This is a genomic window from Apibacter sp. ESL0432 (genome assembly GCF_019469225.1).
In the GTDB taxonomy this organism is placed as follows: Bacteria; Bacteroidota; Bacteroidia; order Flavobacteriales; family Weeksellaceae; genus Apibacter.
In genome coordinates this window covers 288,358-346,028 of record NZ_CP048266.1, presented here as the reverse complement: position 1 = coordinate 346,028, position 57,671 = coordinate 288,358, and the positions used below count along the sequence as shown (strand labels likewise).

Here is a 57,671-nt window from a genome sequence, read left to right as displayed (position 1 = left end):
GTTTATTATTTTTATCATTTACTAATGTTACTTGTTTTAATAAACTTCCATCCTTTGAAATATCTTTATCTAAAGATACAATAAAGTGTTGTAACAAAATTTTCATTGTTTGATTATCTGTCAATGGAGGTTTATTATTTAACCCCTCAACAGCAAAATCCTTGAATGTTTTTATTTCTTCATCTTTATGATTTAATTTAAATCTAAAAAACTCTAATTTAGGGTTGATTGCCATAATAGTATATATATAATTCTGTGGTTATCAATTACAAATTTAATGATTATACTAAAAAAGAATAAATATAATTTCACGAAAGTTTATACTAATTACTTTAAAATATATATCATCAACTTGCCCCTAAAAACTGTAAAGAAGAAGTTACCATATATCCTATTATTTTATCTCCCTGTTTTTTTAAATGGATTACTTTTACCATATCTTTTGGAAACTCATTCCAATCGATAATAACATCAATACTTACTTCTTTATATAAGTTTATAAATTCGGCATTGATTAGATTACTTATTAATTATAAAAGATAATAATTAATCAATAAAAATTTGGGAAGAATAAGTATAAGATAAGAAACAATCAGAAAGAAAAATATTTCCGTAACCCGTATTTAGAAAAGGATTTATTTTATGATTGTTTCTCTTGGATTTTTTGATGCCCCAGCCTATTTACCGATACAAAATTTACCAAAAATATTTCCGAGCAGTTCATCATTAGAAACTTGTCCCACGATTTCCCCGAGGGCCTCCAGGGCACGTCGTAAATCAATGGCAATCAATTCGCTGCTTAATCCGTTTTGTAAACCTTCTTTACATAAAAGTAAAGATTCTCGCGCACGAATCAAAGCATTCACATGACGTACATTAGTTACAATTGTTTGAGAAGTTGACTTTTGAGATTCTATATACGAATACATGTTTTCTTTAAGTTCTAAAAGATCCGGATTTTGCTTAACAGAAACCATCAGTACTGTATATCTCTGTAAAATATCATCGGGAATTTCAGAAACAGTAAATTTGCTATTCTTATCCAGCTTAGTTAAACATACAATGATAGATACGTCTTCTCTCTGAAATTTAATAAGATCAGATTTTATCTCTTCCCAATTTAATTCTGTTACATCTGCCAAATATAAAATAATTGAGGCTTCTTTGGCCTTTTCCAAAGCCTTGGCTACTCCTATAGCTTCTATTTGATCTTCCGTTTCCCGTAATCCCGCCGTATCTATAAATCGAAATTGAATACCATTAATAACTAACGATTCTTCAATGGTATCTCGAGTAGTTCCCGCAATATCGCTGACGATGGCCCTTTCCTCCTGTAATAAAGCATTTAACAAGGTTGATTTTCCTGCATTTGGCTTTCCTAGAATAGTAACCGGAACACCGTTTTTAAGAGCATTTCCGTAAGAAAATGATTCGATTAAAGGATTAATAACCCCTAAAATCTTATCCATCAATTGTACTAATTGAGAACGATCGGCAAATTCAACATCTTCCTCAGAAAAATCCAATTCCAGCTCTAGAAGTGAGGCTAAATCCAATAATTCAACTCGTAATTCCTTGAGAAGAGAGGAAAATCCTCCCCTCATTTGAGATAGGGCCATATCATGACTGGCTTTATTTTCGGCAGAAATTAAATCGGCAATTGCCTCTGCCTGACTTAAATCTATACGTCCATTAAGAAAAGCACGTTGTGTAAATTCACCTGCCAGAGCCAATCGACACCCTTTTTTAAGTAATAAGGACAGGATTTGCTGTTCAATATATTGGGAACCGTGACATGAGATTTCCACCAAATTTTCTGCCGTAAAAGTTTTAGGAGCTAAAAAAACGGAAACCATCACTTCATCAATCGTTTCATTTTCATCTTTAATAAAACCATAATGAACCGTATGAGAAGGTACCTCATTTAGATTTTTACCCTTAAAAACAGAATTAACTAAAGAAATTGAATTTTTACCGGAAACCCTGATAATTCCTAATGCCCCTGTTCCCGGTGGAGTAGCTAATGCACAAATAGTATCTTCAAACAACATTAATATAGATAATAAAAAAACTAGTTAGGTTTACAAAGTTTATCAATATAAAGCTTTCCTTGCAGGTGATCGAACTCATGTTGGAAAATAGTACCGGTATAATCTTCGGCACGACTTCCACCTAAAAATTTATGAGTAACCTTTTTCTCATTTTGGTCCGTATATTCCACCTCAATCCAGGCATAACGTTGCGAAGCTCCATATCGGTTAGGAACGGATAAACACCCGTCATTTTGAAAACATAGTAATTCGGTAGAATGAGAAATAATTCGGGGATTAATAGCAACTTCTACCGTTTTTTCTTCCTTATCCAATCGATAAAATAAAAAAACATTTCGATTTACTCCAATTTGAGGTGCTGCAATTCCTACTCCGTTTTCTTCCAACATAGTTAAGTACAGCTTCTTTATCAGCTGCCCCAAATCTTTATTCTTGTGTATTTTTTTTATTCGTTTAGAAGGTTTTCTAACAATCAGTGAATCCTCTTTGTGATTTATCTTTAAAACTCTTGCCGGAGAATCGGGTGACTGATAAATAATTGCTTTCTCTGAAGAGGTAAAACAACTTCCACATGATGTTAGTATGACAAACAATGTCAGATATGCTATTTTATACATTTTTTTAAGGTTTAAGTTTTTTTGGGTTGTTGATTTTTATCAGTATTTTATTTTTACTATCCAGAAGTGTAGAAAAAAACTCGCTCATCTTTTGGTACTCTTCCGAATCCTGAGGATTTACAAATGAATATTCCTTACCGGAACATAAGACTATCTTGTATTTAGTATCTTTTCCATCATACAAACGTTTACTCTCACCGCTTTTAATTTTTTCAAGTAAATGAATATCTAAAGTAGATTCTAATTTTTCCCAAACGTCTTCAGGCGTTTTTTCCAGCTCTTTTGCGCTTGTGTTCGTTCTTCTAATAATTGAATGATACGAACTATTCTCTTGAGTAATCATAAAAGATTCTTCCCAACCATTCATCCCTCCGTAATTAGAATACTCAACTTTGCAAAGCTTATCCTTGCTAACCGTTTTAGGTTGCTGAGATTTACAAGCAAAGCAAGTAACCAGCATGATAACTAAATAGATAATTCTTTTCACTTTAGAATGAAATGCTTAAACTTTTAATTTTTTTTGAAAAAGCTGTCTACAAACTCATATTTATTAAAGGGTTGGAGATCTTCCATTTTTTCGCCCACTCCAATATATTTTACCGGAATTTTAAACTGGTCGGATATACCGATCACTACTCCTCCTTTGGCTGTACCGTCTAATTTGGTAACCGCTAAAGCACTAACTTCAGTAGCTGCCGTGAATTGTTTGGCCTGTTCAAATGCATTTTGTCCGGTGGAACCGTCTAATACCAATAATATTTCATGAGGAGCATCGGGAATTACTTTTTGCATAACCCTTTTTATTTTACTAAGCTCATTCATTAAATTAACCTTATTATGCAAACGACCCGCAGTATCAATTAATACCACATCGGCACCTTGCGCTTTGGCAGATTGAACGGTATCAAAAGCCACAGAAGCTGGATCTGATCCCATGCTTTGTTTAATTATTGGAACCCCTACCCTTTCAGACCATATGACTAATTGATCTACGGCTGCCGCTCGGAACGTATCCGCCGCTCCTAATATAACTTTCTTTCCTTGTTGTTTAAACTGATAAGCAAGTTTTCCTATAGTCGTTGTTTTTCCAACTCCATTAACTCCCACTACCATGATAACGTACGGTTTTTTATCCTCAGGAATTTCAAATTCAGAATCAGAACTTTTATTTTCTGCCAACAAATTCATAATTTCTTCTTTTAGAATTTGATCTAATTCTGAAGTATTCATAAATTTATCTCTAGCAACCCGTTCTTCTATTTTTTTTATTATTTTAAGTGTGGTTTCAATCCCTACATCGGAAGAAATCAGCACTTCTTCCAATTCATCAAGAACCTCATCATCGACTTTACTTTTTCCTGCAATAGCTCTCCCAATTTTATCAAAAAAAGATCGGCTAGATTTTTCCAATCCCTTGTCTAATGTTTCTTTTTTCTCTTTTCCGAAAATTTTCTTAAACCAACTCATATAGGATATATAATATAACAAAAATAAAAAAAAAATCATTCACAATGAAGTGAATGATTTTTTTAAAACCTTAAAAACCTATGTTATGAAAACTATTTCTGTTTTAAAAATGTGTCTACGTTATCCGCATTCACAACTTTTTCTTCAAAAACGTAAGCTCCGGATTTAGGAGACTTAACCATTTTGATCACTTTGGTCATTTTTTTAGATTCTGTACGTAATGTTGCTACAACCTTCTTTGCCATGACTAAAATTTATTATTTAATTTCTTTGTGTATAGTATATTTTTTTAACACCGGATTGAATTTTTTCAATTCAATTCGTTCCGGAGTATTCTTTTTGTTCTTAGTTGTTATATAACGAGACACTCCCGGCATTCCACTCTCTTTATGCTCAGTACATTCTAAAATTACTTGTACTCTATTACCTTTCTTTGCCATTTTAATTTTAATTTTTAGTAATTGATAAGACCTTGTTTACGAGCTCTTGCTACAGCTTCTTCAATTCCTATTTTATCTATAATTCTTAAACCATGTGCAGATACTTTTAAAAATACCCAAGCATCTTCTGATGGTAAATAGAATTTTTTCTCCATCAAATTTATTTCAAAACGTCTTTTTGTTTTGTTATTGGCGTGCGACACATTATTTCCTACCATTGCACGCTTTCCTGTTATTTGACAAATTCTAGCCATTATCTTAAATCTAAATAATATTCTTTTTCCTTGAATCGGGTTGCAAATTAACAAATTATTTTTGACTCTACCAACTTTTTTACTTTTTATTTTTTGATATTGTGTTTCCTTTTTAGGGCATTCTTATTTATTTTATTTAAAAAAGTTTTGGATATCGCATAAGCCAATAATATTCCCGCCAGCAGCAATGCCAATCTGGCGATTACATCGCCGTATTTCACATAAGTTGTAAGTGAAGTATTTAAATTAATATCCCCCTTTAGAGCCCCCCGTTTTCCATAGTCTAATTTTTCTACGATATCTCCCCGTTGGTTTATAAATGCTGAAATTCCACTATTGGCTGAGCGCCCTATATCTCTTCTGGTTTCAATGGCTCGTAATCGCGCATAAGCCAATAACTGCTTATGTCCTTGCGAATCGCTCCACCAAGAGTCATTGGTCATTATAAATAATGCATTAGCTCCTTTTTTCACGAATTCTCCGACGTATTCTCCATATATGCTTTCATAACATATTATGGGAGCGGCTTTTAATCGATTATTCGAATTTGTGAATATAGTCGGATGGTCCTGTACTCCTAAACTTTCCATAGATCCGCCAAAATTCATCATATACTCTCCCAGTATAGGCTTTAATACAGCTGCATAAGGGAAATGCTCTACTCCCACCACTAATTTTGACTTATTATAATATTGAACCGGATCATTCAAATTTACTTGTACGGCAGAATTATATAGATCAATCCATTGGTTATACTGTTCGAGATAACGGGCTGTAGGAGTTTGTTGTTGGGTAAAATATTCAGCTAACGATCCCCCCGACACCAAACTTAATTGAGGGTAATTTTTCAGCCATTGCTTTATTTGAGTTATGTAGATATCGTTTTCAAGATTGTTTACCATTACAAATCCATTTCCCGGAAAAGCAGTTTCAGGGGCAACTACAAATTGTGTAGCAGGGGTTATTACTCTATCTACTGTTTGTAATAATTCTTGAAGAATTACAGTTCCGTCCAAACGATACTTATCGGCATATGGGTCAAGTGCCGGTTGAGCTAAAACCACTTCTATTTCTTCAGAAGCTTTTTCATGATACGATTGATATCTAAGGAGGGAAATAGCCAGGGGAATTCCTATAATGGCCAGGTTATAGCATAGAGATTTCCATATATAGGTTTTATTATGCGTAACTTGATAAGCTCGTATGTAATAAAAGAATATCAGGTTTGCTGTTAATACCCATAAAGTTCCGCCCAAAGTGCCGGTTACTTCATACCACTGAATGGTTTCAGGATAATTGGCAAAGGCATTTCCTAAATTCAGCCAGGGCCAGGACATTTCCCAAGTTAGATGAAATTTTTCAAAACAGATCCAAAGGGTTGGAAAGAAAATAATCCCGAAGCGAGTACCTGTTTTTCTTTTTACAAAATGAAAAAAAGTAAAAACGAAAGACATTAACAAGCTGTTTACGAAAAGAGGAAACAAAAATGCCATCCAAGAATGAGACCCGTCCGGATTTTGGGCGAAATGCAGCCATTGGGTTGCTCCCCAGTTCCAAAGGAAAAAGGCCAAATAGGACCATCCAAAAACCTTCCAATCGGAGAATTTTTCTTTTTTTACAGTAATATCATGCTCAACCAATAAAAGGGGAACAAAAGCAATAAACAGCAAAAAGGGAAAGCCATATGCAGGCCAAGACAGAGCAAGAAGCAATCCACTGACTATTGCCGGAATAAATCTTTTCATATACTTGTAAAAATAGTTATTTTTGAGTTTTTAAACGCTTCAAATCTATGAATAAATTATTTTTTATAGTTCTGCTCTCTTTGATTTTACTTTCGTGTAAAACTCATCACAGGGAATCAGTAAATACCTATACTACCCCACCCGAAGTAGGAATTCTTACTTCCGATTTACCCAGATACAGCAAACCTCCGGCATCCGTAAATTCTGTTAAATTAGATGAGTCTCTTCCTTCTTCAAAAAAAGACAGCATAGTTACTTCTAAGGATACCGTTTCTTCTCCTTCCCACACAATTAATAGAGAAAATCCTTTAATTCAAACAGTTCCGGTATCCACCTTTTCATGGGAAATAGGAATACGCCAAACGCAGATTGTTGATGTACGAACACTGGTTGAATACAAAAGTGGCCATATATATGACGCTGTTAATATGAGTGTAGACGATCCCAGCTTTGAAAACCAAATTCAAGAATTAGATAAAAACAGTCCGGTAGCCGTTTATTGTAAATCCGGAATACGAAGTTTTTATGCGGCTAATGTTTTAAAAGATCATGGGTTTCAAATCATTTATAATTTAGACGGCGGGCTTAACAGCTGGTTGAAAAATGGAAAGGAACTTGTAAAGTAAAAAATAATTATAATCATTATATATATGAAGTCTATCTCAAAAATCTTAATTCTATGTTATTCTATTGTTTTACTTGTAAGTTGTTCCATACGCGAGGAAATTACGTTCAATCCTGAAGGCAATCTTACGTATTCTTATATGATTGATGCCGGTGAATTTATGAAAATTATGCCTGATAGTCTAAATAAAGGTATTTATAAAGACACTCTAATTTCATTCAACAACTTACTTACTCAAAAAAAGGATAGCATATCAAAATTATCTCTCGAGAATCAAAAAAAGTTAGAAGCACTTAAGCCTCTATTTATCAAAGTGCACCAAGATGAAAAGAAAGGGGAATTTTATGTATTGATTTACGGAGATTTCACCAATAGTGCGTCTTTAAATTCTGCTCTCGCCGCTTTAAATTCTATTGATAATTCAAAAAACAACCCTTCCAAAAACATGGAATTTCTCACCAACTCAACTTTTCATTGGAAGGGCAACGTATTTAGTAAAAAATCCGTGAAATCCGAAAGTTTAAAAAATGATTCTGTGGCTCAAAGCATTCTCCCCTTATTTACCGGTGGTACTTTTAAAACCATTTATACGTTTCCCAAAGAAATAAAGAAAGTAAACAATTCTTCGGCCGTAATTTCTCAAGACAAAAAAAGTCTTTCTATGGTATTTGATGCTACCGAGTATTTGGCTGCTCCTCAAAAAACGGATTTAAAAGTGGAGCTGGTAAAATAATTACATAAAATTAGTACTTTGTACAATTTTTATTTTATACTTCTTGCAATGAAGTAACATGAAGCCGGTTTCAGTTGTAAAATCTAAGACAGCCTCCTAATAACTCATTTACATTTATTTACATATTTTGTACCTTTGCGTGGTTAAATAGTAAATGTGTACTATGAATTCTCAAACTCAGATAAAATGCCCGAATTGTGGAAATGTAATTGATGTAAATGATATTCTTAAACATCAATTAGAGGAATCCATAAAGAAAGAATACCAAGAAAAATTTCTTTCTTCTCAGAAAGAACTTCAAGAAAAAAACAATTTATTGGAGCGGCAAAAAGAAGAATTTGAGGCCAAGAAGAAGAAAGAGAATGAAATTTTTCAGGAAAGACTCTCGAAAATAACCAAAGAAAAGACTCTTGAAATTGAAAGTTATCTGAAAAAGAAAATTGAAGAAGAGAATCAAGAACGCATTTTTCTTTATGAAAAAGAATTAGCCGAAAAATCTGAAAAGCTTCAAGAGTTAAATAAGATGCAAGCGGAGATTTTCAAATTAAGTAGAGAAAAAGAAGAGTTGAAAGCCGTTTTTGAAGCAGAAGCTCAAAAAAAATTAAATGATGAACTTCTACGAGAAAGAGAAAAAATTCGCAAACAAGAAAATGAAAAAAATGAGTTAAAGTTTAAGGAGTTACTTAAACAACTGGAAGATCAGAAAAGGCTCACCGAAGAAATGAAGCGAAAACAAGAACAAGGATCTATGCAATTGCAGGGAGAAGTTCAGGAATTAGCTATTGAAGAATGGTTAGCTCAAAATTTTCCTTTAGATACTATTAACGAAATAAAAAAAGGAGTCCGTGGTGCCGACTGCCTTCAAATTGTAAATACCCGTGAAATCCAAAATTGCGGTTCAATTTATTATGAAAGTAAAAGAACAAAAGATTTTCAAAACTCATGGATTGAAAAATTTAAAAATGATATCCGTGAGAAAAAAGCAAATACCGGGGTTCTTATTACTGAAGTAATGCCTTCAGACATGGATCGAATGGGAATGAAAGAGGGCATTTGGATTTGTACCTATAATGAATTTAAGGGGTTGAGTGCCGTTTTAAGACATTCCATCATTCAATTCAGCACCATTATTAAATCCCAAGAAAATAAAGGCGATAAGATGGAAATGCTCTATGATTTTCTTACCGGAAATGAATTCCGTTTACGAATAGAGGGTATTGTTGAAGGATTTACTCAAATGCAAGATGAGCTTAGTAAAGAAAAAAGGGCTATGATGAATATATGGTCCAAACGAGAAAAGCAAATCGAAAAGGTAATTGAAAATACTATTTCCATGTACGGCTCCATTAAAGGAATAGCAGGAAATGCCATTCAAAATATACAAGCTTTAGAATTAAATACTGACGAAACCTTAGGCTTTGATGAATAAATAAAATACACAATACTAAAAAATATGCTTCTTTATATATAATTTAGAATTATATTTGCAGTACTCTTCAATAACATAACCTAAAAAAAAAGTCTATGGAAAAAAATATCTTTGAAGGCACTCCTATTGAAGATCTTCACCCAAATGACATCGCAGAACAACTTGAAGAGCTTTCCGAAAAAGATCGGATTTTAAACTTTTTTCTGCTTCCTCGTAATCAAAAAACGGATGTTTTTACGTATTTAGATCCTAAAATCCAACAAGAATTGTTGCATGGTTTAGGTAAAAAAGACATTGCCGACTTGTTAAACGAAATGGCTCCGGATGACCGTACAGAATTTTTTGTGGATCTGCCGGACGATCTCATTAAAAACACCATAAACTTATTAGACGAAAACGAGAGAAAAATTGCTTTACAGCTATTAGGATATCCAGAAGACAGCGTAGGTCGTTTGATGACGCCCAATTATATACAAGCTAAAAAATATTGGACGGTAAAACATACCTTACAACATATTAAAAAATATGGAAGGAAAGCAGAAACTCTAAATTTCATTTACATTGTCGATGAGAATGATAAGTTACTGGATGACATCAAAATAGGAAAGTTATTACTTGCTGATGATGACAGTAAATTGGAAGAATTGGGAGATGACAATTTCATTGCTTTAAAAAGCATGATGAACCAGGAGGATGCCATTCGCGTTTTTGAAGATTATGACCGAAGCACCCTTCCCGTTATTTCCGAAACCGGGGTATTGGTTGGTATAGTTACCGTGGATGATATCTTGGATATTGTTAAGGAACGAGATACGGAAGATATACAAAAATTTGGTGGTGTGGAAGCTTTGGATATTCCTTATCGTGATACTCCACTCTTAACTTTATTTAGAAAACGGGCCGGATGGTTAATCATACTTTTTCTTGGAGAAATGCTTACCGCCAGTGCCATGGTCCATTTTGAAGAGGAAATTGAAAAAGCCGTGGTTTTAGCCCTTTTTGTGCCTCTAATTATCTCCAGTGGGGGGAATTCCGGATCTCAAGCGGCTACCCTGATTATACGGGCTATGGCTTTGCATGAAATCAAATTGAAAGACTGGTGGTACGTTATGAAAAAAGAAATTTTTTCGGGGCTGTTATTAGGGATCACTTTAGGAGTAATTGGTTTCATCAGAATACTTATATGGCAAAATCTTAATTTTTACGATTATGGGCCTCATTGGCTGCTCATCGGAATTACGGTTGCCACTTCACTTATCGGAATTGTATTATGGGGAACTCTTTCCGGTTCTATGATTCCTTTTATTTTACGTTTATTTAAATTGGACCCTGCTACCTCCTCCGCTCCTTTTGTGGCAACGATGGTAGACGTAACCGGATTAATTATTTATTTTACTATTGCTTCTCTTATTTTAAGCGGTGTGTTACTTTAAGTTTATTCTAATTTCCGTAAATACGTCAATTGGTATTCAGGAACTAGTTCGGGATGTATGATTTTAATGAGATCCGATAATACTTTATCCGCATAAATGCTTCCGTACTCGTAATAGTCATTAGCGAGTAATTGGTTTTCTTTGTTATTTAATGCATATACGTTTCCTGATTGATACGCTTTAAACCATTCATAGTTTGTATTGGAATTTAACAAATCTCTTTTAGACTTAAAATTACTGGTTCCTATCCATAAATCGGCATTTTTAGCTTTACTTAGTACTTCTTCAAAAGTCATGGGAACCGATCCTGAATTTTTATTATCCTGCCATAAATAATGAGCTCCCGCATCTCTGAAAAGAGTAGCAAGAAAGCTTTTTCCTCCTGCCATATACCAGGAATCTCCATACATAATTCCGGTAAAAACGGTGGGGTTCGTATTTGTATGAGCCGATTTGTCTTTTAATTTTAAATAGTCTTCTTTTACTATAGAAAAGATGCTGTCGGCCTTTGGGAGCTTTTTAAAAACTGTTCCGAATAGTTTTAAATATTCTGTTTTTCCTAATGGATGTAATTCCATAAATTCTTCTACATAAAGAATTTTAATACCCTGCTTAGACAGTTGATTCAAAATTTTTTCATAATTGGGGTTATGTCCGGATATAATTAAATCCGGTTTTAAAGCTAAGATTTTTTCAAAATTCAACGTTCCGTCATTTCCTATATCTTCGATGGTTTTGTTTTTAATTTTCTCTTTGATTTTTGGATTATAGAAATAATGGGGTGAACAAACACCTACAATGGAGTTAATCTCTCCCAATGCATCAATATAGGCCGAGGCAGAAGTAGTAGTAATTATACATCGTTTACTTTTATAATGCTGGGGGAAAACTAAACGACTGCCCGCAGATGTTATAATTAGTTGATTATTTTCGTTTTGAATTGAAAAATTAGTGGCGTATTCGTTTTTAGAAGCAACGGATTTTTCTAAAGATTTTCTGCAAGAAAATAAGACAATTGCAAATACACAAAAAATGAATATTTTCCTCATAAACTATTCATGATTTTCGTTACAAAACTACTTAAAGTAAACATTTTTTTAATTTATTATTACACATATTTTTATTTTATCAGTATATCGATTCAAACCTTATATATTATCCCAAAATTAAAACTTCCTATTTTAAACTTTCTATTATAATCGTTTTTTCATTCATTACTATTTTAAAATTTAAAATCTTTAGTTATATATAATAACATAGAATTTAAATTTAATTGTTTAAACAAAGATTTAATACACTTATAAACATTTTATTTATTATTAAATATTATTATTTTTTTATTCCTTATTCATTATTTTTTAACATAAATTTTATGATATCAATCATTTTCAATCATATTATACATTATTTTTTAAATATATTTGTCTTTATAACTATACTGTTTTTAATTTATTAATGAACGGTTTAACATTTATTTTTTATGAAGAATTTTTTACTTTTTTTATTTTATTTTTTATCCATATTTTTTTTACAGGGCCATGTAAAGGTCATTGATATGGTAGACCCCGGCGGCTTATCTAAGCTATTAGATAATGAGGTTAATTCGATTACTAATTTAACGATTAATGGAAGTATAAATCCTGATGATATAAAAACGTTAAATAATATGAAAAAATTAACGGTTTTAGATCTTTCCAATTCTTCGGTTACGGACGGAATACTTCCTACGGGTGCATTCAAAAGTAATTCCGTTCTAAAAGATATAATTCTTCCCTCCAATTTAACAATTATTTCTAAAGAAGCTTTTGAATATGCGTATAACATCAGCGTGGATGCTTCTAAATGCTCCCATCTTAAAAATATAGGCGAACATGCTTTTAATGGTGTTAAGGGTAAGGTAGTACTTCCCGATCATCTAGAATCATTACCTTTTAAATCTTTTAGATTTTTCAATGGTATAGTCGTTTTACCCAGAAATTTAAAAATTATCGGGCAAGAGGCTTTCTCGTTTTCTAACGTTAAAAATCTAGACCTAAGTCAAGCTCCAAATTTACATACTTTGGGGGTTGATGCTTTCTACTATTCTAAAATTGACCAGATAGATCTGAGTAAAGCTCCCAATTTACACACTTTAGATAATGGTGTTTTTGAAAGCTGTCAGAATTTAAAACTTATTGATCTATCTAAAAATAATATGATTAAAAAAATTGGTCAAAATGCTTTTAATGGAGTTAACGGTAAGGTAATTCTCCCTGATTATCTCGAATCTTTACCTTTTAAATCTTTTAGATTTTTCAATGGTACAGTCGTTTTACCCAGGAATTTAAAAATTATCGGGCAAGAGGCTTTCTCGTTTTCTAACGTTAAAAATCTAGACCTAAGTCAAGCTCCAAATTTACATACTTTGGGGGTTGATGCTTTCTACTATTCTAAAATTGACCAGATAGATCTGAGTAAAGCTCCCAATTTACACACTTTAGATAATGGTGTTTTTGAAAGCTGTCAGAATTTGAAACTTATTGATCTATCTAAAAATAATATGATTAAAAAAATTGGTCAAAATGCTTTTAATGGAGTTAACGGTAAGGTAATTCTCCCTGATTATCTCGAATCTTTACCTTTTAAATCTTTTAGATTTTTCAATGGTACAGTCGTTTTACCCAGAAATTTAAAAATTATCGGGCAAGAGGCTTTCTCGTTTTCTAACGTTAAAAATCTAGACCTAAGTCAAGCTCCAAATTTACATACTTTGGGGGTTGATGCTTTCTACTATTCTAAAATTGACCAGATAGATCTGAGTAAAGCTCCCAATTTACACACTTTAGATAATGGTGTTTTTGAAAGCTGTCAGAATTTAAAACTTATTGATCTATCTAAAAATAATATGATTAAAAAAATTGGTCAAAATGCTTTTAATGGAGTTAACGGTAAGGTAATTCTCCCTGATTATCTCGAATCTTTACCTTTTAAATCTTTTAGATTTTTCAATGGTACAGTCGTTTTACCCAGAAATTTAAAAATTATCGGGCAAGAGGCTTTCTCGTTTTCTAACGTTAAAAATCTAGACCTAAGTCAAGCTCCAAATTTACATACTTTGGGGGTTGATGCTTTCTACTATTCTAAAATTGACCAGATAGATCTGAGTAAAGCTCCCAATTTACACACTTTAGATAATGGTGTTTTTGAAAGCTGTCAGAATTTAAAACTTATTGATCTATCTAAAAATAATATGATTAAAAAAATTGGTCAAAATGCTTTTAATGGAGTTAACGGTAAGGTAATTCTCCCTGATTATCTCGAATCTTTACCTTTTAAATCTTTTAGATTTTTCAATGGTACAGTCGTTTTACCCAGGAATTTAAAAATTATCGGGCAAGAGGCTTTCTCGTTTTCTAACGTTAAAAATCTAGACCTAAGTCAAGCTCCAAATTTACATACTTTGGGGGTTGATGCTTTCTACTATTCTAAAATTGACCAGATAGATCTGAGTAAAGCTCCCAATTTACACACTTTAGATAATGGTGTTTTTGAAAGCTGTCAGAATTTGAAACTTATTGATCTATCTAAAAATAATATGATTAAAAAAATTGGTCAAAATGCTTTTAATGGAGTTAACGGTAAGGTAATTCTCCCTGATTATCTCGAATCTTTACCTTTTAAATCTTTTAGATTTTTCAATGGTACAGTCGTTTTACCCAGGAATTTAAAAATTATCGGGCAAGAGGCTTTCTCGTTTTCTAACGTTAAAAATCTAGACCTAAGTCAAGCTCCAAATTTACATACTTTGGGGGTTGATGCTTTCTACTATTCTAAAATTGACCAGATAGATCTGAGTAAAGCTCCCAATTTACACACTTTAGATAATGGTGTTTTTGAAAGCTGTCAGAATTTGAAACTTATTGATCTATCTAAAAATAATATGATTAAAAAAATTGGTCAAAATGCTTTTAATGGAGTTAACGGTAAGGTAATTCTCCCTGATTATCTCGAATCTTTACCTTTTAAATCTTTTAGATTTTTCAATGGTACAGTCGTTTTACCCAGAAATTTAAAAATTATCGGGCAAGAGGCTTTCTCGTTTTCTAACGTTAAAAATCTAGACCTAAGTCAAGCTCCAAATTTACATACTTTGGGGGTTGATGCTTTCTACTATTCTAAAATTGACCAGATAGATCTGAGTAAAGCTCCCAATTTACACACTTTAGATAATGGTGTTTTTGAAAGCTGTCAGAATTTAAAACTTATTGATCTATCTAAAAATAATATGATTAAAAAAATTGGTCAAAATGCTTTTAATGGAGTTAACGGTAAGGTAATTCTCCCTGATTATCTCGAATCTTTACCTTTTAAATCTTTTAGATTTTTCAATGGTACAGTCGTTTTACCCAGGAATTTAAAAATTATCGGGCAAGAGGCTTTCTCGTTTTCTAACGTTAAAAATCTAGACCTAAGTCAAGCTCCAAATTTACATACTTTGGGGGTTGATGCTTTCTACTATTCTAAAATTGACCAGATAGATCTGAGTAAAGCTCCCAATTTACACACTTTAGATAATGGTGTTTTTGAAAGCTGTCAGAATTTGAAACTTATTGATCTATCTAAAAATAATATGATTAAAAAAATTGGTCAAAATGCTTTTAATGGAGTTAACGGTAAGGTAATTCTCCCTGATTATCTCGAATCTTTACCTTTTAAATCTTTTAGATTTTTCAATGGTACAGTCGTTTTACCCAGAAATTTAAAAATTATCGGGCAAGAGGCTTTCTCGTTTTCTAACGTTAAAAATCTAGACCTAAGTCAAGCTCCAAATTTGCATACTTTGGGGGTTGATGCTTTCTACTATTCTAAAATTGACCAGATAGATCTGAGTAAAGCTCCCAATTTACATACTTTAGGTAAGGGGGTTTTTGAAGGCTCTGAGCATATAAAACTTATTGATTTATCTAAAAATGCCCTGATTAAAATTATCGGTGAAGATGCTTTTTATAAGGTAGCCGGTAAAGTTATTCTTCCTGATTATCTTGAATCATTACCTTATAGATCTTTTAGATATTTCAACGGTTTCATTGTTTTACCCAAAAATTTAAAAACTATCGGACAAGAGGCTTTTTATAATTCTTTAATAAAAGAAATAACTTTACCTGCCTCGCTTAAAAAAATTGATACAGAGGCTTTTAATGGTGCTAAACAATTAGTTTCTATTACCAGTAACAATACAATTCCGCCTTCTTTGGGTAAAAATGTATTTAATGGGGTTGATAAAAATAACTGTTTGTTACAAGTTCCTAATTCTTCTCGTCAACTATACGCAAAAGCCGATCAATGGAAAGATTTTCAATTTAAAGAGGCCAATTTATTTATTTCTTTAAATTTACCCGATTCAGATTTCTCGGTTAATACCCCTTTTTTAGTTTCCACTACTCTTGAAAATAAGGGTAAATCCGAAGCTAATAATAATGGTGAAGTAGCTTATATTTTATCTGAGGATGATCGTTGGGATGATAACGATTATTTACTAGCTAAACATCCTATCTCTGAAACTATACCTGCTAAGGATAAAATTTCTTTTACTACCTCAATATCTTTCCCTGATAAATTAGGTGATTTTTTCTTACTTGCTGTGATCATTCCTAAGGATTCAGCAGATATCCCATTGGAAGATTACTTAAGCTTTGCAGGAAAAATACATTTATCACCTGAATATAAAGTGAGCATAAACCCCTTAGATAAATCCATTTATTCCAGAGGGGAAAAAATAATTTTTAATGGTAAAGCCCGGTTGGTTAATAAAAGCCCTGCCATTGATAAAAATATTAAAATTAATTTAGTTACTGCAGGTACGAAAAGGGAGTTTTTTTCTAAAACTAATTCCAATGGAGAGTTTACCTACACCTTCACCCCTTTTGATGAAGAATTCGGTTTTTATCAAGTGGGAGCTTCTCATCCTGATATCTCTAATTCTGCAGCGCAGACTGATTTTACTATTCTTGGTATAGACATTATCGACAGCGATATTATATTTAAAGGTATAGTAAACAATACTGTAGAAGGATCTATTGAAGTTAAAAATAAAACCCATCTTACTTTACATACTGTTACTGTCCATCCTAAAGTCAATTCCGATAGTTATTCTATTTCTTTTGAACCATTGAACGTTTTAGAACCGGGTAAATCAGCTTTTTTAAAATACAAGCTTAACGCTAAAAAGGTTACCTTGACTGATAATTACGAGTCTCCGACCTTTGATATTAATGCAGAGGAGGGTAATTTGGCTGAATTCTCCGCTAAATTTACCGCTACTACAGGTAAAGCTTATTTGGAGGTGAAAAAGTTTCCTAAAGATATTACTGTAACTAAAGGTAAAAAGCGTTTGGTTGAATATACTCTTTTTAATTCCGGAAAAGAAAATACGGGCAAAATCTCTCTTTCTTTACCTTCTGAAGATTGGTTCAGAATTTTAAGTCCGGCCACTGCTTCTATAGATAATTTACCGCCGGGACAAACTGCTACCTTTAGTATTGAGCTCACTGGTAGGCCGGACCTTCCTTTGAATTCACCATTCAAAGGCTCCATAGCCGTAAATACCGAAAAAGCCAATTCAATATTAATTCCTTTTGACATTGAGTTTGTTTCTGAAAATGTTGGATCTTTATGGGTGGATGTGGTTGACGAATATTCTTATAATACCCCAAGTAAACCTCACGTTAAAAATGCTAAGGTGGTTATTTCACATCCATTTTCCGGTAAGGTGTTGAGCGAAGGATTAACCGACCAAAATGGATTGTATAAATTGGATAGTATTCCGGAAGGGTATTATACCGTTTCCGTTTCTGCTGATAAGCATGAAAGTTATAAAAATAATATTTTAATAAACGCCGGTAAACTCAATAATCAACGGGTGTTTATTTCTTACATGGGGGTTTCATATACCTGGGAGGTAACTCCAACAGAAATTGAAGATGAATATGATATTGATTTAAAGGTTGATTATGAAACCAATGTTCCACAACCGGTGGTTATTATGGAATTCCCTAAACCCTTACCGGATATTAAACCGGGTAATACGTTCAGTTTTATGGTTACTTTAACCAATAAAGGACTTATCGCGGCTGAAAATGCTAAAATTCAATTTGATTCATATAATAATTATGTATTTACCCCTTTAGTTAATAAAGTAAATATTCCTGCTTTAACGGCTATACAAATACCGGTAGTAATGAGTATGAATGATTCAATTAATGATAATTCCAATGGAAATAGTGAAAACAATAATAACAACAATGGTTCCAATGGAAATGGTGAAGACAACAATAACAACAATAGTTCCAATGGAAATAGTGAAAACAATAATAACAACAATGGCTCCAATGGAAATAGTGAAGACAACAATAACAACAATGGTTCCAATGGAAATAGTGAAGACAACAATAACAACAATGGTTCCAATGATAATAACAATAATTCAGATAATACTACTACTAATGATAGTAACAAGGATAAAAGCGATGATAAGGTTAACGAAAATAAAGGCTGCATAAGTTATGTTAAAGTTTTTTATGAATACAAGTGCGGTAACACAACAGTTAAAAAATCTTCTTACATGATAACCCATATTAACCCAGGTTGCAATAACAATAATTCTTCGGGGCATTTATCCAATGGAAGCGTGAGTACTGGAAGTGGTGGGTTTATTCCTATTGTTATATCGGGTGGCTGTACCCCTTTACCTCCATGCCTCATTGAAGCTGGTGGAGCAATTATAAGTTGTAACCCACTTCCTCCATATATAGGCTGCGCCTATAGTTTTATAACTTCAGGAGTAAATACTAAAAATATAATACTTTGCCTGATAGGTTTCTTAGAAAAAAAACCGAGTAAATTTGGTATAGGTATAAGCTGTGTTGTAGCTTTATATGACTTTTTTAATTGTGCGTTAGAAGATATTATAAATAAGTTTCAAAAATCTGGCTCAGACAAGATTCAGATTAATGATATGGAAGCTATACTTAATTTTATAAACACTGTAAATAGTTATTATGCTGAATATTATGGTAATTCAATTATGAATTCCTCTTCTTTTTTACAATTCGCAAATGCAACTGCTGCTCACTTAGGTGACAATAAACCTTTTACACCTCAAGATATTGCCATTATCAAAAGCCTTTTTGCTAATTCTGATATAAGCTCTTCTACCATGGATTACTTTTTTACTCGATGGAATTTAACTCTTCAAGCTTGGGATAATGGAGTTTATACTCCTAATGATAATTATCCTGACATAGTAAATAAAACTAAACTTAATGAATATTTGAAAACTATGATTTCTATAAAAGAATATGTAAGTTCCAGAGGATATGATTCTTTAGATGAATTATATGCAGACAGGCTTAATGAAGCTAAAGAATATATTACTCGCAAACAAAATTCTGTCTGTGCTAAAGTTTCATTAGACATTAAGCAAAAAATGGTAATGACAAGAGAAGCTTTTGAAGGGAATTTTACTTTAACTAATGGTAGCGAACAAAAAGGGATTGCTAATATTAAACTCGATATTGAAATTAGGGACGATCAAGGCAACTTAGCTAATGAACTTTTCCAAATTAATATTAAATCTTTTACAGATTTATCCGCCATTGATGGTACCGGATCTTTAGACCCGGGCAAAAAAGGTTTTGCCTCCATTTTATTTATTCCTACCAAGAAGGCAGCTCCTAATAAAAAGAAATCATATTCTTTCGGCGGTACTCTTTCGTATACCAATCCTTTGACTGATGAAGTAACTACGGTTAAATTGTTCCCATCTATTTTGGATGTCCATCCTAGTCCTGAAATTTATCTAGATTATTTTATGCAGAGAAACATTTTCGGGGATGATCCGTTAACCGAAGATATTGAACCTATCATCCCGGCTGAATTGGGACTTATTATTCACAATAAAGGAATGGGAACGGCTAAAAATGTACATGTTAGTTCAGCTCAACCACAAATTGTTGATAATCAAAAAGGATTAGCTATTGATTTTGATATTATTGGTTCAAACTTAAACGGTAAAAAACGTCAATTGGGAATTACCAATATCGATTTCGGAACTATAGAAGGTGGTAAAACTGCGGTTGGACAATGGTGGTTTACCAGCTCTCTTTTAGGTCATTTTATAGATTTCGAAGCAAAAATTTCTCATTCTAATAGTTTTGGTAATCCGGACCTTAGCTTAGTAGGTGGTATTAAAATTCATGAATTGATCAAAAGTGTCCGAGTATACGGTAATCAGGATGATGGCATTAATGACTTCTTAGTTAATGATAGTAAAGATATTAGAGATTTCCCTGACTCGTTATTCTTATCTAGCGGTGGAACTGAGCCAGTATTCCGTACAAAAAATATCGAAATTAAAGAAAAAAATTCCGATACTTTTGTATCTCAAATTGAAATTACTCCTTCTAAAGAAGGATGGAATTATGGTTTAATCAATGATCCTTGGAACGGCAAATATGTGATTACTAAGATTGTTCGTAATGATGGTGTGATTATTCCGTTGGATAACTTCTGGTTAACACAATGTACACTACATGATAATGCGGATCCTGTTTATGAAAATAAGTTACATGTCATCGATAAATTTGAATCTATACATAGTGCTATCTATACCGTTTATTGGGAAATCAATAAAAATAATGCGGTGAGGGTCGAGGCTATTACTCATGTTCCTGAAAAAACTATTTATGAAAGCTTGAATTATGTTGATGTCAGATTCAATACACCTATTAATCCTGCTACTTTTACTTACAAAGATCTTTATTTATCTTGCCAGGGTGGTAAAAATTTAATCGACTCCGGCATTACAATACATAAAATCGATGAAAGAAACTATCGCGTGTATATTGGATCTAAAACTATGAAGTTTGGGTATTACAGATTCCGTGTATTAACCAATGATATAGAAGATGCTATCGGAAATAAGGGTTCAACAGGTAAAGAAGCCGGTTGGACTCAATCTCCTCAAATTAATGTAATTAATGTTTCAGGTATTCTTAATGATGGACAGCCTGTGGATAAAGTAACTATTCAATTTAATATGCCGGTGAATTTTACTAAGGAGGCCATTTATCTTAGAAAAGGTAATTCTGAAACAATCCTTCTGGATAACGTAACTATAACCAATAGTGAAGATAAAACTATTTTTACTGTTCAAGGTTTAAAACAATATAATTATATGGATGGTAACTATACATTAGTTATAGACCTGTCTAAAGTTACAGATACTAACGGTAATAAAGGGAAGGATAATCATTCTGAAAAATGGATGGTATATCCTGCTAATGCTAGCATTAAGTTATATCCAAATCCAGTATTATATAACCTTACTCTTGAATCTAATATTTCTTTTAAATGGTATCATATTGTCTCTCTTTTTGGTAAATCTGAATTTTACCAAACTTTCCCGGATCATACTTACAAGGCTATTATTAAAACCAATAATTCTTGGAATAAAGGAATTTATTTGATTTTCATTTATGACAGTAACAATAAATTAATTGCAGTTAAAAGATTTATTAAAATTTAACTCTTTTAATTTATTTTAAGTATTTTATTTTTTTATTATATTTTAAATCACGGGGAGAATTATCGTTCTCCTCGTGATATTTATTACTCTATCTAATTTATAATATGTTTTGAATTTTTTATCTATGAAGAGAAAGATATATAAAATATACAATTTGACAATTTATTAATATGCTACGTTAATTTTAAAAGCAACCATACAATTATTCATTAAAAAAAACAAATGCCAAAAAAAATACATTTTTGGCATTTTAAATTTATTTACTCATTGAATAAGTAAATCGTTATAGAATTTTAGTGTTAATAAACCCTGATTACGAATTTATTACATCAAATGTAAGAAATTTAACCTTTGGCTGTTACTGTAATTTCATAATTAAAATAATTATCATAAAATAGATAAATTATTCACAATATATATCTTATATTATTTTTTATCTCTTAAAAAATAAATAGAAAAAAATAATAAGTATCAATAAGTATAAAATTTACATTATTTATATTATATAAAAATTATGTTAAAATTTATTATTTTAAAAATAAAGCCAACATTTCATTCTTCATTTAATTGACCATCACTGTTTTATATACCCATAGAAATTGAAACATGAGATTTTGAGCTTACTATTTCTTATATTTTTATGAAATTATATATTCATAAAATTTATAAAAACTAAAATGAATGTTTGATTCATTTTTATTTTTTATCTTAAATTAGCTATTATGTTTATAATTAATTATTTGTTTTCATTAAATATAAATTTTATTGCTGTTTTAATAGAATGATAAAAGCAACAAAACAAGAAAAAGACATAGCTCTTGAAATATTACATAGTGCTTTCTTTAATGTACTTATTCCAAATTCAATTAACTTCACGATAAAAAATGACTATAAGAGGCATGAAAGATTAATGACTCTAATGGATTATCAATTTAAAATGTCAATGAAATATGGAGAAGTTTTTATTAGTGATGATAAAAATGGCTGTGTATTATATATCGATAAAATATACCCCAGTCTAGATAAGATTAGTTGGAAAATTAAACTTCTTTTTAAATGTATAGGCATTGAGAATACTTATAAAACCCTGAAAAGGGAAAATCTTTTAAAAAAGTATCATCCTAAAGAACCTTTTAAGCATTTATGGTTAATGGGAGTTCGACCCAAATTTCAAGGCAAAGGGATAGGAAGCAAATTAATCAATGAAACCCTTAAAAGATATAAAGGAGATTTAATTTATGTGGAAACAACTATTCCCCAAAATATAAAATTTTATAAAAATTTAGGATTTACCGTTTTCCATGAAACACATGAGCTCAATTATCCACTTTATTTCCTCAAATTAAGAAATCAAATATAATTTTTTCATTATACTTTCCAGTTCAAGAATACTAACTAACTTTATAATTATTTAAAAATTATTCTAAGCTGCAAAATTTAAAAACCTATATTTTTTATGTTTTTAATAAAGATAATACTGAAGGAAAAAATTAATTTATTTTTTCAACGATCTAACGACAACGAAGCAGACAAAAAGTATTTTTAAAGGACTAACTAAATACAATTACAAAGAAGCTTTCAAAGTAATAGCCGGACCCTTAGACTATACCTATCAAATAACAAAGTTTATTTATATTGAAAGAAATGAAGCTTATACTCAATTATTAGATAATGTAGAATGGATGGTTTTAATCCATCCATCATTGGATTTTATAATACAGCTTTATTCATAAGGTCAAAATGGAAAGAGAGACATAGATATCACTATACTCACAATTTTAGAAATATTAACTTCCTTAGATTTTTACTAAAACCCAACAATAAACTTATTAATAAAAATAAAATTCAAATAAAATAAAATTTATCTTAAATTAGTCTCTTATATTATTCTTATCATTTATAAAATTTGATTTATGAAAAAAGCAGTAAGTGAAAATTATACTAAAATTAACCACATACTAACAAAAGCTTTTGTAAATAATAAGTCTGTAAATTTTGTTTTAAAACAAAAAAATGAAAAATATATTTCAAGTTTGATGGATTATTCTCTATATATGGGTAAAAAATTTGGGGATATATTTTTAAATGAAAAAGAAACCGCCTGTGCAATACTCATAGATCACAAAAAAAAGAAAACTACATTAGGAACCCTTATACGGGATATTAAATTTGCCTGTTGTGTGAGTGGATTAAAAAATGCCTATAAAGTAGTGAAAAAAGAAAGGATTACTCATAAAACACTGCCTAAAAGCATTAATTTTATTCAACTATGGTTTCTGGGGGTTGATGTTTTACAGCAGGGAAAAGGGAAAGGTACTGATTTTCTACAAGAGCTTATAGAATATTATAAAGGAAAAAAAGAAGCTATTGTATTAGAGACATCAACAGTAAAAAATATTCAATTTTATGAAAAAAATGGGTTCGAAATATATTATGTGAATAAAGAAGATTTTGGATTTGATTTTTATTTTTTTATATATAGATATTAATAATATTCAGAACAGAAATTCATTTTAATACATTCATTTATATATGTATTGCCTTTTATTAATTCATTTCCTGTATTATTTAAAGAAAATACAAGAAATATCATATAAAATTTTTGATACTATCAGTATGAATCCTGTTAAATAAATTATCATCGGGACTTTTGCCCGATAATAATTTGAAAATAAATATCCTTTCCCGGAATATATGGGCATAGGTTGTAGGATTAAGCACAACAATATATTATTTTTTATACACTGAATATGATATTAAAGTCATTGAATTTATAAATATCTATTTTATACTAATAGTTTCAAGTCTTAGTTTAATGCTTCTTTTTATATTTTCCTATACTATTTAAATACTCTTGTTTTATCCGGTAAAATATTTTTGATAATTCCACTAATTATTATTACAATAATTTTCTTCAATACCATTCATCATGAATTAAAAAAATAGCAGAATTAAAATATCTGATAAAACCATACATGAATTAACAACAAAATAAAAAAGGGCTGGAAGTCTCTTAATTATAGCTCAACTTTTTATTAGTGCTATTTTTGATAGATGAGCGTTAATTAAGGCTTTTGAAATACAAGAAGCAGCTCACCTATTAGTATTGATAATACTAATCAGATTATTCTTCCAATCACAACCATTACAGATAAAATTCTAAAAACACTCATTTTACATTCGCAAAACATCCTGTATTATTTTTTGATTATGGTCAAAATATAGTACAATAAATCAATTGAAAAAAACAGAAATAAGAAGATAAAAATATATCAAATACACCTACTCTAAATTTGGTTCGTTTGAAGATGTTGTAGTTTTAAATATGATATAATAATTAGAAATGGATAGAAATTAAAAAATGATTAATTTGGAAACTGATTATATTAAATTATTTTGAGGGATATATGGGAAATATTAAAAATAAAAAACCGCTAATCTTTTGAATTTCAAAATGATTAACGGTCTTTGAGTACCCCAGACGGGACTTGAACCCGTACAGCCTAATGGCCACAGGATTTTAAGTCCTGCGTGTCTACCAATTCCACCACCGGGGCATTAGTATTTTTAGTATTTTAATTATCAAACCTGAGCGAAAAACGGGACTCGAACCCGCGACCCCGACCTTGGCAAGGTCGTGCTCTACCAGCTGAGCTATTTTCGCGCTTCAATTAACGTCTTTCTTGTAAATTGGTTTGCAAATATAGAATTGATTTTTCTTATCTGCAAACTTTTTTTTCATTTTTTAAACTATTTTTACTCTCAAATGATTTATACCATTAGTACTCAATCTATTAAAAAATTACTAATTTAGTAATGCTAAGGCTAAAAAGGTTTCAAAACTTCTATTTATATCTGATTTATGCATCTTCAACTTAAAAAAAAGAATAGAATTTTTATTAATTGTTTATATTTGTCGAAAAGTTATTCAAAATTTAAAAGTGAAAGCAAGAAAGGAATTTATAGCGGGTATAATAGTAATTGTAACTTTATTAGCCTTTTGGTGGTTGTTTAAATTTTTAAAAGCGCAAAACGTTTTTACAAATCAAAACACCTATTATGTAAAATATAATAAAGTAGAAGGCTTATCTAAATCCAAAAATGTAAATATAAACGGCTTAAAAGTCGGAATGGTGGAATCTATCATTCCTGTACCTACCAAAACAAAAAATATAAGCTTTATTGTAGCAATAAATGTTGATAAAGATTATCAATTTTCTAAAAATTCTGTAGCTCAAATAGTTACCAGCTTTATGAACGGTGCAGAAATTAACTTGGTTCTGGCTGAAGATCAAGCAGAAATAGCAAAAACAGGAGATACTTTGAAAGGGAGTTTATTGCCGGGCCTAATGGATTTAGCCGAAGAAAAGATAAAACCAATTAGTGATAATGCCAATAAAGTTTTATTAAGACTGGATTCTACTCTAGCTTCTACTAATAAACTTCTTAATGAAAAAAATCGACAAAATATAGAATCTTCTTTAGCAAATTTAAATCAAGCTATAGCAGAATTCAATAAATTAGGTAAAGGGGCTAACCAATTACTGGCTAATAATTCTTCAAAAATTAATTTAGCTATTGATAATGCCAATAAAATGATAGTTACAACCAATACTACGGTTGAAAAATATGGAATGATGGCTGATAAGATCAATAAAGCAGATTTAGATGTTGCCGTCAAAAAATTAGAATCTACATTAAATAATCTTAACGAAATATCCGGTAAAATAAATTCGGGAGAAGGCTCAATGGGCAAACTAATGAATGATCCCGGTTTATATACTAACTTAACTCAAGCTTCTAAAAATTTAAGTGTTTTATTGGATGATTTAAAAACCAATCCAAAAAGATATGTTCACTTCTCAATTTTCGGAGGTGGCGGAAAAAAGAGTAAACAAGAAGGAACAGCCAAATAATATAGTATGTTATAAGGGTTGAATATCCACTAATACACTATTTATGGATTACATACAGAGCATCATATTCTTACTTCTTGCATTTGCAGGAATTGGATTGTTTGTTCGTAATATCCTTAAAATAAAAAGAAATATATTATTAGGTAAAGCAGAAAACCGTTCGGATAATCCCATCAAAAGATGGAAATTAGTTTTACGTATTGCCGTTGGGCAAGGGAAAATGTTAGCCCGTCCGGTTGCCGGAATTTTACATCTTGTTGTATATATAGGATTTGTCATCATAAATATAGAATTAATTGAAATATTTGTTGATGGTATTTGCGGAACCCATCGGTATTTCGGAAAAATTCTCCCCTCTTCTCTTTACAATTTGACAACCGGAACAGTAGATATTCTATCATTTTCTGTTTTAATTGCGGTAACCCTATTTTTTATACGTAGAAACATACTCAAAGTTCCAAGGCTTAATTCTAAAGATTTGCTGGGTTGGCCGCATATGGACGGAAATCTAATTTTGATTATTGAGTTCTTAATGATGCTTTCTTTGCTCATTATGAATGCTGCCGATTTTACTCTTCAAAAAAAAGGTATTTTATATTCATGCGGATTTTTTCCTGTAAGCAATTGCATTTTTAATAACGTATTTTCGACTTTTTCAGTTGAAAGTTTGTATATAATGCAAAAATCAGCCTGGTGGTTTCATTACATCGGGGTTCTCTTTTTTTTAAATTACTTATATTTTTCCAAACACTTACATATCCTATTTGCTTTTCCAAATACTTATTTTGCTAACCTTCACAATCAAGGTCAACTTAATGATTTGGACACTGTAACTAAAGAAGTAAAATTATTATTAGATCCCAATGCTGATCCTTATCAAGCATCAACGGAAGAATCAGTACCTGAAAAATTCGGAGTCAGTGACGCTACTGATTTATCTTGGATCCAATTATTGAATGCATATACCTGCACTGAGTGTGGAAGGTGTACATCAAGTTGTCCGGCAAACTTAACCGGAAAAAAATTATCTCCAAGAAAAATCATGATGGATGTTCGAGATCGTATCGAGGAAATCGGTAGAAATATTGACAAAAACGGGAATTTTTTAGATGACGGCAAACAACTTTTAGGTAACTATATTACTCCTGAAGAGATTTGGGCTTGTACAACTTGTAATGCTTGTGTGGAGGCTTGTCCATTATTGATAAACCCTCTTTCCATACTAATTGATTTGCGCAGATATTTAGTAATGGAGAAAACTGCTGCTCCTAGCGAATTAAATTCTATGATGAGCAATATTGAAAATAATAATGCCCCTTGGCAATTCAGTCAAAATGATAGAGCCAATTGGACTAAAGAATAATTTTAATTTATTTTTGTAAATAAACGTAAAATATGGATCGACCTATTAAAACCATGGCAGAATTTAAGGCAGAAGGAAAATCCCCTGAAATACTTTTTTGGGTGGGATGTGCCGGAAGTTTTGATGATCGAGCCAAAAAAATAACAAAATCATTTGCTTCTTTACTTCAAAAGGCCAATATTGAGTTTGCTATTTTAGGGCAGGAAGAAGGTTGTACCGGAGATCCGGCCAAAAGAGCCGGAAATGAATTTCTATTTCAAATGCAGGCCTTGATGAATATTGAAGTTTTAAATTCATATGAAATAAAAAAAATTGTTACCGCTTGTCCTCATTGTTTTAATACTCTAAAAAATGAATATCCTCAATTAGGAGGAACATATGAAGTTTTACATCATACACAGTTTTTACTTTCTCTTTTAAATGAAGGTAGAATAAAAGTTAAGGGTGGAATTTATAAAGGAAAAAAGATAACTTTCCATGATCCCTGTTATTTGGGAAGAGCTAATAATGTGTATGAAGCTCCTCGTGAATTGTTGGCCCAATTGGAAGTTAATTTGTTAGAGATGAAAAGATGTAAACAAAACGGATTATGTTGCGGTGCGGGTGGAGCACAAATGTTTAAAGAACCGGAACCCGGTACCAAAGATATCAATGTTGAGCGAACAGAAGAGGCTTTACAACTTAATCCCGATATAATAGCAACGGGATGTCCATTCTGCAATACGATGCTCACAGACGGTCTTCAATCAAAAAATAATAACACTCAAATCTATGTCAAAGATTTAGCAGAGTTATTGAATGAAAATTTAAGCTAATCTTATCCACCTCTCCTACTTATAAATCTTTTTTTATTATAACTGCATCTTATTCAGTTAAATATATCATAATCTGTCTTAAATATTTATTTTTTATTTTGAAATATTATTAGTTTATTTGCTTTAAAATAAAATATTTATTCCATTTATTACTATTTATATTATATATCAAATTAGAAAAAAACTATTATATTGTATTAAAATTATAGTTCTTGAATAGTAATCTTTAGTAGATCAATTTCTTTAAATTTATCATAAATCATTTAAAAATTAATTACGTACACCAAGCCAATAAAAACCACCTCATGAGAAAAACTAACCGAAAAATATATTCTGTTATCCTATATTTATTCACAGCGATAGGTATATATGCTCAACATATTAATGAAAAGAATAACATACACGAAGATTCCCTATTATCCAAAGAAAAAAAAGATTCGCTTAAGATTCAAGAACTTAAAATGCAAGTTCAGGAGTTAAAATTAAGTCAAATTGCCCTTCTGAATGAAAAGAAAAATATGGGAAAAACCGATTCCCTAAAAAAAGCATTACAAAAAAAACAAATTGACTCATTACGGGCGATCACCAAAGGGTATCCTGTTGTAATCGATAATGACACTTTATTTAATTTATATGCTCGGAGAGGCGGCGTAATGCCTGCAGACCGGGCAAGTAAGGTAAAGGAAGTGATAATAGCGGAAGGAAAAAAACTAAAGCTTAAACCCGATTCTATATACATGTATGAAACCGAATACGTTACAGATATTATGTCCGGAGACAAGGTTATAATTACTTTATCGGATCAAGATGGTTTATGGCAAAATACCACTCGTCAAGATCTTGCCAAAAAATATACAGCAATTATTTCCAAAAAAATATCTGAATTACACTCCAAATATGGTCTTCAACAAAAAATTAAGTCATTTTTAATTTTATTTTTAGTCATTATTGCTCAAATAATTGCCATATACTTTACCCAAAAATTATTTATAAAAATTAAGAGTCGCCTCAAGAAAATAATTAATGAGAAATTCAAAGCAAATAAATTTCTTACGAATGATCGACAGGAAGTTTTATTGGTTTCTATAACAAAAGTTACCAAATATTCATTTATCATTGTCCAATTAATTATATCTATATTTATCATATTTTCGATTTTCCCTGAAACAGAAAAATATGTATATCACATGTTTACTTTTATGGGAAATCTTGCTAAAGACATGGGAAATACCATTATACATTATATTCCCAATTTAGTTAAGATAATTTTTATATACTTAATTTTCAAATACATAATAAAAATATTAAAGTATTTTTCAGGAGAAATAGCTGAAGAAAGAATTAAAATCAAAGGCTTCTATCCGGATTGGGCGCATTCAACGTTCAACATACTTCGATTTTTACTTTATTCTTTTATGTTTATTATGATTTGGCCTTTACTTCCTAATTCTAATTCTCCCGCCTTTCAAGGAATTTCCGTATTTATCGGTCTTATTATATCATTAGGATCTACTACCGTAATAGGAAACTTAATGTCCGGATTGGTTATTACTTATATGCGTGCATTTAAAATCGGAGATCAGATTAAGCTGAATGATACCATTGGTAATGTCGTAGAAAAAACACCTTTTGTAACGAGAGTTAGGACTTCAAAAAATGAATTAATTACTATTCCTAATTCTTTTATTCTTTCCTCTCAAACAGTTAATTATAGCGCTTCGGCAAGAAATTACGGGATTATAATATATTCAGATATTACGGTGGGTTATGATATTCCCCGCAAACAAGTGGAAGATTTACTTATTGAAGCAGCTACTAATGCAGAAGGAGTGTTAAAAAATCCTGCTCCATTTGTATTGGTGAAAGAATTGGAAGATTTCTATTGCTGTTATCAGATTAATGCCTATACGGATCGGGATTTGGCTATGCCTAAAGTTTATTCAAATCTTCATAAAAATATTATGGATCGTTTTCATGAAGAAGGAATTGAAATTTTATCGCCTCATTTTTATGCAGAACGCGATGGTAATGAAATTGTAATGCCCTCCCAATATAAACACCAATCCAATGATTGAATTGATACAATATAATAAAAAAGGCCTTAAAAAGGCCTTTTCTTCTTTTATATTTATAGTTTAAATTGGGAATCGTCTAGTTTAGGGTTTATTTTATAGCTGGTTATCGTTTGAACCGCTGTTTGACCGGGTACTTTGGTTTTTATTTTGGTGGAGAACTTATATCCTTCAAAATCTTTGTAATCTGAATATTCTTTTGATACAACTTCATTTTCTTTTAAAGTTTCTTCTTTTACTTTAAATCCCGTTTCTACATCGAAATAAAGAATAGTTTTAATGGTTCCTTCTGTAACCGTAATTTTATAAACTTCTTTACCGTCTAAATTTTTTTTACCTTCTAACACCGCATTATCTTTGGTAATATACAATTCTGAAAAAATACCTTTCTTAACTTTCATTTCATTTAATTCATCTTTTTCACCTGTAGCGGGTAAATTTGAAAATAATTTTTTCCCGTCAAAACCTTTAATAATGGTTTGACCCATGATTGATATTTTAGATACAAATTTATTAGGTGCTTTGTATTTAATTTCTAAATCAGCAGGTTCCGGCAACTGAGCAAATGTTATTTTGCCCTCAGAAATCAAAGTGGTTATTTGTTGTAATTTTTCTTTACTGCCGGCCACAGCAACGTAATAATGATTTAAAACGGATTCCAACGTTGGTTCTTTTTCAATCTCTTCGGATAAAACTGTACAATGGGTACCGATTACTACATTTGCTTTCGCTATAAAAGAAATAACCAGTAATAAGGTAAGTATTTTTCTTTTCATTTTATTTAATTATTTAAAAAATTAATATGTATTATTAAAAATTGATAATTTAGAGTTACTAATAAAACAACTATTGAATTCGATCGGTATATTCAACTGTTTTCTTATTCATAATTTCTTTTCAGAATTATTCTTAAATAACGATCCTATTTCCAAATATTCGGAACATTTAGAGACTTAGGCTTCTATATATTATCTTTCCCTTTGCGCTATTACTTCCTTTAAAATATTTAATACCCCATCTTCATCATTGGAATCTGTTTTAAATTTGGATATTTCTTGTAATTTAGGATGTGCATTTTTCATTGCGTAACTAAAATAGCTTTCCTGCATCATTCCTATATCATTTAAAAAATCTCCAAAAGCCATAGTTTCTGCTTTAGATATGTTTAATATTTCTTGAACTTCTTTTAAAGCAAATCCTTTATCGGCATTTTTAACGGAAATATCCAGCCAAAATTTACCTGATACAACTACTTGGTAATTTTCGCTAAGGTGTTTCACATAAGGCAAAATATTTTCTTCCGAACCTACACTGTTGTATATCGCCATTTTGACTATCTGATCATCAATAGGCTCCTGAAAGCTCGGAATAATTTTCCTTTTAGGATAATAGGGAGCTATTTGTTTTTCAAATTCCGAAAATCCTTCTTCAATATATGCACTTTTTATACCGCATAAAAGCATCTGAGTATCGGGTAAGGGACGTATCAGTTGGGCTACTTCATGAATAACATTTTGATCCAATTCATGGATAAATAACTGCTTTCCTCTATGTACTACGTTTCCTCCATTTTCAGCAATAAAATATATTTCATTCTTAATTTTTTCAAAAACCCCTAAGAGACTTTCATACTGTCTTCCACTTGCTACGACAAATTTTATATCCAACTTTTTCAGTTTTTCATATATTGTAAAGAACTCTTGATTGAGTGTATAATCTGAATGAAGCAGTGTTCCATCCATATCTGTAACTACCAGTTTTAGCTTACTATAGTCCATATATTATTTTAGTTAGCTTTTAAATTATGTTTTATTGTTAATCCGTTTATAAAATCTGAAATCCCCATTCTTTTCTTTCCTTCTAATTGAACTTCAGTTAAAAAATAGAATCCATCGGCGGCTGCAATTTTAAATGTTTTTTTGCCTTCAATACATACAGTTCCAATATCTAGAATATGTTTTTCAATTTTATAATGCCCCTTATAAATTTTTAATATTTTAGAATCTCCATTTATCGACAAATGGGTAAAAGCAGCAGGATAAGGACTTAAACCTCTTATTAAATTGTGTATATTTTCTAAAGGTGCATCCCAATGTATTTGACAATCTTCTTTAAATAATTTAGGAGCGTATTTATATTCAACCCCCTCTTTTAAAATTTGTTTTTGAGGTTTTAATGTTCCTTCAGAAAGGCCTTCAAGAGTTTTTACTACTAATTGTTTTCCTAAATTTTTTAGTTTATCATGTAAAATTCCGGCGTCATCGGAATCATTAATTTCTATCTTAGCTTGTAACAAAATTTCACCGGTATCAATTTTATCATCAATAAAAAATGTGGTAACCCCCGATTCTTTATCTCCATTGATAATAGCAAAGTTAATAGGTGAAGCTCCTCTGTATTGAGGCAATAAGGATGCATGTAAATTAAAAGTTCCTAATTTTGGAATAGACCAAACTTCTTTAGGCAATAAACGAAAAGCTACAATAACGATTACATCCGGATTTAATTGTTGAAGCTTATTTATAAATTCGGGATCTTTCATTTTTGCGGGTTGGAACAAAGTCAAATCTTGACTTACTGCATATTTTTTAACGGCTGATTCAGCCATTTTTTGTCCTCTTCCTGCCGGTTTATCAGGAGTAGTTACTACTCCTACTACTTCATATCCGGATTTTATTATTTCTTCTAAAGGAGCTACAGCAAACTCCGGAGTTCCCATGTAGACTATTCTTAGAGCTTTTCTTGTCATGTAAAATACGCGTATAAATTTTGTATAATACAAAGGTAAACATTGTATTTTTTGTATTGTACATTTATCACTTTTTTATATTTATACATTTTACATTTTTGTTCTGAAAAAAATCATTATATTTGCAGTTCAAAAAAAACGAAAATTTTATGTATGCAATTGTAGAGATAGCAGGGCTTCAATACAAAGTTGAGCAAGACCAAAAATTGTTCGTAAACCGTTTAAAAGCAAATATTGACGACGAAGTAACTTTTGACAAAGTATTGCTTACCGATAACGGTTCTGTAACAGTTGGCGCCCCGGTTATTAATGGAGTGACAGTAGTCGCTAAAGTTTTAGATCAAGTAAAAGGAGACAAAGTAATTGTTTTCAAAAAGAAAAGAAGAAAAGGTTACAAAGTAAAAAACGGTCACAGACAACAATTTACTCAAATTCAAATTGTTTCCATTGGTGGTACAGAAGCTCCTAAAAAGGCTGCAAAAAAAGCAGCTCCTAAAAAAGAAAAAGAAGCGGAAGTTAAAGAAGTAAAAGCAGAAGATTAATTTAATAAAGTAATTAAAGCATGGCACACAAGAAAGGAGTTGGTAGCTCCAAAAACGGTAGAGAATCACATTCCAAAAGATTAGGAGTAAAGATTTTCGGTGGTCAAGACGCCAAAGCAGGTAACATCTTAGTGAGACAAAGAGGAACAACTCATCACCCAGGTGATAATGTTGGAATGGGAAAAGACCATACTTTGTTTGCTCTTACAGATGGTGTAGTAGTTTTTAGAAAAAAACAAAATAATCGTTCTTATGTTTCAATACAACCTAGTACTGAAGCTCAAGCTTAAAAATTTAATACGATTATATTAAAAATATGAAAATCCGGTAGTAACTATCGGATTTTTTTTATTTATTAATTTTTAAATAAAAATCGACTTTATTGGTTTAACTTTAAATCAACAACAACTAAAAACTATGAATACATACCCTTAGGATTGAATTTTAATTAGTTATCTATGTACTATGATTTTTTTAAAATAATCTAATGGAGACATTATGAATTTAACAATTTTAAATGTTGCCAGATATAAACAAGTAATGACAATTATAGCTGTAACACCTAAATTTAAGAGTAAGTTTGGGTTAAAATTCAAAAGAGGAAATAAGCCAACAAAAAAGAAATTTAAAATAATGTGATGCATCAAGTAAATTTCCAAAGTTTTAGAACCATATTTACCCAGGGTATCCGGTATTACATTTATAATTCCAATTGAAACCGTTATTGCTAAAACATACGCTAAAATCCTATATAAGAATCCTTCATATCGGGTACTATAATTTTTTATGTAAGGATCTTCCCCGAATAAAGAAATCAAAAATTCTTTATTTACAATGAAGTAAATACTAATAAATACTACAACCAAAAATAATATTGCATATAATTTATTGATATTCCTTATCCTTACAATACTGACTTCCTTACAAAAAGCACCAAGTAAAAAATAAGGAAAAAAGGTTAGTATTCTAAACATGAATATTTCGGTATCTAAGAATCCTACGCCCAAAGGGAATAAAAAAGAGATTAATAAAAAAGAAACTTTTGAAACCTTATCTTTTGCAATTAAAAATAAAAAACGCCATACTAATAATCCAATGATATACCATCCTTTGGGTTTAATAAAAAAAATTATCCAATTTTTAAATCCTGTAAAAATTATAGGAAATGAATAAATAAATTGGAATATGGTAAAAGTAATTATTAATGATATAAAAGATTTTTTATATTTTTCCCAATTAATATTTTTTGAAAAATAACCGGATATAAAAATAAATAACGGCATATGAAAGGTATAAATAAAACCAAAAATCGTATCCACTATATGCCCGCTATTATATTGCAAGGTATGTCCATAAACCATTAAGAATATTAATACGAATTTTAAAGAATCAAAGAGCTTATTTCTTTTCATAAGAACTATATTTTATTTCCAAAGAATGTTATTATCTTTCATGTAATCATAGCAGCAGTATTTAGTATTAGCAGTAGTTTTATTTATTATTATAATTTAAAAATTTTTTCGGCATTTTCAGAAGTTATAGCCCCTATTTTTTCAGGCAACATCTCATAGATATCTGAAAGTTTATCGGCAATAATTTTTAAATAGGATGATTCATTTCTTTTGCCACGAAAAGGAGAAGGTGCCAAATATGGAGAATCTGTTTCCAAAACAATCTTTTCAATAGGAATTTCTTTTAAAAACTGATCTATTTTTCCATTTTTAAAAGTAACAACTCCTCCGATTCCCAAATAAAAGCCTAAATCTACAAACTCTTTTGCCTGTTCTAAGTTACCCGTAAAACAATGAATTATGCCATACAAGTTTGCATCTTTTTCTTTTCTTACGATTTCCAATACTTCATTAAAAGCTTCTCTAACATGAATAACGATCGGAAGTTTATATTGTTTAGCTAATTGAATTTGTTTTACAAAAGCATACTTTTGAATTTCCAAAGTTGAAGTATCCCAAAATAAATCCAATCCTATTTCTCCAACAGCCGCAAATTTTTCCTCGGAAAGTTTATTTTCAATAAATGCTAACTCCTTTTCGTATGAATCTAATTTTACATCGCAAGGATGAAGTCCCATCATTAAAAACATGTTTTCAGGATATTTATTTTTAAGTTCTTCCATCTTAGGATAATAAGATGAATTTATGGAAGGTAAGTAAAAACGTTGTACTCCATGATCCAGGGCTCTTTGAATCACTTCTTCTCTATCGTGATCAAACTGTTCAGAATATAAATGGGTATGACTATCTATCAATAGCATTGTTTAATTTGGGTATTTTTTGATTTATCTTAATAAGAATCATTCATTTTTTTTCTTAATTCTTGATATTCTTCTTTAAAAGCACCCGGTGGTAAAAGAGGCTCTAAATTCTGAATATTTTTTACGATGCTATATAAAAATTTTTTATAGGCTATCGTGTGAGTATTTTGAATTTTGTGTTGTAAAGAAGTGTTTACTTTTTTCACCATTTGCATGGTTGAAAATTCATTAGGTGAAATATGGGCATTTTTAAATTTCTCCCATATATATTTTATGGCTACATCATTTGGATGTATTAAATCTTCTTTATAAAAACGATAATCACGTAAATCATCCATCATAAATTCATACGATGGGAAATATTCACAATTATCGTATGATTCGACCACTGAATGGATGGCACATAAAAGTTTGGATTTACTTATATTATTTTCAACCATACCATCTTTAATATGTCTTACCGGACTTAATGTAAAAAAAATCTTCATGTTTTTCTTTCCCATATCCGTCAACATTTCAATGATGTTTTTCAAAGAAGTTTTTATTTGATGTTCTGCCAATAATAATTTAGAAAAATGTGTATTCGGAATTTTATGACAATTAGCTACAATTATATCAAATTGATTTAATTTGTATACAAATGAAGTTCCTAAAGTAATTATAACCATATCGGTCTCTTGAAGAAACTTATTAGCTAAATTTATATTCTGATTGATATGAGATAATACCCTATCTTTTGATATATCATTAAAAGAAGAATGATGATCCCAACTTAAATATAATTCTTCATATTTGAAAAGTTCTGATGATTGATATTCTTCCTGAGAATAAATTCTCATGATTGCATTTTCAACAGCTAAAGGATGAAATATAACACCAAAAGGATTATGAAATACTGAAAACTTATACTGAGATAATTTATTGGAAATTTCGGTAGCGAAACAGGAACCTATAGTAAATATTTTACTTTTGTAATCAAGTTTAATTGAATTTGGATTATATGGTAATTCTGTTCTAAATATCATCTTTATTAACTTTCCCTAACTAATAAATAATCGATCAGTTTATAAAAAGACTGTTTTTTGGTAGCATCTGCTTTAACTTTATCTAAATAGTTTTTTGCTTGATCTGAATAGGTTTTAATTAATTCTAAACATGAATCTCCAACATTCAAATCATTAAAAATAGCTAAAACTTCGTTTACTTTGTCTATATTTTCTCCTGTAATTGTATACCAACGATTTAATTTTTGTCTCTGTTCATCATTTGCTTTTTGTCGAGCTAAGATGTATAAGATCGTTTTCTTATTTTCAACAATATCTCCTGCATGTTTTTTTCCTACGGATTCCTGATTTCCAAATACATCCAAATAATCATCCATTAATTGAAAAGCAATTCCCAACGATTTGCCAAATTCATACATATTTTTTGAGTCCTCTTCATCTGCTTCTGCTAATAATGCGCCCATTTGAAAAGCACAAGCACATAATACAGCCGTTTTTCCGGTAATCATGTTAATGTATTCTTCATATGACACATCCGATTGTTTTTCAAAATTCATATCATACTGCTGTCCTTCACAAACTTCTAAAGCAGTTTGAGAAAACAAATGAAAACATTTTTTAAATAATTGAGGCTCTAATTCCTCTAACATTTGAAAAGACTTAACCATCAACGCATCACCCGATAGAATTGCAACATTTTCATCATATTTAACATGAACGGTTTCTTTGCCTCTGCGCAAAGTGGCTTTATCCATAATATCGTCATGCATCAAAGAGAAATTGTGAAAATACTCTATCCCTAAAGCAGGTTTTACGGCTCTTTCAATATTTCCTTTAAATAGATCACACGACATTAATAAAAATATAGGACGTAATTGTTTTCCGCCTATTGATAAAATATAATTGATGGGGTCATAAAGTTGATGGGGAGAATTTGTTAATTTATGTTTACTTATAGCATCTCTAATAATTAATCTATATTTATCTAAAAAAGGCATTTTTTCGTATTTTCCTATATATATTGTTACAAAGATAAGGTTTTGTAAAATATTCTTCCTACCCTTGTGAATAAATTTACTATCAATATTTTACATTTGATAGGAATAATTAATTTTTTATAGATTTTAAATATAAATAGTTTTTTTTTTAAATGAATACTATGGTAGAATTGGACAACATAATCCCCAAAAAAGAATTTGCTAAATTTTCCACCCCTATAAATTGGAAGATAGCACCAACCCAACATTGGGCTGTCATTGGACCAAATGGAGCGGGAAAATCTTTATTAATTGATATTTTATTAGGTAAATATGCTTTACAAGAAGGTAAAATTAATTATACTAAAAAATTTAATCATCTCTCTGATTTTATAAAAATAGTTGCTTTTAAGAATATTCATGCCCTTTCCAAGACTCAAAACAGCTATTACCAACAAAGGTGGAACAAAGGGTTGGAAGATGAAACGCCCCAAGTTAAGGATCTATTATTCAAGAATACTGATTTACAATGGATGGAATATCTCATTTCCTTAGTAGGAATTGAAGACTTAATGGAGAAAAATATTGATCTCCTTTCAAGCGGAGAACTCAGAAAATTTTTAATTATTCAATCTTTATCCACTAAACCCGAGATTCTAATATTAGACAATCCGTATATTGGCTTAGATACTAAAGCCAGACAAGTTTTAGATCAGATTTTACTCAACCTTAAAAATTTACAAAACTTACAGGTAATAGTACTCATCTCAAACATTGCTGATATTTCTCCAATCATTACTCACGTTTTACCCATTAACAACAAAACATTATTCCCAAGTAAAACCTCTCAAGAATTTTTTGAAGATAAAAAACTGCAAAATGAATTGTTTCCTCATTTTAATTATGAATTAAAAAAACTTCCATACCCCTCTAATCAACCAAAGGAAATTAGTTATAACTATGCTTTACAATTAAATAATTTAAATATCCGATATGGTAACCGAACCATTTTGAAAAACATATCTTGGAAAGTTAAAAAAGGTGAAAAATGGGCATTATCCGGTCCTAATGGCTCCGGAAAATCAACTTTATTGAGTGTAATTGCTGCCGATAATCCTCAAGCATATGCCAATGACATTCTCCTTTTTGATAAAAAAAGAGGAACAGGAGAAAGTATTTGGGATATTAAAAAGCATATGGGATATATATCACCTGAAATGCATTTATATTATCAAAAAAATGTAACATGCTTAGAAGTAGTTGGATCGGGATTTTTTGATACTATTGGTTTATACAGAAAATGTGATCAAGAGCAAATAAAAGTATCCTTGCAATGGATGGAAATTTTGGGAATTGAAAAACTTAAAAATTCTTCTTTTCTCTCTATATCGACAGGAGAACAACGTTTAGTTTTATTAGCTCGTGTATTTGTAAAAAATCCTTCGCTCGTTATTCTTGATGAACCCCTTCATGGACTGGATATGAATAATAAATTTCGTGTTCTGCAAATTATCGAAAAATTTTGCGATCCAAGCAAAGCTTTGATCTACGTGACCCATTATAAAGAAGAACTACCTTCTTTAATAAATCACGAACTGTCCCTAACTAAAATACAATAAAATTCTATTTCCAAAATCGAAAAGATGTTTTATAGGCATGGTATGTATAAACTGTGTTGGGGACCAGCTCCCACCTAAGGGCAACCCAATAAATAAGATAATATATTTATTTAATGCGCAAACCTTAGCAGGTATTGATATATTTATAGATTTAAAAAAACTGTTAGATGAATTTACCTGTACTAAGGTAAACAAAGTTATTATATTAGAAAGCCAAAACCATCTAACATAATCAACAGCAATCAAGCATATCAAAAGAATAGCTATATATTGACATGTTAAAAATGAAAATATATTATTTGATTTTAAACGAAAATTTTTTTTCAAATAAATAAACATGCTTAAAAAAATTAAACATGTATTTAAAAAAAAGCCTAAGAGATAAATTGGATGTTTTTTAAAAATAGGGATTTTCCACATAATTACCTCATCCGTTGAATTAAAGACCCAATAAAGCTCTTTAATACTATTCAAATGATCTGTTCCAAATTTATTCCAACTGTTTATAATTATATTTATATCCTTATTGCTGCCATTAAAACAAATTCCTACCAATAAAAAAACAAAAAAAGAAGGGATTAATAATGAAATTTTCTTAATAGATACACTATTTAAATTAGCAATATTGAGACAATAAAGCAAAGGGAAAAAAGTAAAAACAAAATAAGCTTCATGTATAAGAATCATAAATATGCTCATCAAATTACATATCACAATTTTTAATTTAAAAGCTTTTATTTTGTTAATAACATATAATTGTAAAAGAAAATAAATAATCAATAAAACATCTAATGTAAAAAACATTTTATAAGCAATAACATTGATAAGCATAAAGCTTCCAAATAAAATATAAGGTTCTAACTTATTTATGTAAAATTCTTTTATTATAAAATACATCAAAAGAATTATAAGTATAATTTCAAAAATAAGTTGAAATTTAAAAGGTTCAATAGGTGTGTTATTAGCTAAAAAAAATAAAATACTCCCGAATAATCCCCTTCTAATAAAACCTGCTTCATAATTTATATAAAACCCTTTAATAATTAACCATTCATTGGAATAATAACCTATAAACTTTAGTATAACTTCAATTAAAATAATTAAATATACTAATAAAGTAATCTTTTTTATCATAATTACATTTTCACGCTTATTGTAATAATAAACAAAAATAATTTCAAATATAATTTATTTAAAATAAATTATAGCGATATTAATTTTTATTATTCATTAATATATAATTACTAAATTAAAATATTATATGACTATTAGCTTAATAATGTTTTGAATAATGGATAAAACAATAAGATATGAACCCATTTTTTATTACATTTTGATAAATTTCAGATTTATAATTTCACAAACCCAAAAAGTAATGCCTTAAAAAAATACACAAATCAATATAAAGTAAAAATATTTTTTATTAAATTTATTTTGGCAATTAAAAAAATTATCATAATTTAGCGCCCAATTATAATTAATACAAAGAATGTCATTGTTTACTAACATAATTAGCATTATTCTGATTCTGGGTCGAGCTCAGGGTGAGTAATGCTTGTGTTGTAAATTATACAAAATATAAAAAGCCTTTCTCACTCTAAGGAGAAAGGCTTTTTAATGTTTTTTAATCACAAAAAGAAAACGATACCAAGGATGGATAAATTATTCATTTTCGACACTACTTTAAGGGATGGAGAACAGGTCCCGGGGTGTCAATTAAATACAATTGAAAAAATTGAAATTGCTAAAGCATTAGAAGAATTAGGGGTCGATGTTATTGAAGCCGGTTTTCCCATTTCGAGTCCGGGAGATTTCACTTCTGTAGAAGCTATTTCCAAAGCTGTAACAAACCCTACCATTTGCGCCCTAACCCGTGCTGTAGAAAAAGATATAGAAGTAGCTGCCGATGCTCTCAAATATGCCAAGAAAAAAAGAATACATACAGGAATAGGAACTTCTGATTTCCACATAAAATATAAATTTAACTCTACCAGAGAAGAAATCATAAAAAGAGCCGTTGCCGCTACTGCGTATGCAAAAAAATTCGTTGAAGATGTTGAGTTCTATGCTGAAGATGCGGGAAGAACCGACAATGAATACTTAGCCCAAGTGGTCCAAGCAGTTGTTAATGCAGGAGCAACAGTTATCAATATCCCTGATACCACCGGATACTGTCTACCTACAGAATATGGCGAAAAAATAAAATACCTAATTGACCATGTAGATATGAAAAATGCCATCTTATCTACTCACTGCCATCAAGATTTAGGAATGGCAACAGCCAACTCACTTATGGGAGTTATCAATGGCGCCAGACAAGTAGAGGTAACCATTAACGGAATTGGGGAGAGAGCAGGAAATACATCACTTGAAGAAGTTGTTATGGCTATAAAAAGTCATAAAGAATTATCTATTGACACAAATATTAATACAAAGAAAATATACCCGATAAGCAAAATGGTTTCCAGCTTAATGAATATGCCTGTTCAACCTAATAAAGCAATAGTAGGTAGAAATGCTTTTGCCCATTCTTCCGGAATTCATCAAGACGGAGTATTAAAAAATCTCTCAACATACGAAATAATTGATCCTAAAGAAGTTGGAATAGATGACAATGCTATAGTGCTTACTGCCCGTAGTGGTCGTCATGCCCTTAAAAGCAGACTGAACTTACTAGGAATTAAAGTAGAAGCTAATGAATTAGCCAATATCTATGAACGATTTTTAGAACTTGCTGATAAAAAGAAAGATATTAATGACGATGATCTTTTAATATTAGTAGGAAAAGAACCTAATGAAAGTAACCGTATAAAGCTCGATTACTTACAAGTTACTTCCGGAAAAGGTATTAAAAATGCTGCAATTGTTACCCTAAATATAGCCGGTGAAAAATTCACTTCGACTTCTTTCGGAAACGGACCTGTAGATGCAGCAATTAACACCGTAAGAGACATTCTTAAAAAACAAATGACTATTCATGAGTTTTTAATTCAGGCTATTAACAAAGGAAGTGACGACTTAGGAAAAGTTCACATGCAAGTTGAATATAAGGGTAAAAATTATTACGGATTTTCAGCAAATACCGATATTGTGACTGCTTCCGTTGAAGCTTATCTTGATGCAATAAATAAATTTACCGTTTAACACTATATACAAAACCAATTAAAAAAGAGAATATACCATGAAAACACTTTTTGACAAAATTTGGGATGCTCATACGGTTACGTCTATACAAGATGGGCCCACCCAATTATATATAGATAGGCATTTTTGCCATGAAGTTACCAGCCCCCAAGCCTTTAACGGACTAAGAGAAAGAGGATTAAAAGTTTTTAGACCCTCTCAAACAACGTTAACTGCCGACCACAATACACCCACTTGTAATCAAGATCAACCGGTAAAAGATCCTGTATCCAAAAAACAATTAGATACTCTTTCAAAAAATGCGGAAGAATTTGGCCTTACCCTTTATGCTCTTGGAAATGAGAGAAATGGAGTGGTTCACATTATTGGTCCTGAAAACGGCTATACCCAACCGGGGATGACCATCGTTTGCGGAGATAGTCACACTTCTACACACGGTGCCTTCGGAGCTATTGCATTTGGAATCGGAACCAGTGAGGTTGAAATGGTTTTGGCTACTCAATGTATTCTTCAAAGCAGACCCAAAACAATGAGAATTAATTTTAACGGAGCCCTAAGTGAAGGAGTAACGGCTAAAGATTTAGCATTATATATGATATCTACCCTTACCACAGGAGGAGCTACCGGTTATTTTGTTGAATATGCAGGAGAAGCTATTCGAAATCTTAATATGGAACAACGAATGACTCTTTGTAATTTAAGTATTGAAATGGGCGCACGAGGCGGATTAATTGCACCGGATGAAACTACATTTAAATATCTTAAAGGTAAAGACTTTGCTCCTAAAGGAGATAAATGGAAGGAAGCAGTTGAATACTGGAAAACGTTGAAAACCGACGAAGGAGCCAAATTCGATAAAGAATATACTTTTGACGCTACTAAGATTGAACCTATGGTTACCTACGGTACTAACCCGGGTATGGGAGTATCTATAACCGGATCCATACCTACTTTAGACGGATTGGATGAAACCGGTAAAATATCTTTCAAAAAATCATTGGATTATATGGGCTTTAATCCGGGAGAAAAAATGGAAGGAAAACCTATTGACTATGTATTTATTGGAAGTTGTACCAACGGAAGAATTGAAGATTTTAGAACCTTTGCGAATTTTGTAAAAGGCAAGAAAAAAGCAGAAAATGTTACCGCTTGGTTAGTTCCCGGAAGTCATCGTGTAGCTCAACAACTGATCGACGAAGGATTATATAAAATATTAGAAGAAGCAGGATTCGAAATTCGTCAACCCGGTTGTTCCGCTTGTCTAGCTATGAACGATGATAAAGTTCCGGCAGGAAAATATGCCGTTTCCACCACTAACCGAAACTTTGAAGGAAGACAAGGTCCCGGAGCCAGAACAATTTTGGCCAGCCCTTTGGTAGCTGCTGCTGCTGCTGTAACCGGAAAAATAACTGATCCTAGAAAACTAAACTAATCCTCTAAAAAAACAAAATGGAAAAATTTAAAACGATAACATCAACCTATGTTCCACTACCGATTGAAAATGTGGATACAGACCAAATCATACCCGCACGTTTCTTAAAAGCTACTAATAAAGAAGGATTCGGAGATAATTTATTCGCTGATTGGAGATATGATAAAACCGGAAATCCAAAACCGGATTTTGTATTGAATAATCCAACATACAGCGGGAACATATTAGTTGCAGGAAAGAATTTCGGAAGCGGTTCCAGTAGAGAACATGCTGCTTGGGCAGTTTCCGGATATGGCTTCCGTGCAGTGGTTTCCAGCTATTTTGCTGATATTTTTAAAAATAATTCTCTTAACAACGGTTTACTTCCGGTAGTAGTAAGTCCTGAATTTTTATCGGATCTTTTCGAAAATGTACATTCAGATCCTAACAATACTATTACTATTGATCTGGAAAAGCAAACAATTACCAATAACAAGACGGGAAAAACGGAAATTTTTGACATTAACTCTTATAAAAAAGAGTGCCTTCTTCATGGGCTTGATGATATAGATTACTTATTATCTAAAAAAGATAAAATTGAAGAATATGAAAAAAACCGTGTTTTTCAATACTAAATTAGATACGATTTTATCATCTCATTTTTCTTAGTAAAGGTCCCATTGGGTCTATCACGTATCATCAATAAAAACAACAGTATGATAGAAATTATGGATACCACTCTCCGTGATGGAGAGCAAACTTCCGGGGTTTCATTCTCCATGCAAGAAAAGTTAAGCGTTGCCCGTCTACTCATAGATATGGGATTGAATAGATTGGAAATTGCTTCTGCTAAAGTTTCTGAAGGAGAATTTTTAACTGTTAAGAAAATAGCCTCCTGGGCAGAGAACGCCGGACACTTAGATAAGTTAGAAATATTGGGATTTGTTGACAAGGGGGTGTCCTTAGATTGGATAAAAAGAGCCGGGTGCAAAACAATCAATTTATTAACCAAAGGCTCTCTTAAACATGTAACAGAACAATTACGTAAAACACCCGAACAACATGTAAAAGATATTAAGCATGATATTTCACTTGCTGAATCCATGGGGATTTCGGTGAATATATATTTGGAAGATTGGTCTAATGGTATGATTCATTCAAAAGACTATGTTTTTTTTATGATTGATCAATTGAAAGACCTTCCTATCCAACGCTTTATGCTTCCTGATACTTTAGGAATTCTTAACCCCCTTAACACAAAACTTTTTTGTACGGAAATAGTTCATCGTTACCCGAATATTCACTTTGATTTTCATGCGCACAATGATTATGATTTGGCTGTTGCCAATGTAATGGCCGCAGTAGATTCCGGAATTCAAGGAATTCATGTTACCATGAACGGATTAGGAGAAAGAGCCGGAAACGCTCCATTACCCAGTGTAATTGCTGTTCTCCATGATCAGATGAAGATAAAGACTTCCGTAAAAGAATACATGTTAAATAAAGTAAGTCGTGTAGTAGAAACCTACTCAGGACTAAATATTTCATCCAATCAACCGGTAATCGGAGAAAATGTTTTTACTCAAACAGCCGGAATACATGCCGACGGCGATAACAAAAACAATTTATATTACAATGATTTGCATCCGGATCGATTCGGTCGAGTTCGAGAATATGCCCTGGGTAAATTATCCGGGAAAGCTAATATTAAAAAAAATATTGAAGCTTTAGGAATTGAATTGGATGAAAAAGATATGATTAAAGTAACCAATCGAGTGATTGAATTAGGAGACAGAAAAGAAATTATTACCCAAGAAGACCTCCCATTCATCATTTCGGATGTTTTAAATACTAATGAAAATGAAAAGAAAGTAAAAATACTTTCTTATGCTTTAGTTTTAAGTAAAGGTTTACATCCAACAGCATCCATCCGTATGGAAATTGACGGAAAAATGTATGAACAAACAGCATCAGGTGATGGACAATACGATGCATTCTCTGAAGCAATCAGTCTCATTTATGAAAAATTGAACAAGGCTAAACCTATCCTTACTAACTATAAAGTAATTATTCCACCCGGAGGACAAACGGATGCGCTTGTACAAACGGTCATATCTTGGAAGTTAAATGATTACGAATTTAAAACCAGAGGACTGGATGCTGACCAAACAGAAGCTGCTATAAAAGCGACTGAAAAAATGCTGAATATAATTGAAAACCTTCATTAAAATTGGTAATTATTTAAGGAAATTAGGTTTTCAACTTATATAATTTAAAAATTTTAATCGTTTATATAATTTTGATACGGAAATTATTTCCAAACTAAAATGTACTAACGCTTTAAATTCAGGTATGATGAAAACTTTTTAATCCTAAACCGGTATAAGGATTAAAAATGCATAACAAATAAAGAATATAAATATAAAGAATATACAAAATGAAATTAAATATAGCCGTATTACCCGGAGACGGGATAGGCCCTGAAATCATAGCTCAAGCCTTAGAAGTAACTAAAGCTATATGTGCAAAATTTAATCATGAGCTTACTTATAAAGAAGCCTTAGTTGGAGCAATAGCTATAGACAAAACCGGAAATCCATACCCGCAGGAAACCCATGATTTATGTATGGATTCAGATGCCGTCTTATTTGGAGCTATCGGAGACCCTAAATATGACAACAATCCATCTGCTAAAGTTCGTCCGGAACAAGGTCTATTAAAAATGAGAAAAGAGCTTGGGTTATACGCAAACCTTCGTCCTATAAATACCTTTCCATCCTTACTACATAAATCTCCGCTTCGTCCTGATCTTGTGGATGGTGCAGATTTTATGTGCGTAAGAGAATTAACCGGAGGTTTATATTTTGGTCGTCCTCAAGGAAGAAGTGAAGATGGTAATACCGCTTACGACACTTGTGTATATACCAGAGAAGAAATTGAAAGAATTGTTAGGTTAGCTTATAAACTAGCAGGACAAAGAAATAAAAAACTGACTATAGTTGATAAAGCAAATGTACTTTGCTCTTCTCGTTTATGGAGACAAGTATCTCAAGAGATTGAAAAAGAATTTCCCGATATCGAAACTGAATATATGTTTGTAGATAATGCTGCCATGCAGATTATTCAATGGCCTAAGCGTTTTGATGTTTTAGTTACAGAAAATCTTTTCGGAGATATACTCACCGATGAAGCTTCCGTTATAACCGGATCTTTAGGAATGTTACCTTCTGCCTCAATCGGTATTCATACTTCCGTTTTTGAACCCATACATGGTTCCTACCCGCAAGCTGCAGGAAAAAATATAGCAAATCCGCTAGCTACCATACTTTCTGCGGCATTAATGTTTGAATATGCTTTTGATTTAAAAGAAGAAGGAGCACTAATCAGAAAAGCGGTGGACGCTTCAATGGAACAAAAAATAGTTACCGAGGATATCGCATTCGATGGTAAAGCTTATTCAACTTCTGAAGTTGGTAATTGGATTGTAGAATATATTAAAAATTCATAGTTTAGTTAATAAAAGGGCTTTCATATAATGAAGTCCTTTTATTTCTTATTTGATTTCTAAAACTTTAAAATCTAGTTATAAGCAAAAGAAATTCTACTTTAAAGAATAACTGTCTTTTTCAATTAATAAATTACCTGTTTACCTTACTAATTAGATAAATAAAATTATTTAGGTTACTTGTTTTTTAATTAATTATTATAAAAAGATTCATAAATTTCAGAGTATATCCAAAATACAAAAAAAATCACCATTGAATAAATCAATACAATATAAATAGCAAACTTTAATTTATGTTTTTAACATTAAATTATAATTTAATTTCATCAAATATTATTTTATTTACAAATAATATTTGGACATAACAAAAAACAATCTTAATTTTGTCCCATTATTATAAAATTTATACTTAAAACCAATGTATCAACATAACTACATACTATTACTTCTTCTCGTTCTGGTCAATATGTATTAATCAGAGAAAGGGATATACGTAAAATCAATTGTAGTTATTAAAAATATTCATAAGCCCTTTCTCTTATTAAGGAAAGGGCTTAAATTTTATAAAAAATAAAATAAACTAAAAAAATGAAATACCAGTTAAGAAGTCACACCAGTACACATGGTCGAAGAATGGCTGGAGCCCGAGCTCTATGGAGAGCTAACGGTATGCGCGAGGAACAAATGGGGAAGCCTTTAATCGCAATTGTCAATTCATTTACTCAATTTGTACCCGGACACGTGCACTTGCATCAAATAGGTCAATTTGTAAAATCAGAAATAGAAGCTTTAGGCTGTTTTGCTGCCGAATTCAATACCATTGCCATAGACGACGGAATAGCCATGGGACACGATGGAATGCTATATTCTCTTCCTTCCAGGGATTTAATTGCCGATAGTGTTGAATATATGGTAAATGCGCATAAAGCAGATGCCATGATTTGCATAAGTAACTGTGATAAAATTACTCCGGGTATGCTAATGGCCTCCATGCGCCTCAACATACCTACTATATTTGTTTCCGGCGGTCCTATGGAAGCCGGAGAATTAAATAATCAACATTTAGATTTAATCGATGCTATGATTAAATCTGCAGACTCAACGGTTTCAGATAAAGAAGTGAATGCCATTGAACGATCTGCCTGTCCAACTTGCGGTTCATGTTCCGGTATGTTTACGGCAAATTCCATGAATTGTTTAAACGAAGCAATTGGATTAGCACTTCCCGGAAATGGAACTGTAGTAGCCACTCACGCAAACAGAAAAAAATTATTTAAGGATGCAGCTGCCCTAATTGTTAAAAACGCTTATAGATATTATCAAGAAGGAGACGAATCGGTTTTACCTAGAAATATTGCAACGAAACAAGCTTTTTTAAATTCAATGGCACTAGATATAGCAATGGGTGGTTCTACAAACACTATTCTTCATTTATTAGCTATCGCCAATGAAGCTGAAGTAGATTTCTCTATGGACGATATCGATGCATTATCAAGAAAAACGCCATGTCTTTGTAAAGTTGCTCCTAATACAACAAAATATCATATACAAGACGTAAATAGAGCGGGAGGAATTATGGGTATTTTAGGAGAATTGGCTAAAGCTGATTTATTAGATACATCTACCCACCGTATCGATGGTTATACTTTAAAAGAAGCAATAGATATATACGATATTACTAAACCAAACCCTACTCAAGAAGCATTGGATTTATACCAATCGGCACCGGGGAATAAATTTAATTTAGTAATGGGATCGCAAAATTCAACCTATTCCACTCTGGATACCGATCGTTCCGAAGGATGTATTCGAGATTGGAATCATGCCTATACTAAGGATGGTGGTTTAGCAATATTAAAAGGAAACATAGCTCTAAACGGCTGTGTAGTTAAAACCGCAGGTGTGGACGAAAGTATATTTAAGTTTACAGGAACTGCCAAAGTATTTCAATCTCAAGATGCCGCTTGTGAAGGTATTTTATCGGGAAAAGTTCAATCGGGTGATGTAGTAATTATAACTTATGAAGGACCTAAAGGAGGACCCGGCATGCAAGAAATGCTCTATCCTACTTCATACATAAAATCTAAGCACTTAGGAAAAGAATGCGCCTTAATTACAGATGGTAGATTTTCGGGAGGAACTTCCGGTTTATCTATAGGGCACGTTTCTCCCGAAGCTGCAGCCGGAGGAGCCATCGGTTTGGTGGAAGACGGTGACATCATTGAAATCGATATTCCTAATCGAACCATTAATGTTAAAATATCCGATGAAGAATTGAAATTCCGAAGGGAACAAGAAATTTCCAAAGGATCAAATGCATTTAAACCGCAAAGAGATCGAAAAATTTCAAAAGCTTTAAAGGCTTATGCTAGTATGGTTAGCTCTGCTGATTTAGGGGCAGTAAGAATAATATAATAAAATGACTAAACAATAAGAATAAAGACTATGAATACTAATATTTCAGGAAGTGAGGCTTTAATACAATCCTTACTTAAAGAAGGGGTAGATACCATATTCGGATATCCGGGAGGCGCTATTATGCCGGTATTCGATGCTTTATACGATTATAAAGATAAAATAAATCATATTCTTGTACGTCATGAACAGGCTGCGGCTCATGCTGCACAAGGCTATGCCCGTGCAAAAGGCAAACCCGGAATCGTTTTGGTAACTTCGGGTCCGGGTGCCACTAACACAGTAACCGGGATAGCAGATGCCATGATTGACAGTACTCCCCTGGTAGTAATTTCGGGACAAGTATTTTCCGGTTTACTGGGAAGTGATGCTTTTCAAGAAGCTGATGTGGTAGGAATAACCAAGCCGATCAGCAAATGGACGTATCAGATACGAAATGCAGAAGATATTCCTTGGGCTGTAGCCAGAGCTTTTTATATAGCCGGTAATGGTCGTAAAGGTCCGGTAGTTTTAGATATAACCAAAGATGCTTTGCAAGGACAAATCGAATATGCCCCTGCAAAAATCAATTTTATAAGAAGTTATCAACCCATTCCGGATTTAAAACCGGAAGAAATCCGTGAAGCAGCCAAACTTATCAATGAAGCTAAAAAACCGTTGGCGTTAATCGGTCAAGGAGTTATCTTAAGCGGAGCAGAAGAAGAACTTAAAAAGTTTTTGGAAAAAGCTGATATTCCCGCCGCATCCACGATGTTAGGTTTATCGGCCATTCCTACTGACCACCCTTTAAATGTGGGACTTTTAGGTATGCATGGAAATGTAGCCCCAAATGTGAAAACTAATGAATGTGATGTTTTAATAGCTATAGGTATGCGATTTGATGATCGGGTAACCGGTGATTTAAAAACGTATGCTAAACAGGCAAAAATTATTCATTTTGATATTGATCCTTCTGAAATTGATAAAAACGTAAAAACTCATGTAAAAGTTTTAGGTGATGCTAAAGCAACTTTAGCTGAGGTAACCCAATTAGTAAACGAAAATAAGCACACCGAATGGTTAGACAGTTTTAAAGAATATTACGAGAAAGAATACGATGCTGTAATTGAAAAAGAATTGTATCCTGAATCCGGGAGCTTAAAGATGGGAGAAGTCGTAAGAAAAGTATCGGAAGCTACCCATCATGAAGGTATTTTAGTTACCGATGTTGGACAAAACCAAATGATGGGCGTTCGATATTTTAAATATAAACAAAGCCGAAGTGTTATTACTTCCGGAGGACTTGGTACTATGGGATTTGGTTTGCCAGCTGCCATTGGTGCAAAAATTGGTGCTCCTGATCGAACCGTTTGTTTATTTGTAGGCGATGGCGGAATTCAAATGACGATTCAAGAATTGGGAACGATCATGCAATATGACATTGATGTAAAAATTATCATATTAAACAACCATTTTCTAGGTATGGTGCGTCAATGGCAAGAATTGTTTTTTGACAAAAGATATTCTGAAACTCTTATGAAAAATCCAAATTTTGAAGCTATTGCAAAGGCCTACAATATTAAATCTAAAACCATAAGCAAAAGAGAAGAGTTGGATCAGGCAATTGAAGAAATGATTAATCATAAGGGATCTTACTTGTTAGATGTTCAGGTTGAAATTCAGGGTATGGTATATCCGATGATTCCGGCCGGTTCATGTGTTACTAACATTTTATTAGGTGAAACTAACCAAATATAAATCTATGTTATGGAAACTATTGAAACTCAATTTAACTCTGTCGCCCAACAATACGATAAACAGCGAAGAAAATTAATTCCCTGTTTTCAAGATTTTTATAAAATAGCGGTTGAAAATATAAACCTTTCATCATCTTCTCCTAAAATTTTAGATTTAGGGGCCGGTACCGGATTATTATCCGAATTTGTTCTTCAAAAATATCCAAATGCTCAAATTACTTTGCTTGATCTGTCAGAAAAAATGTTAGAAGTTGCTAAAAATAGGTTTGAAACTAATACCTCTATCCATATAATTCGACAAGATTTTACCACATATACATCGACACAACCATTTGATGCCGTCGTGTCCTCATTGGCTATTCATCACTTGGAAGACTCGGATAAAATTAAACTATATAATTCCATATTTTCTTATCTTAAAGAGGAGGGAACATTTATAAATGCAGATCAAGTTTGCGGTGAAGATGATTATTTTTCAAAATTTTATGATACCCGTTGGAGATATCAAATTGAAAATAGCGGACTTACCGCTGATGAAATTAATGCTTCGTATGAAAGAATTAAATTAGACAAAAGAAGTCCCATACTTACCCAATTAAAATGGCTGAAAGATGCAGGCTTTAAACATGTTGATTGTCTTTATAAATATTATGACTTTGCTGTTTTATATGCTAAAAAGTAGAAATAACCATGAAAAACAAAACGTTATATACTGTAACTATATTTTCTGAAAACACTGTAGGACTTTTAGGTCAAGTAACCAGTGTTTTTACCAGAAGATTTTTAAATATTGAAACTTTATCGGTATCGCCGTCAGCTATTGAAGGCATACATAAATTTACCATTACGGTACTTTGTGATAAAGAAATGATTGAAAAAGTAGTAAAACAAATCGACAAATGCGTGGATGTGTTGAAATCTTACTATAATACCGACGATGAATTAATTCATCAGGAAATTGCTTTGTATAAATTACCCACTCCTGAATTTTTAAAAATTGGTTCGGTGGAAAATTTAATTAGAAAATATAATGCTCAGATACTTGAAATTAACGAGATTTGTGTTGTCATTCAAAAAACAGGGCATTACACCGATACGCAAGCTTTGTTTCAAGAATTGAGTGAAAATATTAAAGTATTGCAATTTATTCGTTCCGGAAGAATAGCTGTAAATACTTCAAAAATAGAACGCTTAAGTGATATGTTAAGTGAATTAAAAATAAAAGAATCTTTAATAAAAAATTAAAAATACTAACAAGATGGCACAAATGAATTTTGGTGGAGTAATTGAAAATGTAATTACTCGTGATGAGTTTCCTTTAGAAAAAGCTAGGGAAACATTAAAAGATGAAACCATTGCTGTTATTGGATATGGAGTACAAGGTCCCGGACAAGCATTAAATTTAAGAGATAACGGCTTCAATGTAATCGTTGGACAACGTAAAGGAGGTAAAACTTGGGATAAGGCTATTGCAGACGGTTGGGTTCCGGGTAAAACTTTATTTGATATAGAAGAAGCAGCATCAAAAGGAACTATTATTCAATATTTATTGTCGGATGCCGCACAAATTGAGGTTTGGCCTAAATTAAAACCTCATTTAACTGCCGGTAAAGCTTTATATTTTTCTCATGGTTTCGGTATTACTTTTAACGACCGTACCGGAATTATACCTCCTAAAGATATTGATGTAATTTTAGTAGCACCTAAAGGATCAGGAACCAGCCTTAGACGTATGTTCTTGGAAGGAAGAGGGTTAAACTCAAGTTATGCAATTTTCCAGGATGCTACCGGTAAAGCTAAAGACAGAACTATCGCTTTAGGTATTGGTGTTGGTTCAGGGTATTTATTTGAAACTGACTTTAAACGTGAAGTTTATTCTGATCTAACAGGGGAAAGAGGTACTTTAATGGGTGCTATTCAAGGAATATTATTAGCTCAATATGAAGTGTTACGTGAAAACGGACATACTCCATCTGAAGCTTTCAATGAAACAGTAGAAGAACTTACACAATCTTTAATGCCTCTTTTTGCTGAAAAAGGTATGGACTGGATGTATGCAAACTGTTCTACTACTGCACAAAGAGGTGCATTAGATTGGATGACTCCTTTTCATGATGCCACTAAACCTGTATTTGCTAAGTTATATGCAGAAGTAGCTTCAGGAAATGAAGCACAAAGATCAATCGACACCAACTCTAAGCCTGACTATCGCGAAAAATTGGAAGAAGAACTTAAGGCTCTTCGGGAAAGCGAAATGTGGAAGGCCGGAGCTGTTGTTAGAGAATTACGACCGGAAAATAATTAATTAATAAAATTTAAAAAGGAATATATAAAGTAATATATTCCTTTTTTTATTTTCTATTTTTTCAAAATTACATTTAAATTTATAACTAATAATCTTCAACATTTCTAACTTAAGGTGTTATTAAGTTAGCCGTTAATTAAATGTATAGGATAATACTATAATTATATATGTTCTTATATACTATGTTAAGATAAAAGATTTTATTCAAATTATACTTTATTTTAATTATAATAAAAACAAAATAAAAGATTTGTAAATTAAACATTTAAATAATTATCAAATATCTATTTTCTTTGTTACTTTTGCGTAGAAAAATATAGAAAATGTCAGAAATCAGAGTTCGATTTGCACCTAGTCCTACCGGATATTTACATATTGGAGGAGTAAGAACCGCTTTATATAATTATCTCTTTGCAAAAAAAAATAAGGGAAAATTTATCTTGCGCATTGAAGATACCGATCAAAACCGCTATGTTGAAGATGCCGAAAAATACATAAGTGAATCGTTGAAATGGTGTGGCTTAGAATTGGATGAAAGTCCGGAAAAAGGAGGACCCTATGCTCCATATAAACAATCTGAAAGAAAAGACATCTATAAAAAATATATCGAAGATATACTTAAAACAGATTTCGCTTACCTGGCTTTTGACACGCCGGAAGAATTAGAAAAGTTACGAAAAGAATATGAGGAACAAGGCAAAGTATTTTCTTACAACCATGAAGTCAGAAATCAACTCAATAACAGCCTCTCTCTATCGCCCGATGAAGTTCAAAAAAAATTAAATGAGGGAGTTCCTTATGTGATCCGATTTAAAATACCACCACACAGAACTTTGGTTTTAAAAGATATTATTCGAGGCAATTTTTCCATCGATACATCTATTTTAGATGATAAAGTTTTAGTCAAGACTGACGGAATGCCTACCTATCATTTTGCCAATATTGTAGATGACCATACCATGAAAATTACCCATGTGATAAGAGGAGAGGAATGGCTTCCTTCCCTGGCCTTACATGTATTGCTCTATGAAGCATTGGAATGGAAATCACCGGAATTTGCCCATTTGCCTTTGATTTTAAAACCGGAAGGTAAAGGTAAATTGAGCAAACGAGATGGGGATAAATACGGATTTCCTGTATTTCCTCTTGCTTGGAAAAACGAAAAAGAAGGTACATCTTCCATAGGATACAGAGAAGAAGGTTACCTGCCTGAAGCTTTCATAAATATGTTGGCATTATTAGGATGGTCACCTTCCGATGACAAGGAAATACTATCTCTAAACGAAATGATTCAAGAGTTTGAATTGGAGAAAGTCCACAAAGCAGGAGCTCGTTTCAATCCTGATAAAGCAAAATGGTTTAATCATGAATATATTATTAAATCCAAAGCCTCTGACTTACTCCCTGAATTTCAAAAAATTTTGAAAGAAAAAGGTATTAAGACAGAAGACACTAAAGATATTCGAATCATCGAACTATTAAAAGAAAGAGTTAATTTTGTAAAAGAAATATGGGAAGTAGGTTCTTTTTTCTGGATTGCGCCTTCAACTTACCAAGAAAAAAGTTATAAAAAGGTTATTAAAGACGATACTAAAGCAATACTTACTCAATTAATTTCTAATCTAGAGTCTGTTTCTTTCACCGAAAAAGAATTACATGACAAGATTCATAAATTTGTGGAAAACTCAGGATTGGGATTTGGAAAAATAATGCAACCCTTACGTTTAGCTCTAGTTGGTGATCTTAAAGGACCGGATATTCCGGTTATTATGGAAATAATAGGAAAAACAGAAAGCTTACAACGTTTAAAAAATTTAGAATCAAAAATTTAAAAATTAGAGGTCATGAAAATCGCATTAGCTTCAGATCATGCAGGATTTGAATATAAAAATTATATATTTAAATATCTCACTGAAAAAGGAAACCAGGTACATGACTTTGGAACCTATTCGGGAGAAAGTGTAGACTATCCGGATTTTGTACATCCTTTAGCTATTGCTGTTGAGAAAAATGAATTTGATTTCGGCATACTTTTCTGCGGCAGTGGTGAAGGGGTATCCATAACCGCAAATAAACATTCCGGAATACGTTGTGCCCTTTGTTGGCAAACAGATATTGCCCGTTTAGCCAGACAACATAACAATGCGAATGTGCTTTCCATTCCTGCGCGTTTTATTGCCAAAGAATTAGCTCAGGATATAATTGATACTTTTTTATCCACTCAATTTGAAGGGGGAAGACATCAAATGCGTGTAGATAAGATATCCAAATGGTAAAGCAAATTTTATAAATATGACAAAATTTCATAAATAATTTTTGGAATAGATATTGACTTTTTATGTAATACAAAATATTGTATATTTGAAATAATAAATAACTAAGCAAATGGATTATAAAGATTACGGAAACACACTTGAACCATTGTTTCAAAAAAATGCCATAGCTAAACAGCAAGCTACATTTATATCTAAAGTATATTTGTGGATGAGCTTGGCTCTATTTATAAGTGGTTTTACTGCTTATTTCACTGCAAATTCTCCGGGATTATTAAGCTTAATGTTTGGTACTACCGGCCCTACTTTCTTATATTATGCTTTAATTTTAGGCGAATTAGGATTAGTATTTGCTTTAAGCGGAGCAATCCATAAAATGACTTTAGGATTAGCATCGGCAGTCTTTTTGTTTTATTCTTTTTTAAACGGAATGACTTTGGCTATGATTTTCTTAGCTTATACCTTTTCATCTATAGCTACCACATTTTTTATTACTGCCGGTACATTTGCTATAATGAGTTTATATGGTTATTTTACCAAAACAGATCTTACAAAATTTGGAAGAATTCTATCCATGGCTTTACTAGGTGTACTATTAGCCATAGTTGTCAATATTTTCTTAAATAACTCCATGTTGGATTTAATTATTTCAGTAGTTGGAGTTTTAATATTTGTGGGATTAATTGCTTATGATACTCAAACTCTGAAAAATATAGGATCACAAATAAACTCTGAAGATAGAGAAAGTTATTCTAAAATTGCGATTCAAGGTGCCTTGTCTCTCTATTTAGATTTTATTAACCTTTTCTTATTTTTACTTAGATTTCTTGGTTCAAGAAGATAAATTTACTTTTTGAAAACGTTAAAATAGTTTATAGGTGAATAAAGTTTTTATTCACCTATTTATATATAATAAAATACCATTATTAAAACAAAATATAAATCTAACAGAAACTATAAAATTTGTAATTTTAAATTTATTTATAAATAAATATGGAGAACAATCCACAAGATAATAAAAATAATAAAAAAAAGCCCTTATTAAAAACAATCCTTGGTTTAGTTTTATTTAGCTTTTCCATCATCTTATTTATTTCATTCCTCTCATTTTACTTTAATTGGAAAGAAGATCAAAGCCAATTAACTTCTTATCTAAATAAAAATGTTACAGCGCAAAATATAATCGGTAAAACGG

At 31.5% G+C, this 57,671-nt stretch carries 46 protein-coding genes and 2 tRNA genes (2 of these 48 only partly in view); 28 read left to right on the top strand and 20 right to left on the bottom strand.

Features of this window, described 5'->3' with window-relative positions:
• The 9 genes from GYM73_RS01410 to lnt form a co-directional block, all read right to left on the bottom strand.
• Nucleotides 1-235 carry the beginning of a hypothetical protein gene (locus GYM73_RS01410; protein ID WP_220233909.1) on the bottom strand. 788 nt of this gene lie to the left of the window's left edge, so the window shows 235 of its 1,023 coding nt (coding positions 1-235); the start codon lies at nucleotides 233-235; the stop codon falls past the left edge of the window.
• 442 nt (nucleotides 236-677) lie between these two features.
• Complete coding sequence (gene mnmE / locus GYM73_RS01405; RefSeq protein WP_220233908.1) at nucleotides 678-2,051, bottom strand: tRNA uridine-5-carboxymethylaminomethyl(34) synthesis GTPase MnmE; 1,374 nt, start codon at nucleotides 2,049-2,051, stop codon at nucleotides 678-680.
• Between the two features lie 20 nt (nucleotides 2,052-2,071).
• Nucleotides 2,072-2,668: a peptide deformylase gene (gene def, locus GYM73_RS01400; protein ID WP_220233907.1), complete on the bottom strand. Its 597-nt coding sequence runs from the start codon at nucleotides 2,666-2,668 to the stop codon at nucleotides 2,072-2,074.
• A gap of 4 nt (nucleotides 2,669-2,672) precedes the next feature.
• On the bottom strand, nucleotides 2,673-3,155 hold the full coding sequence (locus tag GYM73_RS01395) for a hypothetical protein (RefSeq protein WP_220233906.1): 483 nt from the start codon (nucleotides 3,153-3,155) through the stop codon (nucleotides 2,673-2,675).
• 23 nt (nucleotides 3,156-3,178) lie between these two features.
• The gene (ftsY, locus tag GYM73_RS01390) at nucleotides 3,179-4,135 is read right to left on the bottom strand and encodes a signal recognition particle-docking protein FtsY (RefSeq protein WP_105297294.1); all 957 of its coding nucleotides are present in this window, start codon (nucleotides 4,133-4,135) and stop codon (nucleotides 3,179-3,181) included.
• 92 nt (nucleotides 4,136-4,227) lie between these two features.
• Nucleotides 4,228-4,380 (bottom strand): DUF4295 domain-containing protein, encoded by a 153-nt coding sequence (locus GYM73_RS01385; protein ID WP_105297293.1) that lies wholly within the window; start codon nucleotides 4,378-4,380, stop codon nucleotides 4,228-4,230.
• Between the two features lie 12 nt (nucleotides 4,381-4,392).
• Nucleotides 4,393-4,575: a 50S ribosomal protein L33 gene (rpmG, locus tag GYM73_RS01380; protein ID WP_055425117.1), complete on the bottom strand. Its 183-nt coding sequence runs from the start codon at nucleotides 4,573-4,575 to the stop codon at nucleotides 4,393-4,395.
• Between the two features lie 14 nt (nucleotides 4,576-4,589).
• On the bottom strand, nucleotides 4,590-4,829 hold the full coding sequence (rpmB, locus tag GYM73_RS01375; protein WP_055425116.1) for a 50S ribosomal protein L28: 240 nt from the start codon (nucleotides 4,827-4,829) through the stop codon (nucleotides 4,590-4,592).
• Nucleotides 4,830-4,915: 86 nt separating this feature from the next.
• Complete coding sequence (lnt, locus tag GYM73_RS01370; protein WP_220233905.1) at nucleotides 4,916-6,574, bottom strand: apolipoprotein N-acyltransferase; 1,659 nt, start codon at nucleotides 6,572-6,574, stop codon at nucleotides 4,916-4,918.
• 47 nt (nucleotides 6,575-6,621) lie between these two features.
• Between lnt and GYM73_RS01365 the strand changes: the two genes are divergently transcribed.
• The 4 genes from GYM73_RS01365 to mgtE all read left to right on the top strand — a co-directional run bounded on the left by GYM73_RS01365 (nucleotide 6,622) and on the right by mgtE (nucleotide 10,794).
• Entirely contained in the window at nucleotides 6,622-7,200 is a 579-nt protein-coding gene (locus GYM73_RS01365) for a rhodanese-like domain-containing protein (protein ID WP_220233904.1), read from the top strand.
• Between the two features lie 24 nt (nucleotides 7,201-7,224).
• On the top strand, nucleotides 7,225-7,932 hold the full coding sequence (locus GYM73_RS01360; protein WP_220233903.1) for a hypothetical protein: 708 nt from the start codon (nucleotides 7,225-7,227) through the stop codon (nucleotides 7,930-7,932).
• Between the two features lie 163 nt (nucleotides 7,933-8,095).
• Nucleotides 8,096-9,361: a DUF2130 domain-containing protein gene (locus GYM73_RS01355; RefSeq protein ID WP_220233902.1), complete on the top strand. Its 1,266-nt coding sequence runs from the start codon at nucleotides 8,096-8,098 to the stop codon at nucleotides 9,359-9,361.
• Nucleotides 9,362-9,456: 95 nt separating this feature from the next.
• A complete protein-coding gene (gene mgtE, locus GYM73_RS01350; protein WP_160542736.1) occupies nucleotides 9,457-10,794 on the top strand; it encodes a magnesium transporter in 1,338 nt (445 codons plus the stop codon).
• 2 nt (nucleotides 10,795-10,796) lie between these two features.
• Here the strand turns inward: mgtE and GYM73_RS01345 are convergent, their stop codons facing one another.
• On the bottom strand, nucleotides 10,797-11,843 hold the full coding sequence (locus tag GYM73_RS01345; protein WP_220233901.1) for an ABC transporter substrate-binding protein: 1,047 nt from the start codon (nucleotides 11,841-11,843) through the stop codon (nucleotides 10,797-10,799).
• A 431-nt stretch (nucleotides 11,844-12,274) separates the two neighbouring features.
• Here GYM73_RS01345 and GYM73_RS01340 point away from each other — a divergent pair, with 431 nt between their 5' ends.
• From GYM73_RS01340 to GYM73_RS01330, 3 genes are all read left to right on the top strand, one after another.
• Entirely contained in the window at nucleotides 12,275-21,358 is a 9,084-nt protein-coding gene (locus tag GYM73_RS01340) for a leucine-rich repeat protein (RefSeq protein ID WP_220233900.1), read from the top strand.
• Between the two features lie 781 nt (nucleotides 21,359-22,139).
• Entirely contained in the window at nucleotides 22,140-22,718 is a 579-nt protein-coding gene (locus tag GYM73_RS01335) for an N-acetyltransferase (RefSeq protein ID WP_220233899.1), read from the top strand.
• 553 nt (nucleotides 22,719-23,271) lie between these two features.
• Nucleotides 23,272-23,847, top strand: a complete 576-nt coding sequence (locus GYM73_RS01330; protein ID WP_220233898.1) for a GNAT family N-acetyltransferase — start codon at nucleotides 23,272-23,274, stop codon at nucleotides 23,845-23,847.
• A gap of 984 nt (nucleotides 23,848-24,831) precedes the next feature.
• On the opposite strand, the gene GYM73_RS01325 is transcribed toward GYM73_RS01330, so the two are convergent.
• Both GYM73_RS01325 and GYM73_RS01320 read right to left on the bottom strand, forming a co-directional pair.
• Nucleotides 24,832-24,915, bottom strand: a tRNA-Leu gene (locus GYM73_RS01325).
• Nucleotides 24,916-24,949: 34 nt separating this feature from the next.
• A tRNA-Gly gene (locus GYM73_RS01320) sits at nucleotides 24,950-25,022 on the bottom strand.
• Between the two features lie 277 nt (nucleotides 25,023-25,299).
• Between GYM73_RS01320 and GYM73_RS01315 the strand changes: the two genes are divergently transcribed.
• The 4 genes from GYM73_RS01315 to GYM73_RS01300 all read left to right on the top strand — a co-directional run bounded on the left by GYM73_RS01315 (nucleotide 25,300) and on the right by GYM73_RS01300 (nucleotide 30,527).
• The gene (locus GYM73_RS01315; protein WP_220233897.1) at nucleotides 25,300-26,274 is read left to right on the top strand and encodes an MlaD family protein; all 975 of its coding nucleotides are present in this window, start codon (nucleotides 25,300-25,302) and stop codon (nucleotides 26,272-26,274) included.
• 43 nt (nucleotides 26,275-26,317) lie between these two features.
• A complete protein-coding gene (locus GYM73_RS01310) occupies nucleotides 26,318-27,637 on the top strand; it encodes a (Fe-S)-binding protein (RefSeq protein ID WP_220233896.1) in 1,320 nt (439 codons plus the stop codon).
• A gap of 32 nt (nucleotides 27,638-27,669) precedes the next feature.
• Nucleotides 27,670-28,452 (top strand): (Fe-S)-binding protein, encoded by a 783-nt coding sequence (locus GYM73_RS01305; protein WP_220233895.1) that lies wholly within the window; start codon nucleotides 27,670-27,672, stop codon nucleotides 28,450-28,452.
• 305 nt (nucleotides 28,453-28,757) lie between these two features.
• A complete protein-coding gene (locus GYM73_RS01300; protein WP_220233894.1) occupies nucleotides 28,758-30,527 on the top strand; it encodes a mechanosensitive ion channel family protein in 1,770 nt (589 codons plus the stop codon).
• Between the two features lie 53 nt (nucleotides 30,528-30,580).
• Here GYM73_RS01300 and GYM73_RS01295 read toward each other — a convergent pair whose 3' ends face one another.
• The 3 genes from GYM73_RS01295 to fmt all read right to left on the bottom strand — a co-directional run bounded on the left by GYM73_RS01295 (nucleotide 30,581) and on the right by fmt (nucleotide 33,273).
• Nucleotides 30,581-31,300: a hypothetical protein gene (locus GYM73_RS01295; RefSeq protein ID WP_220233893.1), complete on the bottom strand. Its 720-nt coding sequence runs from the start codon at nucleotides 31,298-31,300 to the stop codon at nucleotides 30,581-30,583.
• 192 nt (nucleotides 31,301-31,492) lie between these two features.
• A complete protein-coding gene (locus GYM73_RS01290) occupies nucleotides 31,493-32,302 on the bottom strand; it encodes an HAD family hydrolase (protein WP_160557472.1) in 810 nt (269 codons plus the stop codon).
• Nucleotides 32,303-32,310: 8 nt separating this feature from the next.
• Nucleotides 32,311-33,273: a methionyl-tRNA formyltransferase gene (gene fmt, locus GYM73_RS01285; RefSeq protein ID WP_220233892.1), complete on the bottom strand. Its 963-nt coding sequence runs from the start codon at nucleotides 33,271-33,273 to the stop codon at nucleotides 32,311-32,313.
• 149 nt (nucleotides 33,274-33,422) lie between these two features.
• On the opposite strand from fmt, the gene rplU reads away from it, so the two are divergent.
• Nucleotides 33,423-33,815 carry a 50S ribosomal protein L21 gene (rplU, locus tag GYM73_RS01280; protein WP_220233891.1) on the top strand — a complete coding sequence of 131 codons (393 nt, stop codon included), beginning with the start codon at nucleotides 33,423-33,425 and terminating at the stop codon, nucleotides 33,813-33,815.
• 20 nt (nucleotides 33,816-33,835) lie between these two features.
• The gene (gene rpmA / locus GYM73_RS01275) at nucleotides 33,836-34,105 is read left to right on the top strand and encodes a 50S ribosomal protein L27 (protein WP_160542760.1); all 270 of its coding nucleotides are present in this window, start codon (nucleotides 33,836-33,838) and stop codon (nucleotides 34,103-34,105) included.
• A gap of 162 nt (nucleotides 34,106-34,267) precedes the next feature.
• On the opposite strand, the gene GYM73_RS01270 is transcribed toward rpmA, so the two are convergent.
• The 4 genes from GYM73_RS01270 to GYM73_RS01255 form a co-directional block, all read right to left on the bottom strand.
• A complete protein-coding gene (locus tag GYM73_RS01270; protein ID WP_220233890.1) occupies nucleotides 34,268-35,227 on the bottom strand; it encodes an acyltransferase family protein in 960 nt (319 codons plus the stop codon).
• Nucleotides 35,228-35,316: 89 nt separating this feature from the next.
• Nucleotides 35,317-36,087 carry a TatD family hydrolase gene (locus GYM73_RS01265; RefSeq protein WP_220233889.1) on the bottom strand — a complete coding sequence of 257 codons (771 nt, stop codon included), beginning with the start codon at nucleotides 36,085-36,087 and terminating at the stop codon, nucleotides 35,317-35,319.
• Between the two features lie 29 nt (nucleotides 36,088-36,116).
• Nucleotides 36,117-37,112, bottom strand: coding sequence for a GSCFA domain-containing protein (locus tag GYM73_RS01260; protein WP_220233888.1), 996 nt, complete (start codon nucleotides 37,110-37,112; stop codon nucleotides 36,117-36,119).
• 5 nt (nucleotides 37,113-37,117) lie between these two features.
• The gene (locus GYM73_RS01255) at nucleotides 37,118-38,089 is read right to left on the bottom strand and encodes a polyprenyl synthetase family protein (protein ID WP_220233887.1); all 972 of its coding nucleotides are present in this window, start codon (nucleotides 38,087-38,089) and stop codon (nucleotides 37,118-37,120) included.
• A 152-nt stretch (nucleotides 38,090-38,241) separates the two neighbouring features.
• On the opposite strand from GYM73_RS01255, the gene GYM73_RS01250 reads away from it, so the two are divergent.
• On the top strand, nucleotides 38,242-39,687 hold the full coding sequence (locus GYM73_RS01250; RefSeq protein ID WP_220233886.1) for an ATP-binding cassette domain-containing protein: 1,446 nt from the start codon (nucleotides 38,242-38,244) through the stop codon (nucleotides 39,685-39,687).
• Here GYM73_RS01250 and GYM73_RS01245 read toward each other — a convergent pair.
• Nucleotides 39,670-40,821 carry a hypothetical protein gene (locus GYM73_RS01245; protein WP_220233885.1) on the bottom strand — a complete coding sequence of 384 codons (1,152 nt, stop codon included), beginning with the start codon at nucleotides 40,819-40,821 and terminating at the stop codon, nucleotides 39,670-39,672. The genes GYM73_RS01250 and GYM73_RS01245 overlap by 18 nt on opposite strands.
• 519 nt (nucleotides 40,822-41,340) lie before the next feature.
• Here GYM73_RS01245 and GYM73_RS01240 point away from each other — a divergent pair.
• From GYM73_RS01240 to GYM73_RS01175, 14 genes are all read left to right on the top strand, one after another.
• The gene (locus GYM73_RS01240; RefSeq protein ID WP_220233884.1) at nucleotides 41,341-42,831 is read left to right on the top strand and encodes a 2-isopropylmalate synthase; all 1,491 of its coding nucleotides are present in this window, start codon (nucleotides 41,341-41,343) and stop codon (nucleotides 42,829-42,831) included.
• Between the two features lie 37 nt (nucleotides 42,832-42,868).
• Nucleotides 42,869-44,263, top strand: coding sequence for a 3-isopropylmalate dehydratase large subunit (gene leuC, locus GYM73_RS01235; RefSeq protein ID WP_220233883.1), 1,395 nt, complete (start codon nucleotides 42,869-42,871; stop codon nucleotides 44,261-44,263).
• A gap of 17 nt (nucleotides 44,264-44,280) precedes the next feature.
• Nucleotides 44,281-44,877 carry a 3-isopropylmalate dehydratase small subunit gene (leuD, locus tag GYM73_RS01230; RefSeq protein WP_160565999.1) on the top strand — a complete coding sequence of 199 codons (597 nt, stop codon included), beginning with the start codon at nucleotides 44,281-44,283 and terminating at the stop codon, nucleotides 44,875-44,877.
• Between the two features lie 81 nt (nucleotides 44,878-44,958).
• Nucleotides 44,959-46,470 carry an alpha-isopropylmalate synthase regulatory domain-containing protein gene (locus tag GYM73_RS01225; protein ID WP_255570996.1) on the top strand — a complete coding sequence of 504 codons (1,512 nt, stop codon included), beginning with the start codon at nucleotides 44,959-44,961 and terminating at the stop codon, nucleotides 46,468-46,470.
• Nucleotides 46,471-46,679: 209 nt separating this feature from the next.
• The gene (gene leuB, locus GYM73_RS01220; protein WP_166007059.1) at nucleotides 46,680-47,750 is read left to right on the top strand and encodes a 3-isopropylmalate dehydrogenase; all 1,071 of its coding nucleotides are present in this window, start codon (nucleotides 46,680-46,682) and stop codon (nucleotides 47,748-47,750) included.
• Between the two features lie 585 nt (nucleotides 47,751-48,335).
• Entirely contained in the window at nucleotides 48,336-50,162 is a 1,827-nt protein-coding gene (gene ilvD, locus GYM73_RS01215; RefSeq protein ID WP_220233882.1) for a dihydroxy-acid dehydratase, read from the top strand.
• 30 nt (nucleotides 50,163-50,192) lie between these two features.
• Nucleotides 50,193-51,899: a biosynthetic-type acetolactate synthase large subunit gene (gene ilvB / locus GYM73_RS01210; RefSeq protein WP_160557484.1), complete on the top strand. Its 1,707-nt coding sequence runs from the start codon at nucleotides 50,193-50,195 to the stop codon at nucleotides 51,897-51,899.
• Nucleotides 51,900-51,908: 9 nt separating this feature from the next.
• The gene (locus GYM73_RS01205) at nucleotides 51,909-52,580 is read left to right on the top strand and encodes a class I SAM-dependent methyltransferase (RefSeq protein WP_220233881.1); all 672 of its coding nucleotides are present in this window, start codon (nucleotides 51,909-51,911) and stop codon (nucleotides 52,578-52,580) included.
• Nucleotides 52,581-52,588: 8 nt separating this feature from the next.
• Complete coding sequence (ilvN, locus tag GYM73_RS01200) at nucleotides 52,589-53,143, top strand: acetolactate synthase small subunit (RefSeq protein WP_105297163.1); 555 nt, start codon at nucleotides 52,589-52,591, stop codon at nucleotides 53,141-53,143.
• A 13-nt stretch (nucleotides 53,144-53,156) separates the two neighbouring features.
• Entirely contained in the window at nucleotides 53,157-54,203 is a 1,047-nt protein-coding gene (ilvC, locus tag GYM73_RS01195) for a ketol-acid reductoisomerase (protein WP_220233880.1), read from the top strand.
• A gap of 323 nt (nucleotides 54,204-54,526) precedes the next feature.
• Nucleotides 54,527-56,035 (top strand): glutamate--tRNA ligase, encoded by a 1,509-nt coding sequence (gltX, locus tag GYM73_RS01190; RefSeq protein ID WP_220233879.1) that lies wholly within the window; start codon nucleotides 54,527-54,529, stop codon nucleotides 56,033-56,035.
• Between the two features lie 12 nt (nucleotides 56,036-56,047).
• On the top strand, nucleotides 56,048-56,479 hold the full coding sequence (gene rpiB / locus GYM73_RS01185) for a ribose 5-phosphate isomerase B (RefSeq protein ID WP_105297159.1): 432 nt from the start codon (nucleotides 56,048-56,050) through the stop codon (nucleotides 56,477-56,479).
• A gap of 109 nt (nucleotides 56,480-56,588) precedes the next feature.
• Nucleotides 56,589-57,320 (top strand): Bax inhibitor-1/YccA family protein, encoded by a 732-nt coding sequence (locus GYM73_RS01180; RefSeq protein ID WP_220233878.1) that lies wholly within the window; start codon nucleotides 56,589-56,591, stop codon nucleotides 57,318-57,320.
• A gap of 149 nt (nucleotides 57,321-57,469) precedes the next feature.
• On the top strand, nucleotides 57,470-57,671 hold the 5' end (the start) of the coding sequence (locus GYM73_RS01175; RefSeq protein ID WP_220233877.1) for a DNA translocase FtsK. Its footprint extends 2,279 nt past the window's final position; 202 of the gene's 2,481 nt are visible here — the first part of the coding sequence; its start codon is at nucleotides 57,470-57,472; the stop codon falls past the right edge of the window.

What these genes read in the sequence shown, in the direction of transcription:
- mnmE (WP_220233908.1), bottom strand. Translation starts at nt 2,051, where the DNA reads ATGTTGTTTGAAGATACTATTTGTGCATTAGCTACTCCACCGGGAACA.
- def (WP_220233907.1), bottom strand. Translation starts at nt 2,668, where the DNA reads ATGTATAAAATAGCATATCTGACATTGTTTGTCATACTAACATCATGT.
- ftsY (WP_105297294.1), bottom strand. Translation starts at nt 4,135, where the DNA reads ATGAGTTGGTTTAAGAAAATTTTCGGAAAAGAGAAAAAAGAAACATTA.
- GYM73_RS01385 (WP_105297293.1), bottom strand. Translation starts at nt 4,380, where the DNA reads ATGGCAAAGAAGGTTGTAGCAACATTACGTACAGAATCTAAAAAAATG.
- rpmG (WP_055425117.1), bottom strand. Translation starts at nt 4,575, where the DNA reads ATGGCAAAGAAAGGTAATAGAGTACAAGTAATTTTAGAATGTACTGAG.
- rpmB (WP_055425116.1), bottom strand. Translation starts at nt 4,829, where the DNA reads ATGGCTAGAATTTGTCAAATAACAGGAAAGCGTGCAATGGTAGGAAAT.
- lnt (WP_220233905.1), bottom strand. Translation starts at nt 6,574, where the DNA reads ATGAAAAGATTTATTCCGGCAATAGTCAGTGGATTGCTTCTTGCTCTG.
- GYM73_RS01365 (WP_220233904.1), top strand. Translation starts at nt 6,622, where the DNA reads ATGAATAAATTATTTTTTATAGTTCTGCTCTCTTTGATTTTACTTTCG.
- GYM73_RS01360 (WP_220233903.1), top strand. Translation starts at nt 7,225, where the DNA reads ATGAAGTCTATCTCAAAAATCTTAATTCTATGTTATTCTATTGTTTTA.
- GYM73_RS01355 (WP_220233902.1), top strand. Translation starts at nt 8,096, where the DNA reads ATGAATTCTCAAACTCAGATAAAATGCCCGAATTGTGGAAATGTAATT.
- mgtE (WP_160542736.1), top strand. Translation starts at nt 9,457, where the DNA reads ATGGAAAAAAATATCTTTGAAGGCACTCCTATTGAAGATCTTCACCCA.
- GYM73_RS01345 (WP_220233901.1), bottom strand. Translation starts at nt 11,843, where the DNA reads ATGAGGAAAATATTCATTTTTTGTGTATTTGCAATTGTCTTATTTTCT.
- GYM73_RS01340 (WP_220233900.1), top strand. Translation starts at nt 12,275, where the DNA reads ATGAAGAATTTTTTACTTTTTTTATTTTATTTTTTATCCATATTTTTT.
- GYM73_RS01335 (WP_220233899.1), top strand. Translation starts at nt 22,140, where the DNA reads ATGATAAAAGCAACAAAACAAGAAAAAGACATAGCTCTTGAAATATTA.
- GYM73_RS01330 (WP_220233898.1), top strand. Translation starts at nt 23,272, where the DNA reads ATGAAAAAAGCAGTAAGTGAAAATTATACTAAAATTAACCACATACTA.
- GYM73_RS01310 (WP_220233896.1), top strand. Translation starts at nt 26,318, where the DNA reads ATGGATTACATACAGAGCATCATATTCTTACTTCTTGCATTTGCAGGA.
- GYM73_RS01305 (WP_220233895.1), top strand. Translation starts at nt 27,670, where the DNA reads ATGGATCGACCTATTAAAACCATGGCAGAATTTAAGGCAGAAGGAAAA.
- GYM73_RS01300 (WP_220233894.1), top strand. Translation starts at nt 28,758, where the DNA reads ATGAGAAAAACTAACCGAAAAATATATTCTGTTATCCTATATTTATTC.
- GYM73_RS01295 (WP_220233893.1), bottom strand. Translation starts at nt 31,300, where the DNA reads ATGAAAAGAAAAATACTTACCTTATTACTGGTTATTTCTTTTATAGCG.
- GYM73_RS01290 (WP_160557472.1), bottom strand. Translation starts at nt 32,302, where the DNA reads ATGGACTATAGTAAGCTAAAACTGGTAGTTACAGATATGGATGGAACA.
- fmt (WP_220233892.1), bottom strand. Translation starts at nt 33,273, where the DNA reads ATGACAAGAAAAGCTCTAAGAATAGTCTACATGGGAACTCCGGAGTTT.
- rplU (WP_220233891.1), top strand. Translation starts at nt 33,423, where the DNA reads ATGTATGCAATTGTAGAGATAGCAGGGCTTCAATACAAAGTTGAGCAA.
- rpmA (WP_160542760.1), top strand. Translation starts at nt 33,836, where the DNA reads ATGGCACACAAGAAAGGAGTTGGTAGCTCCAAAAACGGTAGAGAATCA.
- GYM73_RS01270 (WP_220233890.1), bottom strand. Translation starts at nt 35,227, where the DNA reads ATGAAAAGAAATAAGCTCTTTGATTCTTTAAAATTCGTATTAATATTC.
- GYM73_RS01265 (WP_220233889.1), bottom strand. Translation starts at nt 36,087, where the DNA reads ATGCTATTGATAGATAGTCATACCCATTTATATTCTGAACAGTTTGAT.
- GYM73_RS01260 (WP_220233888.1), bottom strand. Translation starts at nt 37,112, where the DNA reads ATGATATTTAGAACAGAATTACCATATAATCCAAATTCAATTAAACTT.
- GYM73_RS01255 (WP_220233887.1), bottom strand. Translation starts at nt 38,089, where the DNA reads ATGCCTTTTTTAGATAAATATAGATTAATTATTAGAGATGCTATAAGT.
- GYM73_RS01250 (WP_220233886.1), top strand. Translation starts at nt 38,242, where the DNA reads ATGAATACTATGGTAGAATTGGACAACATAATCCCCAAAAAAGAATTT.
- GYM73_RS01245 (WP_220233885.1), bottom strand. Translation starts at nt 40,821, where the DNA reads ATGATAAAAAAGATTACTTTATTAGTATATTTAATTATTTTAATTGAA.
- GYM73_RS01240 (WP_220233884.1), top strand. Translation starts at nt 41,341, where the DNA reads ATGGATAAATTATTCATTTTCGACACTACTTTAAGGGATGGAGAACAG.
- leuC (WP_220233883.1), top strand. Translation starts at nt 42,869, where the DNA reads ATGAAAACACTTTTTGACAAAATTTGGGATGCTCATACGGTTACGTCT.
- leuD (WP_160565999.1), top strand. Translation starts at nt 44,281, where the DNA reads ATGGAAAAATTTAAAACGATAACATCAACCTATGTTCCACTACCGATT.
- GYM73_RS01225 (WP_255570996.1), top strand. Translation starts at nt 44,959, where the DNA reads ATGATAGAAATTATGGATACCACTCTCCGTGATGGAGAGCAAACTTCC.
- leuB (WP_166007059.1), top strand. Translation starts at nt 46,680, where the DNA reads ATGAAATTAAATATAGCCGTATTACCCGGAGACGGGATAGGCCCTGAA.
- ilvD (WP_220233882.1), top strand. Translation starts at nt 48,336, where the DNA reads ATGAAATACCAGTTAAGAAGTCACACCAGTACACATGGTCGAAGAATG.
- ilvB (WP_160557484.1), top strand. Translation starts at nt 50,193, where the DNA reads ATGAATACTAATATTTCAGGAAGTGAGGCTTTAATACAATCCTTACTT.
- GYM73_RS01205 (WP_220233881.1), top strand. Translation starts at nt 51,909, where the DNA reads ATGGAAACTATTGAAACTCAATTTAACTCTGTCGCCCAACAATACGAT.
- ilvN (WP_105297163.1), top strand. Translation starts at nt 52,589, where the DNA reads ATGAAAAACAAAACGTTATATACTGTAACTATATTTTCTGAAAACACT.
- ilvC (WP_220233880.1), top strand. Translation starts at nt 53,157, where the DNA reads ATGGCACAAATGAATTTTGGTGGAGTAATTGAAAATGTAATTACTCGT.
- gltX (WP_220233879.1), top strand. Translation starts at nt 54,527, where the DNA reads ATGTCAGAAATCAGAGTTCGATTTGCACCTAGTCCTACCGGATATTTA.
- rpiB (WP_105297159.1), top strand. Translation starts at nt 56,048, where the DNA reads ATGAAAATCGCATTAGCTTCAGATCATGCAGGATTTGAATATAAAAAT.
- GYM73_RS01180 (WP_220233878.1), top strand. Translation starts at nt 56,589, where the DNA reads ATGGATTATAAAGATTACGGAAACACACTTGAACCATTGTTTCAAAAA.